Genomic DNA, 57,671 nt, shown 5'->3' on the forward strand with positions numbered 1-57,671 from the left:
GCTTTTGCGGACGCTCACGGTAGACAAGCCCAGTATGTAGTCTGTCGATACCTTAAATTCCTTTGCCACACCTATGAGAATATCACTGCTGACCGTTCTCGTTTCGCCGCTGACAATGCGGCTCAACTGGGAAGCGGAAACCCCTATCTTCTCCGCAAGTTCCTTTTGTGTGATGTGGTTCCCGTTGCATAAATCGGAAATCCGCTGTCCGGGTGTTCCGGGTAAAGCCATAGATACGCACCTCCTCCGCATACTTCCATTATACAGAATGATTGCAAAAATGCAATTTCCAAAGTGTAAACTTCATCAAAATGCAATTCTCGCAAAATTCCGGGGATTGCATTTTTTTCGTGTAGACTTAGGGTAGTTCATCGATGGACAGCACCTTGAAAACAGAATGACCGTCCGAAAAGGAATACCCCGGCTGGGGAAGCACCGCAAGGAACCGGACTTCGAGACAAAATGTCCCGAAGCTGCGGGGAGCGTGCCAACGCCGGAACACGCCGCAGGAATGGGGCAGGAAACCTTTTCGGGGAGAACGGCAACGGAAAGCAAAATGGAGGGAACGCATGAGAGATAACCCCTATAAAGACTTGCCGCCACTGGAACGCAGGCCGGACGGTTCCCTTTACCGCATGACACCGGCGCAGAGAAAACAGGCGGCCAGCCTGATACGCCGGGAGTGTTGTTGCTGTGAGGACGGCAACTGCATTGTCCTTGATGATGGGGACACCTGCACCTGCCCGCAGACGATTTCTTTCTCGGTCTGCTGTAAGTGGTTCCGCTGGGCGGTCTTGCCGCTGGACGGGACGCTGGAAGCGGAAATTGTCCGGGATAAGGACTTGAAACGCTGTGCGGTCTGCGGTGGCGTGTTCGTCCCCAAATCCAACCGGGCAAAATACTGCCCCGGCTGTGCCGCCAGAATTCACAGGCGGCAGAAAACAGAAAGTGAACGGAAAAGGAGGTCTGCTGTGGACAGTTAGGAGCGAAAAAAGCCTTGATTTATCAGACTTTGCAAGCCCCAAACCGGGGCAGGTGGTATAAAGTATCGCCCGCCCCGGAAAACGGGCTTCTAACCGTCCACAAAACGAACTATGACAAATACCATCTATATCCACCAGCCGGAAAAGGCGTTCAGCTTCACCCGGCTCCCGAATTTTCTCTTTGAAGCCCCCACATTCAAGCCCCTGTCCAACGAGGCAAAGGTTCTGTACGCCTTTATCCTGCGCCGGACAGAGTTATCCCGCAAGAATGGGTGGGCGGATGACTGCGGACGGATTTTCCTGTATTACCCTATCTGTGAAGTGGTCACACTGCTCCATTGTGGGCGGCAGAAAGCGGTGAATACCCTGCGGGAACTGCAATACGCCGGACTGGTGGAGATCCAGAAGCAGGGCTGTGGAAAACCCAACCGCATTTTCCCAAAATCCTATGAAGCGGTTCCAAACACCGACTTTAAGAAATCCCGTTCTGGTACACCGGAGGACTGAAAACCGTACCCATGAAGTACGGAAATCACTCCTGAGACGTACGAAAACCGGACGGTATATAGAAATACAAAGATAAAAAGATTGATTTATATTCTATCCATTCCAATCCTATCCGAGCTATTTTCTGCGGGATTTTCCCTGTGGAAAACCCCGGATAGGAAAGGAATGGGGAAAGGAGCAGAATGGCACAACACGCAATTTTACGGTTTGAGAAGCACAAGGGCAACCCGGCAAGGCCGCTGGAAGCCCATCACGAAAGACAGAAAGAACAGTATGCCAGCAATCCCGACATTGACACAAGCCGGAGCAAATACAACTTCCATATCGTCAAGCCGGAGGGACGCTATTACCACTTCATTCAGAGCCGGATTGAGCAGGCCGGGTGCCGAACCCGCAAGGACAGCACACGGTTTGTCGATACGCTGGTAACTGCCAGCCCGGAGTTTTTCAAGGGGAAATCCCCAAAGGAGATACAGGCGTTTTTCCAGAGGGCGGCGGACTTCCTCATTGGCCGGGTAGGACGGGAAAATATCGTGTCGGCGGTGGTACACATGGACGAGAAAACGCCCCACCTGCATTTGACCTTTGTTCCGCTGACAAAGGACAACCGCCTGTGTGCAAAGGAGATTATCGGCAACCGGGCAAACCTGACGAAGTGGCAGGACGATTTTCACGCCTATATGGTGGAGAAATATCCTGACTTGGAGCGTGGGGAGAGCGCCAGCAGGACAGGCCGGAAGCATATCCCCACCCGGCTTTTCAAACAGGCGGTTTCCCTCTCCCGGCAGGCAAGAGCCATTGAAGCCACACTGGACGGCATTAACCCGCTGAACGCCGGAAAGAAAAAAGAGGAAGCCCTCTCCATGCTGAAAAAGTGGTTCCCGCAGATGGAGAATTTCTCCGGGCAGTTGAAAAAGTACAAGGTCACAATCAATGACCTGCTGGCGGAGAATGAGAAGTTGGAAGCAAGGGCAAAGGCCAGCGAAAAAGGAAAGATGAAAGATACGATGGAACGGGCAAAGCTGAAAAGCGAACTGGACAATTTACAGCGGCTGGTTGACCGTATCCCGCCGGATATACTGGCGGAACTGAAACGTCAGCAGCGGCACACGGTAAAGGAAAGGTGATAGATATAAGCAGAAATTTTCGCCGCCTCTGTGCGGCATTGTACCTTGAAAACTGAATATGGAGGACACTGGATGGCAAAAAGTGAAAGCGATATTTTTACACCCCGAACAGGGCAGGTCATACAAGCAGAGAACGGCACGCAGTATTTTGTATGTGGGAACAACCGTATAAAAATCTCCGAACACTTCGCCGCAGGCGGGAAGCCCCTCGGTGATCTGATTGTAGATGTGGTGCGGCATACCGCAGAAAAAGCCGCTTCAACCTGATAGCCCATCATTGATAACACGCCCACGCTTATGATATAATTGCCATAGAGCAAAAGTATTGTAAGCGTGGGTTGTTTCTTTAGAAGGAGGATTTTTACGGTGAAACAACCTTACAATACTACGATTTACAACACGGCGCTTTATATGAGATTGAGCCGGGACGATGAACTGCAAGGAGAAAGCGGGAGTATTCAGACACAACGCATGATGCTCCGGCAATATGCCGCCGAGCATGGCCTGAATGTCATAGATGAATATATCGACGATGGATGGTCTGGAACGAACTTTGACAGGCCGGATTTTCAGAGAATGATTGATGACATTGAGGACGGGAAAATCAACTGCGTTGTTACGAAGGATTTATCCCGCTTAGGCAGAAACTACATTCTGACCGGCCAGTACACGGAAATCTACTTTCCCAGCAAAGGCGTCCGCTATATCGCTGTCAATGACAATGTGGACACCATCAACGGAGAGAATGAGCTTGCCCCATTCCTCAACATTCTGAATGAAATGCACGCCCGCCAGACCAGCAAAAAGGTAAAGGCGGCCATGCGGACACGGTTCGCAAATGGCGCACACTATGGAGCCTATGCTCCGCTTGGCTATGTCAAAGACCCAGATAAGAAAGGCCATCTTCTGATTGACCCGGAAACAAGGTGGATTATCGAAAAGATTTTTGACCTTGCCGTTCATGGCCGGGGAGCCGCCAGCATTACACGGATTTTGGTCGAAGAAAAAGTACCTACTCCCGGCTGGCTGAATTTCCAGAGATACGGCACTTTCGCAAATATCTATGCCGGAGCGCCGGAGGAAAAAGCCTATGCGTGGACGATAGCGCAGGTGAAAAGTATTCTGAAAGAGGAAACCTATATCGGACACAGCGTCCACAATAAGCAGACCAATATTTCATTCAAAAACAAGAAGAAAGTACGCAAGCCAAAAGAGGAATGGTATCGTGTGGAGAACACCCACGAAGCGATTATTTCCGAAGATGTGTTCCGTCAAGTACAGGAGCAGATTTGCAACAGGCGCAGACGGCAGAAGAACGGCACAACACAGATATTTTCCGGGCTGGTAAAATGTGCGGACTGCGGCTGGTCGCTGGCCTATGGTATGAACAGCCAGAACAAAAATCCCTATGCCCACTACCATTGTAGCAAGTACGGGCAAGGATTGCACCAGTGTTCCATGCACTATATCCGCTATGATGTGCTTTACGCCTATGTCCTTTCCCGTCTGCAATACTGGTCTGTGCTGGCACAGCAGGATGGGGACAAACTTCTGAAACGGCTACTTAACGCCAGCGACAAGGAACGCAATACTGCAAGGAAGCGGCAGACAGCCGAACTGAAAAAGGCGGAAAAGCGCAAAGCAGAAGTAGACACCCTGTTTGCAAAAATGTATGAGGACTGGTCTGCCGGACGCATTACAGAATACAATTTCAATATGCTGTCCGAAAAGTATCAGGGCGAACAGCGAGAATTGGACGCAAAAATTGAACGGCTTCACGAAGCGATGGAGGTCGCCGCCCAGACAGCGGTTGACGCTGAAAAGTGGATAGGTCTGATGAAACAGTATGTCAATCCCACAGAATTGACGGCTGAACTTCTGAATACGCTGATTGAAAAAATCCTTGTCCATGAAGCGGTCAAAAGTGAGGACGGAAGCCGGGAACAGGAAGTGGAAATCTTCTACCGCTTTATCGGCAAAATCGAATGACACATCTTGAGATACCCAACAATATCTTTAACTAAGGGAAACTGGTGCTTCCATACCGGATCTTGACAAAGTACTTAAGATGAGTAAGGTATTCGATGTATCAACCGATTATCTGTTGAAAGATGAGATAGAAGAATTTCCAAAGGCAGAAGTATCCGTTTCGGACAGTGTCGATACATATGAGAACATGGAGGTACGCAGCGTATCTATGGAAGAGGCAAATGAGTTCATGGAACTGACACGGAAGACTTCCGGCAAGATCGCGGCGGCGGTAGCCGTGTTGATTCTGTCTCCGACTGTATTGCTGCTTTTGGCTGGATTATCGGAACTGGCGGACAGCCTGCTAACAGAGGATATGGCAGCAGGCATCGGGATGATTGCACTGTTATTAATGGTAGTAGCAGCATTAGTAGTGCTGATTCCGACTGGGATGCAGTTGTCGCGTTTCGAATATCTGGATAAAGAGGTAATCTCTTTACAGTATGGCGTGCAGGGAGTGGTAGAGAAGAAGAAAACGGAGTTCGAGCCGGTATACAGAAAAAGTGTTGTGATAGGTGTGGTATTGTGTATTATTGGAGTGATTCCTATGATGGGCGCGATTGCTTTGGCTGTGCCGGATATAGGATTCGTAGTTTGCGTTGATCTCCTTCTGATGTATGTTGCATGTGGTGTATATACATTCATAAGATATGGCAGTATTCAGGAGAGTTATAACAAATTACTCCAGGAGGGTGACTATACGAAAGAGAAAAAAGAACTTGGAAGAAAGACGGGCGTATTCGCAAAGATTTATTGGTGTACGGTAACGGCAATCTATCTGGGAATCAGCCTGACCATGAATAATTGGAAAGATAGTTGGATTATCTGGGCTGTGGCAGGGGTTCTCTTTGCGGCATTTCAGGGAGTCATTCAAGTGATTTCGAAAGACAGACGTTAGGGAGGGAGGAGCATTTTGCTTCTCCTTTTTGCTGCCAAAGCATCCGGAGAGAACTGTTGGCGTCTGGTCCTGTAGGTTTGAAAATGATTAGAATTTCTCAATAAAAGGAAAAGATTGGAAAGGATGATGAAAGAGGACTATAATGTAATGAAACCTATACATAGACTATTGCAAGGAGGTCGGTCAGATGAAAAAGCATAAGTATTGGGCATGGGCAATGGTGATTTGTTTATTGATGACAATTTATACAGGTTATGAACACAAATAGGAGGTACTGAAGATGTTAGATTGTTTTGAGAAGATTGATGGAAAGAAGACCGGGATATTTGCGGCAGGCGTGTTATTTGGGACCGCCGGAATTAAGATATTATCAAGCAAAGATGCGAAGAAGGTATATACGAACTGTACGGCAGCAGTCTTAAGAATGAAGGATTGCGTACTGAAGACGGCAGCGAAGGTTCAGGAGAATGCAGAAGACATCTATGCGGAGGCACAGCAGATCAATGAAGTGCGGGCAGAGGCGGATGCAGAGATTAATGACAGTGCAGATGAAACTGTTTTTACAGAGACGGATGCTAAGGCGGATGCAAAAGAAGATACTGTGGAAGCAGCAATAGAATAGAAGTAGACCTATGGCACCTGCAGAAGATCCTGCAGGTGCTTTCCTATGCTGTATGCGGCTGAAAAAGTTGAGAAAATTAGTGCAAGAAAGAAGGAAGACAGATGAAATTCGTCATCAAACATGAGATCAGGGGACGTATCCGTATTCATGTGGCGCAGAAGAGGATGTCCTGCCGGGAAGCGGATATGCTGGAGTATTATCTGAAAGAACGGGAAATGGTTACTTCTGTCAAAGTGGCAGTACGGACTCAGGATGTTGTCATATGTTATCAGGGCAGCAGAGAAGACATGATAGATATATTGCGGAAATTCCGTTATGACAGGGTGGAAGTGCCAGAGGAGGTATTGCAGAATTCGGGCAGGAAACTGAATGAGCAGTATTGGGAGAAACTGGTGAATCAAGTGGTGCTTCGCGCCGGAAGCAAATTATTCCTGCCATATCCGGTGAGAGCGGGAATTGCAGTGGTTAAGTCGGCAAGATATCTGTGGCAGGGAGTAAAGACTCTCGCAGCGGGCAAGATCGAGGTGCCGGTGCTGGATGCGACTGCTATAGGTGTCTCTATCTTCCGGGGAGATATTGATACGGCGGGATCGATTATGTTCCTTCTGGGAATCGGCGAGATACTGGAAGGATGGACCCATAAGAAATCAGTGGATGATCTGGCAAGAAGTATGTCGCTGAATGTTGGAAAGGTATGGCTTCTGAAGGATGGGCAAGAGATTCTGGTCCCGGTTACGGAGATTCAGGCAGGCGACCAGATTGTGGTACACATGGGCAATGTGATTCCATTCGACGGAACAATTACGGATGGAGATGCCATGATTAATCAGGCTTCACTTACCGGAGAGCCGCTGCCTGTACACAAGATGGCAGACAGTTATGTCTATGCAGGTACGGTTGTAGAAGAGGGAGAAGTGACCATATGTGTAAAAGAGATCGGCGGATCCAGCAGATATGAGAAGATCGTTACGATGATTGAGGAATCAGAGAAACTGAAATCATCACTGGAAGGAAAGGCAGAGCATCTGGCAGACCGCTTGGTTCCATATACGCTGGCAGGAACAGGGATTACCTATCTTCTTACCAGAAACGTTACCAAGGCATTAGCGGTACTGATGGTAGATTTTTCATGTGCATTGAAACTTGCGATGCCAATCTCCGTATTATCAGCAATTCGGGAGGCAAGTTCACATCACATTACGGTAAAGGGCGGTAAATTCCTGGAGGCAATGGCAGAGGCGGATACTCTTGTATTTGATAAGACAGGAACTTTGACGAAGGCACAGCCGACGGTTGTGGACGTTGTATCGTTCAATGGAGAAAACCCTGACGAATTACTGCGGATTGCAGCATGCATGGAGGAGCATTTTCCACATTCAATGGCGAAGGCTGTTGTGGATGCGGCGAAAAGGCAGAAACTAGGACATGATGAGATGCATTCTAAAGTAGAATATATCGTCGCTCATGGTATCTCCACAACTATAGAGGGGAAGAAAGCGGTAATCGGAAGTCATCATTTTGTATTTGAAGATGAGAAATGTATGATTCCGGACGATATGCAGGCAAGATTTGAAGAACTTCCAAGAGAATATTCTCATCTGTATCTGGCAATTGAAAATGTGCTGGCAGCCGTGATCTGTATTGAAGACCCGTTAAGAGCAGAAGCAAGGGAAGTCATCAGTGCTCTGAAGCAGGTCGGAATCGGTAAGATCGTGATGATGACAGGAGACAGTGAGAGAACTGCCTGTGCCATTGCAGGAAAGGTTGGCGTAGATGAATATTATTCTGAAGTGCTTCCGGAAGATAAAGCAAGATTCGTGGAACAGGAGAAAAAATCCGGGCGAAAAGTGATCATGATCGGGGATGGAGTGAATGATTCCCCGGCACTGTCAGCCGCTGATGTTGGTGTAGCAATCAGCGATGGCGCTCAGATTGCCAGGGAGATTGCGGATATAACGATTGAAGCAAAAGATCTCTTTGAGATTGTAACATTGAAGCAGATCAGTGATGGACTGATGAAGAGAATTCATAAGAATTACCGGATGATTGTGGGAATTAATGCGGGATTGATATTGCTTGGAGTGGGCGGCATTTTCCAGCCTACTACGTCGGCATTGCTGCATAATACGTCTACGCTTATGATAAGTTTGAAGAGTATGGAGAATCTGCTTCCATAGCGTGGAATTTAATGTAGAAAGTGGAGTGGCGGAAGTGTACGGTGCAAGGGCAGGGAAGTTGTGGGCTGCAACCGGATCATTTCACCAAGACCTCGTAACAGAAAAAGATACCGTCAGTTCTAACCGGGCATATTCGCCGTAAGCCCTTGATGGCCTTACGACTCAGATGCCCTCGAAACCAGGGCTTGTGGTCCTGGTTTCGCACGAACTGACGGTATCTTTTTCTGCAACGAGGTCTAAGTCTCATGATACGGCTACAGCCCACAACTTCCCTGCCCTTGCACCTGACATCTCCGTATACTCCGGATTTTCTCCATTGTGGGGATTCCGGTGGAAATGCGTGTGGACCGGTGTCGGTGGGGGGAACATGTTGGAAGTGTAGGGGAATGAAGAAAATTCCTTCTTAGTTCATAATGCATATTCGTTTTAACCAATACACTTCCGTTATGAAGTGATAACTCGCCCACATATGCGCCCCACTTCCAATCGGTTATTCGGTCAACACCGCTCCCCATGCACCCCCGCCAGGAATCCTCCTCGTTCATGAAGAGTCACACATAAGAATGTCAGGCAGAGAGGGGCTGTATGGTGGTTCATATCCGTAGAAGAGCCGTACAAGCCGTTAGTGAAAAAGAGGTCTGAAATTAGGAGGGCTTCTGTACTACCAATACAGAAGTCCAGACTATCGTGGGCGGAAAATCATCAAGATTTTGCGTCCGCTATAGTCGGTGCCTAATTTCAGACCTCTTTTGAACTTACGGCTTGTAGGCGATTGGAGTCGGATGTGAACCACCATACAGCCCCTCTCTGCCGTACATCTTACGAATAACTCTTCACAAACAAAATTCCCACTACGTAGCAAACCCCGCATACTGTGTCATATACAATTCATAATATTTCCCTTTTTGCTCGAGCAGTTTATCATGGCTTCCCGTCTCCACGATTCTGCCCTTATCCATGACCACGATGATATCTGCATCCTTGATTGTGGATAAGCGGTGTGCAATGATAATACTGGTGCGGTCTTTCATAATCAACTGCATAGCATCCTGGATTGCTTTCTCGGTCCGTGTATCTACATTGGATGTAGCTTCATCCAGAATCAGAATCTTAGGATTGGCGACAAAGGCTCTTGCGATTGCGAGAAGCTGCCGCTGACCCTGGCTGATATTTGCGCCGGAGCCGATCAGGAAAGTATCGTAACCTTTGGGCATCATCTGAATCATATCCTTGCAGTGGCTCATCTCTACGGCGGTTTCCAGTTGGCTTTCGGTCACATTTTCATTGCCGTACTTGAGGTTATTACGAATGGTATCAGAGAACAGGACCGTATCCTGCAATACGATAGCGACATTCTTTCTAAGGCTATCTCTGGCAATGTCTTTAAGATTCTGTTGATTGATGTAGATGTTGCCGCTGTCAATATCATAGAAGCGCATCAACAGATTAACGATGGTGGTCTTGCCGCTTCCGGTAGCGCCGACCAGAGCTACCTTCTTGCCGGAAGGAACAGTCAGGCTGAAATCATGAAGTACTGGCTGCCCCTTTTTGTAAGAGAAGTTTACATTCTGGAAACTTACGGCTGCATTAGTATCATCTGCGAGAGGCTTGCCAGACTTGGATTCCACGATCTCATCCAGAACATAAAAGACTCGTTCTGCACCGGCGAATGCTGTCTGGAGTTGTCCGTAGATCTGGGCAATTTCATTAATTGGACCGCTGAACTGTTTGGCATACACGATGAATGCAGAGATTACTCCGACAGAGATCATGCCTTTGATTGAAAAATACCCACCGAAGGCAGCGATGATTACGAATCCGATATTGCCGATACAGTTCATGACTGGTCCCATGACGCCGCTGAAGATATCCGTACGAATCCCTGCTTTGGTCAACATATCTGATGTATTGCAGAATTCCTCAATGATAGTATCCTGATGATTGTACGCAACGACTGTGTGATAGCCGGAGATCATCTCTTCCACGGTTCCATTTAGCGAACCGAGTAACTGCTGACGGCGGCGGGAGAACTTGCGAACCTTTTTGGAAAGGAATTTTGTAGCAAATACTGTCAGAACAACCGTGGCACAGCTAAGAAGCGCTAATTGCCAGCAATACCACAGCATTACCGCTGCTGTGCCGATAATTGTCAGAACACCGGAGAACAGAGAGGGCAGTGACTGGGAGATGGTAGTAGATATATTCTCAATATCATTCGTCATACGGCTCATGACATCGCCGTGGGAATGCGTATCCAGATAACGGGTAGGAAGGTCGATCATCTTGCCAAATAGTTGTTCCCGCATTCGTTTTACAATTCGCTGGCTTATGTTTGCACTAAGGAGTCCCTGCAGCAGCTGGCTGAGGCTGTAGAGCAGATATACCGTAATCATTGTTAGCAGTGTAGATGACAGAGTTCCATCTGTGGCACCTGAGATAATGTCAATTGCCTTGCTCTGAAGGCTTGGTGCATAGACACCGCAGAGTGTGCCGAAGATGACGATGCCAAGCATACCAAGAACCATTTTCTTTTCATGGGAGAAATAACTCCAGATTCGTAAGAATGTGCCTCTGACATCTTCCGCATGTTCTACTTCTGCAAAGCGGGCGCTGCGGTCCATCGTACCGGGAATATTCTGTTTGATACCTTTGGGTCTATTCATGGTCTTCGCCTCCAATCTGTGAATGATAGATGTCCTGATAAGTTTTACAGGAGTGCATAAGTTCATTATGTGTACCACAGGCAGCAATTGTGCCGCGATCCAGGACGATGATCCGGTCTGCATTTCGAACGGAAGCAATTCTTTGCGCAACGATAATCTTTGTGCTGTCTGGTCTGGCTTTATTTAATGCAGTATATAGGCTGGATTCGGTCTTCAGATCCAATGCGCTGGTGGAGTCATCAAATATCAGAATTTCAGCAGGCTTAAGCATTGCCCTGGCAATCGAAAGCCGCTGCTTCTGCCCGCCGGAGAAGTTCATTCCACGTTCTGCAACCAAGGTGTCATATCCATTCGTTGTTGTTCGGATGAACTCATCGGCCTGAGCGATATCAGCGGCGGAACGAATCTCCTCTAACGTTGCATCTGGTTTCCCCCAGATAAGATTGTTCTTGATAGAGGTACTGAATAATTCGCTTTTCTGCAATATGACAGCAATCTTATCACGCAGGCCACGCTGGCAGTAATTGCGGACATCCACGCCATCTATGAGAATCGAACCTTCTGTTACATCATAGAAGCGGGGGATTAGGCTAATAAGCGCTGTTTTGCCGCTTCCGGTAGCGCCCATGATAGCAATGGTCTCTCCGGGAGCAACGGTTAGATTGATGGACTTTAAAACCAGCTGGTCTGTTCCCGGGAAGGCAAAAGATACGTTGCGAAATTCAATCTGTCCTTGCGGCAAGGTATCTCCTTTGAAATCTCCAGCCTTTAGTTCTGGCTGACTGTGCAGTACTTCTTTTATCCGTTTCCAGGAAGCGGTTCCTCTGGAAATATTCTGGAATAGCATAACGAGCATCAGGATGCCTCTTAGAAGTTGTGTCGTGTATGTGATTGCTGCCATAATCGTACCCGGGGTTGCCATTCCGGTTTTGACTTGAACGGAACCTGACAGCAGGATAATGACCACTACAATATACATCAGAGCATTCATGACCGGGTTCATAAATACAAAAATAATTAGTATGTGTAACTGTGTTTTTGTCAGATTGTCATTGCTTTTTTTGAAACGCATTTTTTCATAAAGTTCTCGTACACATGCTTTAATGATGCGGATGCCTGAGATATCTTCCTGCAAGATCCCGTTAATCTGATCCAATTGTGCCTGCAATTGCGTAAAAAGTGGTTCGGCTTTCCAGAGACAGAAAATCATGCATCCAAGGATGAATGGGAATGCACATAATACGATGAGCCCGAATTGATGATTCAGACGGAACATGAAGAAGATGCTTCCTGCCATCAGCATAAAAGTGCGGATCATGCCGCGGACGAATTGAGAGACAAGGTTCTGCACCTGTGTGATATCGTTGGTGACCCGTGTGACCAGTGATCCTGTTCCAAAACGGTCAATCTGAGGAAAGGACATAGCCATAATCCGGCGGAAACAGTCTTTACGCATCTCATTTCCTATATTTTGCCCGGTCATATGTACGAACATGTTATTCAGTGATCCGCATAAGCCTCCTAATATAACAAGGCCAATCATCACAAGACCAAGTGTCAGAATCAGATGGATGTCTCCGATGCCATTATGGTGAAGCCCAAGTACGCCCTTGTCTACAATACGGCTCATATATTCCGGCTGGATCAGATCCATTGATACTTCGAAAATCATAAAAAGGGCAGCAAGTATTGCATAATGAAAGTATTTTTTTACATATTTCCACATAAAATCATCTCCTAGCGTGAATGGTGGTGATGATGGGAAGGATGACGGGAATGCTGCGGGGGAGAACCATAACGGCTATTCCAGTCTGTCTCCAGTTTTTCTGCCAATTTAAGCAAAGTTTCTTTTTCGTCTTCTGATAAGCAGGAGAACATCTCCTGATGGCGCATCTGCCGCTGCCTTGCAGCATCTTCTGCTTCGGCTTGCCCCAATGGAGTTAATTGGATATCGGTTGTCCGGCGGTCGGTCTCACTTGAGGTACGTAAGATAAGTCCTGCATTCTCCAGTTTCGCAAGCACTTCGCTGACAGAGCCTGGCTGGATGCCTAACCGTTCGGTTAATTCCCGTTGCGTCATACCGCCTGTTTCAAGCAGGATAATCAGGATGCGTTTCTGGCTTCCTTTTCCTTCAAAGAGAAAACGGATCATATGCCCTAAATCACGTAGATTTAGAATCAACTTGTTATCAATATCCAGTGTATGGTAATCGGTTAGATGATGGGAGTTTATATTGTCTTTTTTGTGCATAGTGGTAACCTCCTTCAAATTAAAATTACGTTTATATTTATATCCTAAAGACAAAAAAATGTCAAGGTACCTTGATAAATAAAAATGAATATGGACATAAAAAACGACGTGACTTTTGCCACGCCGGTAAGATGATACAATTCTGTAATTAGTCACAGTACTTAGGATAATCCTCTTCAAAATATTGAATCTGCTTATCCAGAAAATCGCGGTCTGAATCCGATAAACCATCGATCAGTGCCGTCATATCCTCTCGCGTTTTTGCTATGTTACAGGGAACCTCCAAAGCGAAATCGCTATAGGCACGTATCTTATGAAAATAGAAAGCCGTATCAGGTTCTTCATTGCCGCTGCGGCACATGTGATACATGGAGACACAGTCTGTAGCGTCAACATCTGTACACTCTTTGCAGATCCATTTCCCAAGATAGTAGTATCTGTTCCCAATCTGGTATAAGAAGCCAGGGGATTTTAATAAACGTTCCGTTGTCATAAGGACACCTCTCTTTCTCTACCTACAACAGTAACAAATACTGATAGAAAAAGCAAGGAGCGGTATCCATTTACCAACCTATTTTTTCTCGTAAAGAAAGCGGATGTGTTCATAGACCTCCTGGAAATCGATCTCGAATCCGTCATCCCAGATACCGATTGGGATCTTTGCATCGAATCCATAGATAGTAGGATTATTCCCCTTTTCAAAGTTATGTACGGTGACTTTCTGGCGTTTAGGATCAATGATCCAGTATTCTCGTACGCCGGCGTTAAGATATTTGTTCAGTTTAATTACGGTATCTCTTCGGACAGAGGACTTGGATAGAACTTCGATTACGAAGTCAGGAGCACCGTAGACACAGCGGTTGATAATCTTGTCCCGGTCGCAGACGATAATTACATCCGGCTGTACCATTGTCCGGTCGTCACAGTCAAGTTGTACGTCGACAGGAGAGATCATAGGGAGACATATGCCTTTTTTATCCAGGACGTGTGTAAGCAGTTTTGCGTGAATGAATCCGGCAATTAACTGGTGTGGGGATGTGGGCGCTGTCATGTTGTAGATTACACCATCAATCAATTCTACGCGTATATCATCGGGAAGGTGGTAGTAATCATCCAATGTGTATTCTCCTTGCCTTTTTACCTGATAGGCAGTCTGTGGTTCATGGAGATAGGAGTGGTCGGGGTCAGGAAATAACCTTCCAAGAGTAAGAAGAGGTTCATAACCTGGGAAGGCGCCCGTCCCGTCGAAAATCTCCTGTACGGTTGCAAGAGGGAGGCCAGACAGTTCTGCTACTTTTGCATAATCATATCCAAGTTCGTTCATTTTGTCTTTCATATTTTCAATTGTCATAATCGAGTACTCCTTTCTGCGAATATCTTGATAAATGTGGGAGAGAATCGTGATCGAGATAATAGCGGCAATCATAATAGAGGCCTTAACCTGCCAAAGCATCCGGAGGCAGCCGCCAGTGGCAGATTTTGTAGATGTACTTTTTATTATAGAGAAATTATCTGGAAAAGCAACAGGTTGAAACCTGGAAAAGGTTTTACACAGGTCTAATTACAACAATGGATAAGTTTCACAAATAAAGCTTCGGAACCATATCCCGGAATAAGGAAAGCAGGTGTGTAAGTTGAACATGCTGATACCGATTCTTAGGATAGATCAGGCATAACTGTCTCGTGTCATGAAACTGCCGGATCGGATAATAGCAGACATCGGGAATGTATTTGCCCTGTCTTGCGAAAATCTCAGGGACGAACGTAATGCCAAGTTGTCTGCTCACTAGAGACAGAGCAGTCTCTACATTCTCGCAAGTAAGCCGGATATTAGGATGGAAAAATGCAGATTCACACATCTTACGGCTCATGCTTCCCAGAATATGGTCAGAGGAAAGCATGATGAAAGGATACGCAGTCAGTTCGGACAAAGAGATGGTGTCCTGTTCTGCATAATAAGAAAGTGGCAATCCTAAAAAGGGTGGTTGTGATGTGAAAATGGATGGAACAGCAAGTACAATCCGTTCTTTTGTCAGAATATCGCTCTGATAATTAATGGTATCCGGCTGGGGAACATCAATCATAAAATCAATTTCGTCATTTTCTAATAGTTTTTTTAGAATATAAGTTGGCTTTTCCACAATGTGAATTTCACAATTAGGAAAGTCCTCATAAAAGCGTTCTAAAACAGACGGCAGTATGATTAAAGAGCGGTGTGGACTGATCCCAATGCGGATCAGACTGCGTTTTTCCTGAGATATGTCATTCAGTTTCAGATCCAGTTGCTTCTGGGAGTGAAGAATGGAGATTGCCCACTCATAGAACAAAGTTCCGGCGTAGGTTAAAGTGACCTCTCCATGTGTACGTTCAAACAATGTAACTCCTGTTTCTTTTTCCAGAGACTGGATGCTAAGAGACAGAGAAGGCTGAGAGATGAATAGTTTGCGCGCTGCCTTTGTAATGTTTTTTTCTTCTGCAATCGTAATCACGTACTGCAATTGATTCCAATTCATAAGACTCCTCCATAAATACCGTCATAAAGTACATAGTTAAAACCTATTAAAATTATAATAAAACATATATTTTACAAATGTCAAGTGCGCTGTTAGAGTGGAGTCAGGAGGTAGTGATTGAGATTATGGGAGAAGAAAGAATGAAAACTGGATTGATACTTTTAGCGTTCTTCTTTAAGATCGGATGTTTTACATTCGGTGGAGGATGGAGCATATTGGCGCAGATGGAACAGGAATTCGTAAATAAGAAAAAGTGGATTACAAAAGAAGAATTATTAGATCTGGTTGCAGTAGGCAAATCCGTTCCCGGCATTATGATTACCAATATCGGCATGTTATTTGGCTATCAGATGGCAGGCTGGTTTGGAGGAGTCTGCGCAGTGATAGGAATCGTCCTTCCTTCTGTATTGATACTGTCTGTGATTACTTTCGGATATGACGTTGTAAAGAATAATTACTGGTGTCACTGTGCGCTGGAAGGAATCCAGGCAGCAGTGGTGCCGATTATCGGAAGCGCCGCGCTTTCCCTGGGGAAAGAAGTATTCCGAAGCAGAAAAGGGCAAGTGATCTGCCTGGCTGTATTTCTGCTGTGTATGATTACAGATATCAGTAATGTAGCACTCGTTATACTTGGAGTAATTGCGGCATTTTTAGGAAGAGGGGTGAAGAGACATGGTATATCTTGAATTGTTCTGGTCTTTCATGAAGATCGGTTTCACCAGTTTCGGCGGCATGTCTATGATACCATTAATCTTAGAAGAGATGCAGTCTCATCAATGGATGACTGCGGAAGACCTGGCAAATCTTGTCGCTATCGCAGAGATGACACCGGGACCGCTCGGCGTAAACTGTGCAACCTTCGCCGGGACACAGACGGCAGGAGTCCTGGGAGGAATCGTAGCAGTACTTGGCGTACTGATGCCTGCATTTACCTTGACATTACTCGTAGCCATATTCTATACCAGATTCCGGAAAAGTGAAGTTATGGCGGAGATTATGAGTTGGGTACGCCCCATCTGCATTGCCATGATTCTGGCGGTCATCCTGACCTTGGGGAAAGAGAACTATTTTACGGATGGAAAATCAGACTGGATTGCCGTGGGAATCGGTGTCGCGATGTTATATCTAATCATGAAAAGGAAATGGACCGTTCCGAAGGTGATAGGGAGTTCAGCAGTCTTGGGAATCGTACTATATACGCTTTCTGGTCTTGTGTAGCCTTAAAATCCTGTAAGAATTCTTGCTTTCTGTTCTCTATTTTTCTTATAATGTATGCAATGAATGAAGCGTGCTGACAGCTTAACCATGAAAAGGAGAACTATTATGATTGAAGAAATCCAAAAGTATAATCAGAAATTCGTAGAGGATAAGTTATATGAACCTTATCAGACCAGTAAATACCCAGACAAGAAACTTGCCATCTTAACCTGCATGGACACAAGGCTTACAGAACTTCTTCCGGCAGCCCTTGGAATCCGCAATGGAGATGCTAAGATTATCAAGAACGCCGGCGGAGTCATCACTCACCCATATGGTAGTGTGGTCAGAAGCCTTCTGGTAGCGATTCTGGAACTGGGTGTGGAAGAGATTATGGTCATTGGTCACACAGATTGCGGGGTACAGGGGATGGACGGTACCGAGATGCTTGAGAAATTGGAGAAGAGAGGCATTTCCGGAGAACATATCGAGATTATAAGGCATAGTGGAGTTCCTTTAGAAGAGTGGCTGGGAGGCTTCGAGTCAGGCGAGGAGTCCGTAAGAGATACGGTGGCGAGTTTGCAGAAACATCCCCTGATGCCAAAAGATGTGACAATTAGGGGATTTATGATGGATTCCTTAACCGGAAAGTTAAAAATATTGTAATGAAAAGAGAGTGGGAGTTAGATAGATGAAGTATATCTGACTCCCATTTGGCATTTCCAAACCTTAATAAATATTAAGGGAAACTATCTGTCTGTTGTAAGGTTCACATCTTATGATAAGTTCAACAAAGCAAAGAACACGAAAGAAGCAAGGAGGATTATGAGATGGAAATCAAGAAACCTGCCATGGCAGGAACATTAGAATCCAGCGACTGCCAGGTTACCGTAGAAGCGGGAGAGGGGAAGATTGATCTGGAACTGAACAGTGCAGTGATCAATCAGTTTGGCAACCAGATACGCAAGGTGACTTTTGAGACTTTGGAACGTCTGGGAGTGAAAGATGTAAAAATTACAATTGTTGATAAAGGGGCGTTGGATTGTACAATCAAAGCGCGTATAGAAGGAGCGGTATACCGTTCTTTGGAACAGATAGAACATTTGCCATGGGGAGGTGCGATTAGATAATGAATCCGAATAAGAAACGTTTAAGAAGAACTATGATGTTTTTAAATGCACAGAAGCCGGGATTGATCAAGGATCCTTATATCTACAAGCCGGATTCCATTATGCTGGATCTGGAAGATGCGGTAGCAGAAAACCAGAAGGATGCGGCAAGATTCTCCCTGTATCATGCGTTACAGGAGATTGATTATCGTGGTGTAGAGCGCGTGGTAAGAATCAATGCACTGGATACTCCGTACTGGAAAGAAGATATCCGCTGTTCTGTTGCTGGCGGATGTGATGCCATCCGCATCCCGAAGACAGAGTGTGCCAATGATGTCAAACTGGTGGAAAGTGCTGTAGAATACGCAGAGAGAGAATTCGGCCGTCCGAAGGGAAGCGTGCTGATCATGGCAGCGATTGAGTCTGCAAGAGGTGTCATGAAGGCGCTTGAGATCTGTGAGGCATCGGACCGTTTATTTGGTATTGCATTGTCAGGAGGAGATTATACGAAGGACCTTCAGACCCATATTACCGGAACCGGAATCGAACTTATGGGTGCGAGACAGAATCTGGTCATTGCTGCCCGTGCTGCAGGAATCCAGTGCTTTGATACAGTATACACGGATCTTGATAATATGGAAGGATTCCGCCAGGATGTACAGAATATCCATCTGATGGGATTCGACGGCAAATCCATTATCAATCCACGTCAGATCAGTATTGTGCATGAGATATATACTCCTTCTGAAAAAGATATTATCTTTGCGGAAAAAGTGGTAACAGAGATTGATACGAAAAAAGCACAGGGAATCGGTGTATTTACCGTAGACGGCAAGATGATTGACATTGCATTCTACGATGGAGCCAAGAGAACAATTGAGCTTGCAAAAACTTCAGGTGTGTATAAGGGGGACTTATAAGATGATAAATGCAGTTGGCAGAGATATTCCGGAAGAGATTTTAGAGTTAACAGGAAAAGAAGTGTTTCATGGTAATCACTATTATGATGGGTATGAATACAGAAAACATGGTCCAATGACTAGATGTGTCATTAATTCTAATGGAAGCAAACTGGTAGACAGTATACATGATGTGTTGGTAAAGTGCGGAATCAAAGATGGTATGACGGTTAGTTTCCATCATCATTTCCGTGAGGGAGACTATATTGTTAATATGGTTATGGAGGAGATTCATAAGATGGGAATCAAGGACATCACCATCTGTGCAAGTTCTCTGGGAAAAGCGCATGATCCGATTGTTCCGTATATCGAAGACGGAACGATTACTAATATTCAGTCATCCGGTGTACGCGGAAAGATTGGAGAAGCGATCTCTAATGGCAAATTAAAAGGGCTGGCAATTATGCGTTCTCATGGCGGCCGTGTCAGATCCATCGTTACAGGTGAGACACAGATCGATATTGCATTCATCGGCGCTCCGACCTGTGATGATTATGGTAACTGCCGTGGTATTGGCGGAAAGAGCAATTGTGGCGCGTTATCTTATGCAATGGCAGATGCGCTTCATGCAGATAAAGTAGTGGCAATCACAGACTGTCTGGTTCCTTTTCCGAATTTTCCGGCACATATTAGTATGACCAGGGTAGATTATGTAGTGGAAGTGGATGCAATCGGTGATCCTGCGAAGATTGCAACAGGCGCTGCAAAACCAACGACAGACCAGAGAAAACTTATGATGGCAGATTATTGTACCCAGTTTGTAGTGAATTCTCCGTATTTTAAGAATGGATTCTCTTATCAGACAGGTGTGGGCGGAGCATCCATTGCATCTACTATCTCCCTTGCAAAGGAAATGAAGAAAAGAAATGTCCGCATGAGGTTCGGTGTAGGCGGACTTACAAAGCCGATGTGCGATTTGCTGATTAATGACCAGGTGGATTGTCTGTTGGATACTCAGGACTTTGATCTGGATGCGGTAGAATCTGTAAAGGATCTGCGTCATTTCCGAATCAGTGCAGGACAATATGCAGATCCATTTAATAAGGGAGCAGTTGTAAATAAACTGGATTTTGTCATCCTGGCAGCTCTTGAGGTGGATGTGAACTTCAATTGTAATGTAGTAGTGGGTTCTGACGGAATGATCACCGGAGCACAGGGAGGACATCCGGACACGGCAGCAGGAGCCAAATGCGCAATCGTTATCGCGCCACTTCTTCAAGGAAGAATTCCGGCAATCTGTACGGAAGTGACAACGGTTACAACTCCGGGGGAAAGTGTGGATGTGGTTATTACGGATTATGGAATTGCAATCAATCCGAGAAGACAGACAAATTGTAAGGAGGATAACTTAAGCGTGTAAGGTTGGGCTTTTATAATGTAGACATCAACAAAAAGAGAAACGAAATGGAGGAAAGGAATCATGAACGAAACAATGCTTGCCCTTCTGGGTTTTGCGACAATTATCACAATTATTGTTTTGTTACTGAGAAACGTAACGGTTCCGGCGTTGGCTTTTATTGGGGTGTCTACAGTGACAGCGGCTATCTTAGTGGCAACAGGAACATTTACGATTAGTGAGATGGGAGAATTTATCGAAGCAGGTGTAGCCGGAGTACATTCAACGGCGGCATTATTTATCTTCTCTGTATTATTCTTCGGAATTATGACGGATGCAGGGATGTTTGACAAGATTATCAATGCTTTGATGAAAAAGGTAGGAAGTAATGTGGTTGGAGTTGCAGTCATGACTTGTGTGATTGCAATGATCGGACATTTGGATGGCGGCGGAGCGTCTACGTTCCTGATTACAATTCCGGCGATGCTTCCAGTGTATAAGCGTCTGAATATGCGTCCGACGACATTGATGCTGATCTGTGTAACCGCGATGGGTGTTATGAATCTGCTGCCATGGGGCGGTCCGACCATGCGTTCTGCAACCGTGCTTGGAATTGATCCGAATGAATTATGGATGCAGTTTCTTCCAATGCAGATCGTAGGAATTGTCATTGCATTTGCAACAGCGATTATCTGGGGAAATATCGAGAAGAAGAGAGGCGCGGGTACCGTACAGGCAGCAGTTGTGGATGCAGGTGAAAATGTGGCGGCGGAAGTGACGGGAGAAGAAAAAGAGAACGAGCTTGCAAGACCGAAATTATTCTGGTTCAATGTGGCTTTGACATTAATCATCATTGTCTGCCTGATCTTCCTGAAAGTACCATCTTATTATACATTTATGATTGGCTGCGCAATCGCCCTTTTCGTAAATTATCCGGGTGCAAAATTGCAGAACAAGATTATCAAATCTCACTCCGGACCGGCGCTTATGATGGCGTCCACGATTCTGGCAGCAGGTGTATTCCTGGGAGTACTGGAAGAAAGTGAGATTATGGTACACATGGCAAATGTCCTTGCGTCCTTCATCCCGACTGCGATGGGAAGATTCCTTCCATTGATTATTGGAATTCTGTCCGTACCATTAACATTGATGTTCTGTACTGATTCTTACTTCTTCGGACTTCTTCCGGTATTGATCGGAATTGGGAATGAATTCGGAGTAAATCCGGCGCATACAGCAATCGCTATGGTTGTATGCAGAAACTGTGCAACATTCATTAGCCCTGTTGTACCGGCAACTTTCCTTGGAACCGGACTTGCAGGCGTAGAGATTAAAGACCATATCAAAGCAAGTTTTGTATGGATCTGGGGAGTCAGCATTGTATGTCTGATTGCAGGTATCGTGCTTGGAGTATTGCACTTCTAACTTAAGTGGGTATTACTGGGTAATACCAGATGTAATAATAGGTTTTGCTTAAATTAGTAAACAAATTGAATGCCATGAAGAGAGACAGATGCCTGTGACGTGGGGCGTCTGTTTTTCTTTATGGCGGGAATTGGCAGTACACGGTAGTTCCTGTTTTACCCCAATTCCTAATTTACCCCATCTCTATAGAAAAGGAAGATTTACAGGGGTAGGGCATGGTGTTAGAATAAAAACTAGCACAGTGAATGCATGCGGAAGGAGTAAAAGCGTATGGACGTATATTGCGACGGGAATTTCTGGAGCCATGACGGGTACACCGATCATGAGCGGTTAAGGAAGGTATCGGTGAATCAGGATTTTACATGGGAAGATTTAGAAGGATTTATCCCGGCAATTTATGTAGGGGCAAGTGGAGTTGTCATGGATCTGTGCATTAGAGTCCCAATTGAGAAAGTCGAAGCATTCCTGGAGAAATGGAATCAAGATGAGAGACTCTCAGAACTGACACATGAAGAATATGAGCAGATGGAGCGGGAGAATCCATTTTCTCTTGAGTTTCAGGCATTGTTGTCGCTTGATGGAGTTGAATTAGTCAGAAGGCAGGTGTGTGCGACAGGATGGCATCCCCTTCGAACTGAGCAGGAATGTGTCGAAGTAGAAGCAGAAGAACTTAGGAAGGAATATGGGTGTAATCCGAAGAGCGGGTGGAATTTTGTGAGATGTGCTTATGGATGGCCGGAGGGTGTGAAGTATGAGGCTGATTCGCCAGTGTCAAGGAAGATCAAAGTGACTTTGCAGATGATGAAGACCCCGATTACAGCAGGGTATTTTACTACAGGAGATTCCGTTGTACCGGAAGAGGTTTGTGAGAAACGTGAGAATGGTTCCGGAAGTGGTTCCGAAAGTGCTGTGTTAGAAGAATGCAAAGGAAGAGAGATATTCGTTGTGCATCCGGTATCTGGAAAAGAATATAGAATGATATTACAGGGATGTGAACAGGTGCAGTTGGATCAGGATGCATTTGGCAGACAGCAAGAAGGCGTGGAATATCCGACTTGTTATCAGGTTCTGGCTTATCAGGTGGTGGAGGAGTTCTCGGAAGAGAAGTTGTCTTCGGAAGAATTTCGGATTCAGGACTGTGCAGACAGTGACCGGCCAAGAAAGAATGGGAAGGGAGACAAAAGGGGTGCATTTGGTTTCTTTGTAGCAGGAAAAAGGGCTAAGCCATCCATGCATACAGCAGTTTCGTCCTTGCATTTTGAACCGGTTACAGAGGTTTTGTGGAGAGTGATATTCGATGTGGAGGAGCGTAAGCCCGTGGAGATCAATGGGGAATGTTTCTTTTGATAGCATGAGAAATTATATGGTGTCTGTATGTATGGCATGAGGTTTATGAAATCTACCGGGCATCTTTAGAATATCTTTAGAATTTTATAACGACTCTTTTAAGAATTGTCAGGTATATTCATGATTACAGTGATGAGTATGTCTGACAGTTTTTGTTTTGGCATATATCTATAGAATTGGTAGAGAGCATTTTATACGAAGATAAGATGAGGAGAGAGTAGTTATGAAATATATTACGTTTGTAGTTCCATGTTACAATTCGCAGGATTATATGAGAAGGTGTATCGATTCTCTGGTCAAAGGAGGAATGGATGTAGAGGTGATTATTGTAAATGACGGTTCGTCAGATCTTACGGGAGAGATTGCGAGTGAGTATGCGGTGAGATTCCCGGGGATTGTAAGAGTCGTTCATAAGGAAAACGGCGGGCATGGCTCGGGAGTGAATGTGGGGCTTAAGTTGGCGAAGGGAGCCTATTTTAAAGTGGTGGATTCGGATGACTGGCTGGATGAGGATGCATACCGGAGGCTGCTTGCGAAAATCAAGGCATTCTGCAAGGGAGGTCATGGATGTGAGAATACGAGGGTTTCGCCGGATCTTTTTGTCTGTAATTATGTCTATGATCATCTGGATGAGGGGAGAGCCAGAAGTGTCAATTACAGGAATGTATTTCCAAGGGAGAAACTCAGCACTTGGAATGAAATGAAGTATTTCTATCCGTCCCAGTATCTGATTATGCATGCGCTGATTTATCGCACGAAGGTGCTGAGAGAATCAGGCGTGTGGCTGCCGGAGCATACGTTCTATGTGGATAATATATTCGCATACCAGCCGCTTCCCTTTGTGAAATACCTGTATTATATGGATATTGATCTGTATCATTATTATCTGGGAAGGGATGATCAGTCAGTGAATGAAAGTGTGTTGATGAGGCGGATTGATCAGCAGATTAAGGTTACGCGGATTGTATCAGGGTGTGTGGATATCTCGGAAGTGGCAAAGGAGTATCCGAAACTGGCTTGTTATATGAGGAGAAATATTTCCATTATGATGGCGATTTCCTCCATCCATCTATTACTGATCCGTTCGGAAGAGGCGGAACAGAAGAGGAAGGATCTGTGGGAGGGGATTAAGAATAGCAACCGGAGGCTGTATTATCAGTTGAAATACGGCACGCTCAGCGGGCTTACATATTTGCCTGGAAGGTTCGGGAGTAAGATAACTGTAGGCGGTTATCGGCTTGCAAGGAAAGTATATCAGTTCCAGTAATCACTATATTGGACGAGAGGAGAAGGAAATGGCACATATTTACATAGCGTTGGTGGATACACCAGGGATATTTGCATCCATAATAAGGCGGGTGCTGAAGCAGAAATACATTCATGTGGCGATTGCGCTGGATGCAGGACTTGAGGAGGCATACAGCATGGGGAGGCGTAATCCTTTTGTGCCGTTGATTGCTGGATTCGAGAAGGAGGATAAGAGGAAGATATTGTGTGCATTTCCAACAGCGGATTATATGATCTGTGAGTTGGAGTGTACGTTTAAGCAGAGAGAGAGTATTAAGCAGACTTTGTATCAGGATATGGAGCAGCGGCATCAGTATCATTATGCGATTCTGGGACTTCCGTTTATCTTGTGGAACAGACCTTTTTACCAGGAGAAGCATTATACCTGCTCGTCTTATATTGCGAGACTTCTTGAAGAGAACGGCATTACGATTTCTAAAAAGCATTTTTCACTGGTGACACCGAAGGATTTTTATGAGTATCCTGAAAAGAGTGTGTTGTTCGAAGGAGCGTTGTCCGAACTTGTGAAGAAAGACATGAGATGGAGAAGACGCAGACAGGAGGTAACGTATGAGTGCTGACGGCAACCAGAGAATCAGAAAGCGGGCAGTGGATATCTGTGTGTTTCTGGTAATCATGCTATTGACTTTCTATGCAGTGATTCATGGACAGGACTGGAACCAGATCTGGGCGGCACTTCGGAAAATGTCTATTCCGTACTTGATGCTTGCGGTGTTGACGGCGTTATTCTTCGTGAGCGTGGAAGGGATGATGATATGGTATCTGCTGAGAAGTATGCCTGATCGTAGGGGAAGTATTCGCCGGGAGGGGGTGCTGCGGTGCATCTCGTATTCATTCATCGGGTTCTTTTATTCTGGGATTACGCCGTCTGCCACCGGAGGGCAGCCGATGCAGCTCTATTATATGAAGAAGGATGGGAATTCTCTGTCGGATAGTTCGGTGGTGCTGATGACGGTCGCTCTGATCTATAAATTCGTGCTGGTTGTGATGGGGATTGGAATTCTGATGTTCTGGTATGCGCCACTTAAGGGATATCTGCAAGGATATGTTGGATTATATTTTCTGGGGCTTGCTCTGAATCTGATTCTTGTGGCAGTACTTCTTGCGGTGATGCTGGCACCTGGCGGAATGAAAGGAATTATATACAGGCTGGAACGTATTCTAGTAAGAATTAGGGTCCTGAAGGAATCTGACGATCGAAAGAAAAAGATTGACCAGTTTATAGATGGATATCGGGAAGCGGTTCGTTTCCTGATATCGAGAAGACGGAAGATAGGGATCGTGGTTATCTTTACGTTTGTGCAAAGAATCAGCGTGTTCTTGCTGACGGCACTGGTATATCTGGGATTCGCGCAGACGGGGACGGGTATATTGACTGTTATGATACTGCAGGCATCTGTATATATAGCGGTGGATATGCTGCCGCTTCCGGGGGCACAGGGGATTACAGAGATGATGTATTATGCGATCTTTCAAGGGGTGTTTGCGAAGGCATATCTGATGCCGGCGTTGTATGTGACGAGAGGGATTCAATTTTATTTTTTGTTAGTAGTTGGGCTTGTGGTTGTGTTGGTGAACTTAATGGGGGATGGGGACGGGGGTTTTTTCAATTTCCCCCGTCCCCTGTGACTTTCCGCCACATTTGATGGAGAATCCAAGCGCCAAAGAGGCAGGCGGCGATATAAACCGCAATTCCAACCCCGTCTCCAAGCACCATTGCGATTATGTGAAAGGCTTTCTGGCGCATATGGTAATAGGGGCTGATATAGAACATGTTAATATTCCCGTAATGATGGAATAAGATATTGAAAAAAGTTGCAATCAGGCAGCAGGCGAGATAGATGCCTGCTGTTTTTAAATAGCCTTTGTTGGAATAATCGGCTTTTCTGCCAAGCCCTGCGTAGATTCCGATGATAATCAGGAGAATATGCCATGCGAATGAGTGGATTGTAAGTGGTGTATAACTATAATGCATGCCGCTGGTATCAAAGAAGGTGAATATTCCGCCCATTAATCCAAAGTCCATGAGGAATGCAAGAAGGACACTTTGTACATGTGTGGAATTCACCCAGGGGAGAATCAGGCAGATGTACATGGGAATACTGCATAACTGGAAGGGGAAATGCCACCAGTAATAGGTTCCGTGATTGACCAGATAAGTAAGGCACCACTGCTTCCAGATCTCGCTTAGGAGCATTAGGATACCGCAGTATAAAAAGAAAGTTTTATGTTGTGGATGATGCGTTTCACTTTGTCTTTTCATCTTTTTCTCCCATATAAGTATCTCTTGAATTGTATTTATTATACACTTAATTGGATAAATGTGGTATAATATCGCGAGATGTTATACCTGTGCATAGGCAGTTTCTGAGGAACCGTAGAAAACTGCCGCACATCCAGCCGGAGGCACCGTAGCCGCTTGCGGCTATGGTATAATGTGAAGGCATGTCAAAATATGAGAGTGGATGTAGAATGAGGTGACAAGATTATGAAGACAAAAAATGCACTGATGCTGATATTGACGGCATTTATATGGGGAACGGCATTCGTGGCTCAGAGTGTGGGCATGGATTATCTTGAACCATTTACTTTTAACGGAGTGAGGAGTCTGATTGGTGGTGTGGCATTGCTTCCGTGTATCTGGTTTTTGCAGAGGGTAAATGAAAAAGATGAGACGGAAAAAAATAAAGGCAGCAGAAAAGATCTGATCCTGGGAGGAATTGCCTGTGGAATTCTGCTTTTTGTTGCCAGCAGCCTGCAGCAGTTAGGGATTCAGTATACAACGGCAGGCAAGGCAGGTTTTATTACTGCATTTTATATAGTATTTGTTCCGGTGCTTGGAATCTTCCTGGGGAAGAAGACAGGATGGAAAGTGTGGACTGCGGTAGTAATGGCGGTTGCTGGATTATATTTTCTATGTATGACGGAGAAATTCACGATTGGAAAAGGAGATGTGCTGATATTCTTGTGTGCGCTGGCATTCTCTGTACACATCCTTGTAATTGATTATTTTTCACCGAAGGTAGAAGGAGTCAAGATGTCTTGTATACAGTTTTTTGTATGTGGAATCGCATCTTTGCCGTTCATGTTCACTTTGGAGACACCGAGATTGGGGGCATTGTTCGCTGGATGGATGCCGCTTCTATATGCAGGAGTTTTATCTTGCGGTGTGGCATATACACTGCAGATTGTAGGACAAAAGAATGTAAACCCTGCAATTGCTTCTTTGCTGTTAAGCCTGGAATCCTGTTTCTCTGTGTTGGCAGGATGGGTAGTGCTTGGAGAAAAATTATCTGTCAGAGAGTCTATAGGATGCGTTTTGATGTTTGCGGCAATTATTCTTGCGCAATTGCCGGATAAAACGGTGGATAAGAAAGAGGAGGTACTGGAAAATGGATCATAATAAGTTGATTTTGGAGATGACGAAGTATTATAGCGGAGATCCTCAGAGAATTCAGCATTTCATGAAAGTTTATGCATATGCCAGAATGATAGGAGAGATGGAAGGAATTTCCGGAGAAGATCAGGAAGTTCTGGAAGTAGCAGCGATTGTTCATGATATCGGTATCAAAGTAAGCATGGAGAAGTATGGAGATTCCGTTGGAAAGCATCAGGAGGCAGAAGGACCGGATGTTGCCAGAGAGATGCTGGAGAGTCTGGGATATGATGAGTATTTGATTCAGAGAGTTTGCTATCTGGTAGGGCACCATCATACTTACCATGATATTGACGGAATTGATTACCAGATACTTGTGGAGGCGGATTTCCTTGTGAACTTGTTTGAAGATAAATTGTCAGAACATGCGATAGAATCTGCACTGAAAGAAATATTTGTAACGGCGGCGGGAATACGAATCTGCAAGTTGATGTTTGGCGTCTAGTGGGAGGTTATAGGAAATGAGATTTGTGATACAGAGAGTATTGGAAAGTGAAGTAAAAGTAGACGGAGAAGTACTTGGTAAGATCGGCAAGGGCTTCATGGTGCTTGTAGGTGTGTGTGATTCGGATACAAAAGAGATTGCCGATAAGATGGTGAAGAAGATGCTGGGGCTTCGGATTTTTGAAGATGAACAGGGAAAGACGAACCTGTCGCTTGATACCGTAGGCGGCGAACTGCTTCTTATCTCGCAGTTTACGCTGTATGCCAATTGCAAAAAAGGAAACCGTCCAAGTTTCATCGAGGCTGGAGCGCCGGATATGGCAGAGGAGATGTATGAGTACATTATCGGAAAATGTAAGGAACAGGTGGAAGTGGTAGAAAGAGGACGGTTTGGAGCAGACATGAAAGTGAGCTTGGTGAATGACGGACCGTTTACGATTATTCTGGATTCTGATACGTTGTAGCAATTGGGGACAGGGCAAATCGAAAAAGGGACACGGCAAATCCAATTGGGGACGGGGGGAAATTGAAAAAACCCCCGTCCCCAATTCGCCCAAATCGTTAAATATCTAATTAATTCTTTGTGAAATTCCCCATAATAATTATTAAAAAACCATAAATATATTGACATATATAAGCAAACTGCCTAATATAATCGTTAGACATCTAATTAATTGGCGCGTTTCGTCCGGAAAGGAGGCACATTATGAAGAAATTAGATGATGCATCTGTGTTTATCATCATGCATCAACTATTACATCTAAGCAAATACCAGGCTATGAAGGGAATGGAAGATGTAGGTTTAAAACCGAGTCAGGCAGGGGTTCTCTTCGTGCTGAATTGTGAAGGCAAACTCTCTCAGCGTGAGTTGGCGGAGAAGATAGGCATTACCCCGCCGTCTATGACGGTAGCGCTTAGAAAATTAGAAGATCAGGGGTATATCGTGAAAGAACCAGATAAAGAAGACCAGAGGATAATCCGTATTCTTCTTTCCGATAAGGGAAAAGAATGCATTGAGGAGCTTAAGGGAATTATGGAGAGTATGGAGGAGTTGTTATTCCAGGGCATCTCGCCGGAGGAAAAGATGTTTTTTAGAAGACTTATCCTGGAGATGCGAAAGAATCTTTTGAAATCGAAAGATTTTAAAGATATGGACATGAGAACAATTATAGAGAAGACAGGTTCGCCTATGAAACATAATTTCTAACATGAACTAACCAATATAGAATGGCTATGGATCAGGCATTAAGAAAGGAAAGGTGAGATATGCGTAAATTATTCAAGTTTTTAAAACCCCATGCGGGTGCAGTTCTGGCAATATTGTGCGTATTGATCGTGCAGGCTTACTGTGATCTGTCTCTGCCGACATATACTTCTGATATTGTAAATGTAGGTATCCAGCAGAGCGGTATCGATGAAAAAGTGCCGTATACGATAGCAGAAGAGAATCTGAATCATCTGTTGCTGTTTGTAGCATCCGACAAGCAGGACATTGTGATGGATTCCTATGAGAAAAGTACACAGTCCTATGATTATGACGGAAATGTCTTAGAACTTAAGAGTTCTGTAAAAGACGATGATGAGAAGGTGGAAGAACTTGCTTCCCTTCTTGGCAAACCGATGCTTCTGTGTGCAGGTCTTGACACCGGCAGTGATACAACAAAGCAGATGGAAGAGCAGTTTGAATCCATGCCGGATTCTATCATTGAACAGTCAGCGGCAGTCTACATTAAGAGTGCTTATGAAAATGTAGGCATTGATACGAATGAATTAGAGACAGGGTATATCCTTCGCATCGGCGGCAAGATGCTGGCACTGGCCGCGCTTGGAATGATAGCAAGTATTATGGTAGGTTTGATGGCATCTCGGGTAGGTGCCCAGATTGGACGTGGTGTCAGACGGGAGGTATTCCGCAAAGTGGTAGGCTTCTCCAACGGTGAATTTGACAAATTCTCAACCGCGTCACTGATTACAAGAAGTACCAATGATATCCAGCAGATCCAGCTGCTTACAGTGATGATTCTTCGTATGGTTCTGTATGCCCCGATTATGGCAGTCGGAGGAATCTGGAAGGTATTCAATACGAATGTAGATATGTCATGGATCATAGCCCTGGCAGTTATTCTGATTGTAATGGTTGTCGTTGTATTATTCGTGGTCGTCATGCCGAAGTTCAAGATTGTCCAGAATATGGTAGACCGCCTGAATCTGGTCAGCCGCGAGATTTTGACAGGATTACAGGTTATCCGTGCTTTCAGCACAGAGAAATATGAGGAAAAGCGTTTTGACAGGGCGAATAAAGATCTGACCAAGACCAATCTGTTTGTAAACCGTGCCATGACATTTATGATGCCGCTGATGATGCTGATTATGAATGGAATCACTGTATTAATTGTATGGGTCGGCGGGCACAGTATTAACGATGGAACCATGCAGGTAGGAGATATGATGGCATTTATTCAGTATACGATGCAGATCATCATGTCCTTCCTTATGATCTGTATGATCTCTGTTATGCTGCCAAGAGCCGCTGTATCTGCAGAACGTGTAGATGAGATACTCACGAGCAGTACGTTGATCAGTGATCCTAAGAATCCGGTAGAATTAGATGAAAATGGAAAAGGAGAAGTGGTATTCGACCATGTTTCCTTCCGATACCCAGGGGCAGAGGAAGACGTCCTGCAGGATATCTCGTTTGCCGCAAAGCCGGGGCAGACGACTGCATTCATAGGAAGTACAGGAAGCGGCAAGTCTACGCTGATTAATCTGATTCCGAGATTCTATGACGTGACAGAAGGAAAGATTACCATTGATGGCGAAGATATCCGAGGCATCACACAGCATGAACTACGTGATAAATTAGGCTATGTACCACAGAAAGGAGTTCTGTTCTCCGGAGATATCGCCTCGAATATCTTATATGGCAACCCGGATGGAAGCGAAGAAGAGATGAAAGAGGCAGCCGAGATTGCCCAGGCGACAGAATTCATCGATATGAAGAAAAAGAGATACCAAAGTCCGATCGCTCAGGGAGGAACGAATGTATCTGGTGGACAAAAGCAGAGACTGTCCATTGCAAGAGCCATTGCAAAACATCCGGATATCTATATCTTTGATGATAGTTTTTCTGCATTAGATTATAAGACGGATGTAAAACTTCGGAATGCCTTGAAAGAGAAGACCGAGGACAGCACGGTTATCATTGTTGCACAGCGAATCAGCACGATTCTTCATGCGGAACAGATTATTGTTCTGGATGATGGCAGGATCGTAGGAAAAGGAACACACAAAGAGTTGCTTAAGAATTGTGAAGAATATTATCAGATTGCATCTTCCCAGTTGTCAGAGAAGGAACTGGAAGATGATATGAAGGAGGTGGGCTAATATGGCACCGAGAGGTATGGGACACGGCGGTCATAGAGGAGGCGTGCCGGGAGAGAAGGCCAAAGATTTTAAAGGCACCATGAAGAAATTGATGACATATCTTGCGCAGTATAAGATTGCATTAATCTTCGTTGTCATATTTGCCATTGGAAGCACGATTTTCAATATCGTAGGACCGAAGATATTAGGAAAGGCGACAACAGAGATTTTTAACGGTTTGGTTGGCAAAGTAACAGGCGGAAGTGGGATTGATTTTGAGAAGATCGGGACGATATTGATCACGTTGCTAGGTCTGTATCTGTGTAGTGCGCTGTTTTCATTTATCCAGGGATATATCATGACAGGTGTATCGCAGAAACTTACTTACCGGTTGAGAAAAGAGATTTCGGAGAAGATTAACCGTATGCCGATGAATTATTTTGATAAAGTAACTCATGGCGAGGTCTTGTCGCGTATTACCAATGATGTAGATACACTAAGCCAGAGTTTGAATCAGAGCGCGACACAGGTGATTACTTCGGTGACGACAATCATTGGTGTTCTGGTTATGATGCTGAGTATCAGTCCGCTCATGACGGTGATTGCGTTGCTGATACTTCCGGTCTCTATGGGGCTGATTTCCGTAATTGTGAAGCGTTCGCAGCGATATTTTAAGAATCAGCAGGCATATCTGGGACATGTAAATGGACAGGTAGAAGAAGTCTACAGTGGACACAACATTGTCAAAGCATTCAATAAAGAAGAGGATGTTATCGCAGAATTTGACCGGGATAACGAGATCTTATACCAGTCTGCGTGGAAGTCTCAGTTCCTGTCAGGAATGATGATGCCGATTATGCAGTTTGTCGGCAATCTGGGATATGTGGCGGTAGTTATTCTCGGAGGATATCTGGCGATGAAGGAAGCCATCGAGGTGGGGGATATCCAGTCATTCATCCAATATGTGCGAAGTTTTACCCAGCCGATCCAGCAGGTGGCACAGGTGGCGAATATGCTCCAGTCCACAGCGGCGGCTTCGGAGCGTGTGTTCGAATTCCTGGAAGAAGAGGAAGAAGATCAGACAGTACCGAATGCAGTATCTGTGGATGGGCTGGAAGGACGTGTGGAATTCGACCATGTGAATTTTGGTTATAATCCGGATCATACGATCATCCACGATTTCAGCGCTAAAGTTGAGCCGGGACAGAAGATTGCAATCGTAGGACCAACCGGTGCTGGTAAGACAACGATGGTGAAACTGTTGATGCGGTTCTATGATGTCAATAGCGGTTCCATCAAAGTGGATGGGCACGACATCCGTGACTTCAACCGAAGCGAACTTCGTGAAATGTTCGGAATGGTATTGCAGGATACCTGGCTGTTTAAAGGCAGCATTGAGGAAAATATCCGCTATGGCAAATTAGATGCAAGCCATGAGAAAGTTGTAGAAGCTGCGAAGGCAGCCTATGTACACAGATTTGTTCAGACTCTGCCGGGCGGTTACGATATGGAACTAAATGAGGAGGCAAGCAATGTATCGCAAGGACAGAAGCAGCTCTTGACGATTGCAAGGGCAATCCTGGCTGATCCTAAGATTCTGATCTTGGATGAGGCGACCAGTTCCGTAGATACGCGTACGGAAGTTCGAATCCAGAAAGCAATGGATAACCTGATGCGTGGAAGGACCAGTTTTATCATCGCGCATCGTCTCTCGACCATTCGTGATGCGGATCTGATCCTGGTTATGAAAGATGGTGACATTATCGAACAGGGCAATCATGAGGAACTGCTGGCTCAGAATGGGTTCTATGCAGAACTATATAATTCTCAATTTGAGAGAAGCGCATAAGTTTGGGACGTAGTAAAACACAGTTTTACTACGTCCCAAACTAACAAATGTGGTGTACCTAATTGAAAAATGTCCTGTACCCATATAAGAATAAGGCGCCGCTGGAATTCTGTTACCGTGTATGAGAGTTCCTGCAGCGCCTTATCTATGATAAGACTTTTTTGTTGTAGAATTTTAGGTTATTTCATGGAAGCGCCTGTCAGAATGGACTTCACATGATCAACTTCCTGCTGGGATGCTTTTGCAGCAGGTACATAGTAACTTTTCTCGCGAGCTACCTGATACAGTTTCTCCTGAGACATCTCACATTCATTACGAATCTGTTTTAGACACTGTTTGAGTTCTTTGTTCTCCGTCTGTGAAATCATCTCTCCAAAACGTGTCAGTTCTCCATTGGCGCCAGCCAGGGCATCGCTTACCATTGTCTTCTCATCTAACATAACTGGTTCCCTCCTATAAGAATTTCATTAAGTCTTGCTTATTCTTCATTGCAGAATTAGCGGCATCCTGAAAAAGTTTCTTTACTTCAGGATCTTGTGCCTGAGCGGCATAATCCTGCATCTTGCAGTGATTGGTGGTGTATCCGCCGATGAGGTGGCGTAGGTTCTGTAAGTCGAGTACTGATAAATCGGCCATGTGTCTATTTCCTCCTTTTTTATGATGTTCGCATCGGATAAGCGCTGCTGATCTTCTGCTGAACATTTTTATTTCTGAGTTATTATGTCCCTAAGTGTGAGGAAATATACTGTATGTTCTTGGCATTTTCGGCTTTTTTTATGAAAATATGAAATAGCTTTTGCATTGGTTCGCAGATGTCGTACATGCATTCCGGATGCCATTGCACTCCGATGACAAATGGATGTGCAGTGGATTCCAATGCTTCTATAACACCATCAGAAGCAATGGCAGTAATCTTAAGATTCGTGCCCAGGATGTGAATACTCTGGTGATGAAAACTGTTTACTTCAGCAGTATTTCCCAGGATATTATATAGCATGCTATTTGATGAAATGCTAATCTTGTGGCTGGAATCTTCCCGATGATCTGATAACTGCATGTGATTCAGAGAGTATGTCTTACGGAGCGACAGGTCCTGGAAAATAGTTCCATTGCATGCTATGTTTAGAATCTGCATTCCACGGCAAATAGCAAGAATTGGAAGGTGGGAATCTAATGCAAGTTTCATGAAATGAATATGGAAGATATCTGTCTGGGTATCGGTTTTCCCATGATCTGTCATAGGCTCTTCTCCAAAAAGAAGTGGGGTCACGTCATCTCCGCCACAAAACAGGAAGCCATCACATATCTTTTTATAAGAGGTATAAACTGCTTCTTGCTGGGTGCAGGGCAGAATAATAGGAATGCCGCCGGAGGATTCGACGGCATGGATATAAGTCTGTGGTACGAATTGACGTTTGCTTGTGTATCCGCAGGATACGATTCCGATGATAGGGTTCATAATGTTTGTCCTTTCTAATATATATTGATATTATTTATGTATATGAATTGTGGTGGTTGGTATGTTTTGTGCTGATAAGTCTATTGAATGATATGATTCGTTTGAAAGGGTGCATTTTAAAACGGGTGGATGTATACTAATTAAAAGGATGAATTAATATGAAGGTATGAAAGGAAGCATGAATATATGAAATTAATTGATATGCATTGTGATACTTTATGGAAGTTAATGGATCTCGACAAGAGTGGTGATCTGATGAAGAACGGGTGCAGTGTTGCGATTCCACATATGAAAGAAGTGGGGACGAAAGCGCAGTTCTTTGCCTGTTTTACATACTACAAAGAATATGAGAATGCAGGAGGATATGATAAATGTTACGAGCATGTACATGAGATGATTGCTTATCTAAAAAGACAGGCAGAAGAATATCATTCTGATATCGCAATTGCTAAAACGTATGCTGATATACAGAAGAATGCAGAAGCAGGCAAGATATCTGCGGTTCTTACTGTGGAAGAGGGAGGGATTCTGAATGGTGAGATGAAGCGTCTGGAAGAACTGTATGCAGAAGGCGTGCGGCTTATGACTCTGATGTGGAATTATGAGAACTGTATTGGATATCCGAATAGTAAGGAGATAGCGGTGATGCGACAGGGACTTAAGCCATTTGGGGTCGAAGTGGTGAGGTGGATGAATGAACTGGGAATGATGATTGATGTGTCTCATGCGTCGGATGGAACATTCTGGGATGTATTGCGATACTCTGCAAAACCTGTCGTTGCGTCACATTCCAATTGCCGTTCGCTCTGCGGTCATCCGAGAAATCTGTCGGATGAGATGATCCGGGCACTGGCGGATGTGGGCGGTATCGCCGGGCTTAATTTCTATGGCCCTTTCCTTGGAAGCCCGAATGCCTCGAAGGTGGATGAGATGGCAGCGCATGTCCTGCATATGATCCGGGTGGGCGGCAGTGAATTCCCGGCGATTGGTACGGATTTTGACGGATTCGATGGGATGGATGTGCTGGAGATCCCGGATGTGTCGAAGATGGAGAGACTGTGGGATGCGCTGAAGAAGAGGGGAATATCAGAGAGACAGTTGGATAAGATATGGGGAGGCAATGCGGAGAGGGTTCTTATGGATGTATAGTGCCAGTGTATAAAAAAGTGTGTTGCTCTCTGTACACCGGCGCTAAGTGAAGGTGATATGAATGGGCGTAGGCTTGATGACCTGCAGGATCTTTCAGTGGCAGTTTTATTAGGAAGTTTTAGCAACATAAGAGGGATTTCCCAAGATATGAGAAATCCCTCCGGTATAATTGTATGGCATAATTATTTGTTTTCTATTTCCTGCATCTTCAGTGCGCGAACCTTCAGCGGCAGACCAAACAGATTGATGAATCCGTCTGCATCATGGTGGTCATACAGATCTCCGGTTGTAAAACTTGCAAGAGACTCGCTGTACAGTGAATATGGAGAAGTAGTTCCTGCTTTGATGATATTGCCTTTGTAGAGTTTGAACTTCACTTCACCTGTTACATATTCCTGTGTGCTTTCGATGAATGCCTGAACCGCCTCGCGAAGTGGTGTGAACCATTTCCCTTCGTATACAATCTGAGACAGTTTATTGCCCATCTCTTCTTTTACTTCATATGTAGCACGGTCTAATACCAATTCCTCTAACTGTTGATGTGCTTCGTAGAGGATCGTTCCGCCGGGAGTCTCATACACGCCACGGGATTTCATGCCTACGACACGGTTTTCTACGATATCACAGATACCGATTCCGTGTTTTCCACCCAATTCATTGAGTTTGCGGATAATATCGGACACTTTCATCTCTTCGCCATTAATGCTCTTTGGAACACCTTTTTCAAATGTCATAGTTACATATTCACCTTCGTCCGGTGCTTTCTCAGGCGTTACGCCGAGTACTAATAAATGGTCGTAATTCGGCTCGTTCGCAGGATCTTCCAGTTCCAGACCCTCATGGCTGATGTGCCATAAGTTGCGGTCACGGCTGTAACTGTGGCTGGCATCAAATGGAAGGTCGATTCCGTGCTGTTTGCAGTATTCGATCTCTTCTTCACGAGAATTCATGGTCCATATGTCTGTCATTCTCCAAGGAGCGATGATCTTGATATCTGGTGCAAGCGCTTTGATACCAAGTTCAAACCGAATCTGGTCATTACCCTTTCCGGTAGCACCGTGGCAGATGGCAGTAGCGCCTTCTTTTCTTGCGATTTCTACCAGACGTTTTGCAATAGCAGGACGTGCCATAGAGGTTCCAAGCAGATATTTGTTCTCGTAGATTGCATGTGCCTGTACGCAAGGTACTACGTAGTTGTCGCAGAAGTCATCTACGATGTCTTCGATGTATAACTTGGAAGCGCCGGATAATTTGGCTCTTTCTTCCAATCCGTCTAACTCTTCTCCCTGTCCGCAGTCTACGCAGCAGCAGATAACTTCATAATCAAAATTCTCTTTTAACCATGGGATAATGGCTGTGGTATCAAGTCCACCGGAATACGCTAATACAACTTTTTCTTTCATGTGAATGTCCTCCTAAGATATTATGTATTTTATGTTAAATGTGTTGTTCTTAATTGCATGGAATACTATACATCATTTTTAATAATTATGCAAGATTAAAATGAAAAAAAGTTTAAATATGCAATAAAATCACAAAATATGCATATGGTATACATGCATATTATATGATTTGCATAGGAGATGAATAAAAGGGGCAGGGAGGAAGTGATTCAATTCCGTATTCCGCCAGCAGGTTTTTCTGATATTGTGGATTTGATTTCGAAAACGTGTTGACATGTATCGATTGCCTATATATAATATAGATGACCGATATATAGATAATCTACATAATATAAAATAGTGGGAAGGGGAGAATACGAATGGCAATTGATAAGAGCCTGGTATCCGGAAGTACATCTATGTTAATATTGAGGCTTTTGGAGGATAAGGACATGTACGGATATGAGATGATCGTAACACTTCGCAGGAAGTCTCAGAATGTCTTCGAATTAAAGGCGGGCACGTTGTATCCGTTACTGCATGGAATGGAGAGCAAGGGATTATTAGATTCATATGAAATGGAAGAAGCAGGAAAGATCCGTAAGTATTACAGTATTACCAAAGAAGGAAGGAAGGTTCTGACCGAGAAGAAGGAGGAGTGGACGGCCTATTCACAGGCTGTTGTGAATGTACTGAGTATGGGAGGTGCTATATGAAGAAGGAGGAGTATTTGAAGACGGTGACAGAACAGATCCGGTGCGAGAAGGCAAGAAGCAAGATTGCAAGAGAGATAGGAAGTCACATTGAGGAGCAGAAATCAGAGTATATGAGAGAAGGGCTGAAAGCGGAGGAAGCGGAAGCAGAAGCCGTGAAAGATATGGGAGATCCGGTGGAAACAGGAACCAAGTTGGATATGATCCACCGACCCAGGATGGCGTGGGGATGGATCGGACTGATTGCTGCATTGTATTTGGCAGGGTTTGTGGTTCAGATTCTGATGCAGAGAGATATTGCAGACTTTCTTGGATTTGATCTGATGCGGTATGCGGTACGGCTTGTGCTTGGGCTTGGAGTGATGGTAGGAATCTGTTATGTGGACTATAGCCGGATTGGATGTTGGGCGAAAGAGATCACCCTGATTGCGTTTGCTGTGATCTATATAGGGCTGTTTCGCGGGCAGGTTGTAAATGGGGCGGTCATGGGAATCTATGGAATACATGTGAACGTGAGAATGCTGGCATTCCTTTTTGTCCCATTGTATGGGGCGGTTTTATATCAATACCGCGGACAGGGCTATAAGGCGATCGTGAAAGGAATTTTATGGATGTTTCCTGCACTTGAGATTGCGAGAAGGATACCGAGCCTTATTACAGTGTGGACATTGTTTTTGTCATTCGTGATTATATTGTCATTTGCAATCTATAAAGAATGGTTTCAGGTGTCAAAGAGAAGAACAATGGCAGGATTATGGTGCGGTATGATTCTGATTCCGGTTATGGGATGTGTGTTTATCTTGGTTCGAGGTGCGGAGTATCAGACAGCCCGGATTCAGGCATATCTGAATCCCTGGAGTGAAGAACTGGCCTTTCCGACAATGGTAACCAGAGAATTACTGAAAAATAGTAGTTTGATAGGTATGGGGAATGATGTGGAGCGTTATGTTCAGATGCTGCCGGATCCGGTGAATTATAGTTTTATCTACATCGTTTCCTGTGGAGGGATATTAGCGGCAATCGTGCTGGTTGGAGCAATTATTTTCCTGCTTTTGAGATTTTTGGGGAGTTCGCTGAAGCAGAAGAACCAGATGGGGATGACGATGGGGATTGGCTGTGCGATCGTCATGCTGGTGCAGATGGTGTTCTATATCCTGGGGAATATTGGATTTTCCCCCATGGGAGGTATGTATTGTCCGTTCATTACTTATGGCGGGACAGGGATGCTGGTGACAAATGTACTTTTGGGGATTCTGCTTAGTATTTACCGGTATCAGGATGTCCCTTTGGAAACAGAGAAAAGAAAATACCATATTTCTATCAACGTAAAGAAATCAGGATAAAGGGTATGAAGATTCTATTAAAAATATTTAAAAGTAATATATGGAATTGCATATTGCGCTATATAAGTTCTGTCATGGTTTCAACGATACTATTTCTATTTGAAGGAATAAAAATCATGATATTAGGAGCGATGACCGAGCAGGAGAAGATGAAATCTTCTCTTGGAATCACTGTGCAGGCATATATCTATATCTTGCTATTTATCGGCATTATCCTGATCCTGTGTATGATGAGCCATTATAGCAGAGTGAGGCTCAGGGATTATGGAATATTCATGGTGTTCGGAAGTGAAAAACGATATATTATTCAGATGATTTTACTGGAATATGGGATGATATGCCTGATCTCATATGTGATCGGATGTATTGTGGGGACGGCGTTTCTTTTTTTGGTGAAAACGATTCTTCGGTTTCATGATATCTCGGTTGTATGGAACCGCCGAATGTTTATGGAATCATTTTTTACGACTTTGCTTTATGTCTTGGGAATATTTATGGCCGCAGTTGTAATGAATTTGGCAAACTTGCAGCGACATTCGATTTCGGCACTTTTGAAATATAGGGAGAAGAAGAGCATCTGAATCAAGGTGAGATTCTGGCAATCATGCAAAAGTCGGAGGATGATATGGAAGTGATGTTTCAGTCAGATCACGTATATCTGCGGCATGGCGAAAGAATAGGAAGATTCCGTATTAAGGCAGAAGTGAAAGAAGTCTTATGTGTTGCACAGCAGCCGGAAATCATACGAATTCTGGTTATGAATGAAGAAGATTATCATTTGATGAAAACATCTTCGGATAAGAATATGGTGATTGTTACGCAGAATGTGTCGGAACAAGGAAAGACAGAGAAACAGGTTTTGGAGGATCAATTGAACTTGATCGCTGAGTCTTGCGATGCAATATTGTATTCAAAAGAAACTTTATTGTTGCGAGATGGGCCGGAAGATACGGTGACACTGATCTTTTATATCTGTATGGGGATGTTTCTGATTATCAGTAACATGACGATCCTGGCGCTCAAGGTTTGGACGGAGGTTCCGCTATTAAGTTCCAAGTACAGATTCTTAGAAAAACTGGGGATGGATGCAACGCAAGTAGAATATCATATAAAGAGTGAATTGTCGATTTATCTAAAAATACCATGTTGGCTTTCTGTGATATCTGGAGTTGTGATATTACTTTATCTGCGTTGCGATGTGGAAATGGTTCTTGTGAAACAGGTGATAACGCTGTTTGCTGTTCTTGCGTTGTTTCAGGTTCTCTATATCAAAGGAATCAGAAATTATGGATACCGGTTAATCATTGATCGGATGGATAGAGAAGGCGGAGAAATGTATGGACATAATTAAAACTCAGAATATTATAAAAAATTATCAAAATACAAATGTTTTTAACGGAATTGATCTAACTATCCAAAAAGGAGAATTCATAGGAATCATGGGATAGTCCGGGAGTGGGAAGACAACACTCGTGAAGATCCTGGGAATGATTGAAACTTAGACAGATGGAATGTTGTGCTATAATAATATGGATGTGGAGAATATTTCCGAAAAAGAAGCAGCGAGGATCCGTCGGGAAGAATTGGGATTCATTTTATTAGTTGTCAAAGTATCCGAAGGGGATTGCCAATGGCAGTTCCTGGAGGTAAGAATGCGAGGATAGATGGAAAAGAAAAGGCGAGAGTACTTATGAAGCAGTGTGGAATTGAAGCATTAGAGAATAAGATGCCGTATGAGTTGTCGGGAGGAGAGAGACAAAGGACGGCAATATGCAGAGCGTTAATCCATGATCCACAGATTATATTTGCAGACGAGCAATTCCGATGGTGTTGTGGGAAATAGAAACGCATATTGAAGAGCAGAAAGAGGAGTTTTTATCCGAAGGAATGAATATGCAGGAAGCGGAAGAAGCAGCGGTCCGGGAGATGGGAGATCCTGTAGCCGTGGGTATAGAACTTAACAAGATACATCGGCCCCAAATTGCGTGGAGTTTTTCTTATCTCTTGATTCCGATTTATGCTGGGATTGTATGGCATTATAGGCAGCAGGGATATGAGGGGTTGGTGAAAAGTACTGTTATTCTTGCAATGATGGGCGTATTTAGTATTTGTATATTGGTGAGTATTAGTACAATGTGTCTTATGGTATTCATAGGAGTGGTTATGCTTCAGATGGCTATTTGTCAGGGAGGATTTGGAAAAAGTAAGCGTAAGAACTCGGTGATCTTATGGAGCGTATTGTTTGCTTTACCTGTGGTAATGGGAATCGGATGGATGGCGGTTAATGGATGTTTGATGGGAGATTATCAGTGGAACCGGCTGAGTGATTTCTTAAGACCGGAGCAAAATACAATATATCAACGAATAGCGTCAGGAATAAAAGCAATGACAGAGAATGCGGATGTTCTTGGTAGTATTCCTTATGATTCGCCGGATATGAGTATGATAAAAGGTGAGTATCTGTGGAATTATTTATATCAGGCTTGGGGGAGTGGCGATGGAATTGCATTGACGTTAGCAGAGGCAGTGCTTGTTATCTGTCTTCTGCTTCTGGTGCTGAGACAAAAAAATCAACTGGGGAAGATGCTGGGAATCAGTTGTGTACTATTTTTTGCGTTGCAGATAATCAGATATGTAGGTATGAATTTTGGATATGCCGCGCCAGCCAGCGTGAATATGCCTTTCCTTTCTTATGGGAATATCAATCTTATGATCTCGTATTTGTACGTGGGGCTTGGATTATCGGTACATTACAACAGTAATTTGATAAATAATTAAGAAGAATTTGTAAAAGAATTAGGTGAAAAACAAAAAAACCGCTTGCATAATATACACATTGGATGTATAATTATGCAAGCAGTTTTAATTTGGGACACCCCAAATCGAATTGGGGACGGGGGAAATTTCAATTTCCCCCGTCCCCTCCCTAGACAAGCGGCGAAAATTGGTTTATATTTGTTTAGACTATGATTTATAAAAATACACTTTGTGGAGATAGAAAGGATGTATGATAAATGATTAAGATAGGAATTATCGGTGCAACCGGCTACGCCGGAGGCGAATTGGTGAGAATCCTGACGGGACATAAGGATGCCGAGATTGTGTGGTACGGCTCCCGAAGTTACATAGATAAGAAGTATGCTGGAGTTTATCAGAATATGTTTCAGATTGTAGATGCGAAGTGTCTGGATGATAATATGGCAGAGTTAGCCAAGCAGGCGGATGTGATCTTTACGGCTACGCCGCAAGGGTTCTGCGCTTCGGTAATGAGTGAGGAGATCTTGTCACAGACGAAGATCGTGGACTTAAGTGCTGATTACCGTATTAAAGATGTGGCAACTTATGAGAAATGGTATGGCATAGAGCATAAGAGCCCGCAGTTTATTAAGGAGGCGGTCTATGGGCTGTGCGAGGTAAACCGCGAGGATATCAAGGAAGCCAGACTGGTTGCGAATCCGGGATGTTATACGACTTGCTCGATTCTGACGGCTTATCCGCTTGCGAAAGAGGGCATCATTGATATGAAGACTCTGATCGTGGATGCGAAGTCCGGTACTTCCGGTGCGGGAAGAGGCGCAAAGGTTCCCAATCTGTACTGTGAAGTGAACGAGAATATTAAGGCATATGGAGTAGCTTCTCACAGACATACGCCGGAGATTGAGGAGCAGTTGGGCTATGCATCAGGCGAGGAGGTCGTGATTAACTTCACTCCGCATCTGGTTCCGATGAACCGGGGAATCCTGGCAACGGAATATGCTTCTTTGAAGAAGGATGTTACCTATGAAGAAGTGAAGGCAATCTATGACAAATATTATCAGAAGGAAAGATTCATTCGTGTATTGGATGAGGGTGTCTGCCCGGAAACAAAATGGGTAGAAGGCAGCAACTATGTGGATATTAATTTCAAGATTGATCCAAGAACCAACCGTATCATCATGATGGGCGCGATCGATAACCTGGTAAAAGGCGCAGCGGGGCAGGCAGTACAGAATATGAACCTGATGTTTGGGCTTCCGGAAAGCGAAGGTCTGGAACTGGTCCCGATGTTCCCATAAAATGCAGGTACGATCATTTACAGTGAGTCTGTAACGAATATACAGTCAATAGTAGGAGGAGGTATACAAAAAACGATTATGATTCGAACAATGACAATAGAGGATTACGATGGAGTATATGCGCTTTGGACCAAGATCAGGGGCTTCGGATTAAGAAGCGTGGATGACTCCAGAGAAGGAATTGACCGTTTCCTTAAGCGGAATCCGACGACAAGCGTGGTGGCAACCGAAGATGGCAAGGTAGTAGGAAGCATCTTGTGCGGACACGACGGACGGAGAGGATGCCTGTATCATGTGTGTGTAGATGAGGCATACAGGCGACGGGGAATCGGCAAAACTATGGTAGTAAAAGCCATGGAAGAATTGAAGAAGGAACAGATCAACAAAGTCTGCCTGATTGCATTTACGAAGAATGATATCGGCAATGCATTCTGGAATACGATCGGCTGGACTAAGAGACTGGACTTGAATTATTATGATTTTGTATTAAATGAAAAAAATATTACGGCATTTAATGAGCAGTAATAGAAATGACAGAATAAAGACGATGGAATATTAAGGAGGAGAATACTATGGAAATCATCAAAGGCGGAGTAACCGCAGCAAAAGGATATGAGGCAGCATCTACAGCGGCAGGGATCAAATACAAAGACAGAACAGATATGGCAATGGTCTACAGCCAGGTGCCATGTGTGGCAGCAGGAACATTTACGAAGAATGTAGTTAAAGCGGCTCCGGTGAAATGGGATCAGCAGGTGGTAAAAAGCGGTGCCAAAGTGCAGGCGGTAATCGTGAATTCGGGAATCGCCAATGCCTGTACAGGAGCAGAAGGATTCGGATATTGTAAAGATACGGCTGTCGCAGCCGCAAAAGCTCTGGATATCTCAGAAGATGGCGTACTGATCGGTTCTACGGGCGTCATCGGCAAGCAGATGCCGATCGACAGACTGACCGCAGGAATCGAAGTGCTGGCTGGCAAGAAGAATGATACACTGGAGAATGGAACCGAGGCAGCCAAAGCAATTATGACGACAGATACCTGTGAGAAGGAATTGGCTGTTACGATCGAAGTAGGAGGAAAGACTGTTACCATCGGTGGTATGGCAAAAGGCTCAGGGATGATCCATCCGAATATGTGTACTATGCTTGCATTCATCACCACAGATGCGGTGATTTCTAAGGAGACACTTCAGAAAGCGTTAAGTGAAGATGTAGATGATACATACAATATGATCTCTGTAGATGGAGATACTTCTACGAATGATACCGTAATCTTACTGGCAAATGGTCTTGCAGAGGATCCGGAGATTGTATACGGAAGTGAAGATTATAAGAACTTCGCAGAAGCGCTTCATACAATCAATGAATATCTGGCGAAAAAGATTGCCGGAGACGGAGAAGGCGCTACCGCATTATTCGAAGTTAAGGCAGTTGGATGTGAGAGCGTAGAGCAGGCGAAGACTCTTGCAAAATCCATTGTATGTTCCAATCTTACTAAGACAGCTATCGCAGGTCATGATGCGAACTGGGGAAGAATCCTCTGTGCAATGGGATATTCCGGAGCACAGTTTGATCCTGAGAAGGTGGATCTGTTTTTCGTAAGCAAGGCAGGCAAGATTCAGATCATCGAGAATGGTACGGCAGTTGATTACAGTGAGGAAGAAGCAACTAAGATATTGTCTGAATCTGAGGTGACTGCAATCGCAGATGTGAAGATGGGAGATAAAGAAGCAACTGCTTGGGGCTGCGACCTGACACATGGCTATATCGAGATCAATGCGGATTACAGAAGTTAATTGCAGATGTCAGGAATGAGAGTTGTCTGTTTGCATAAGGAGGAAAGTAAGAGGTCATGAACAAATCAATGCAGAAATACCTGGAGAAAGCAGAAGTGCTGATTGAGGCCCTGCCTTATATCCAGCGTTTCAATAGAAAGATAATCGTTGTCAAATACGGCGGAAGTGCCATGGTGGATGAACAGTTGAAAGAGCAGGTCATCCAGGATGTAACTCTTCTGAAATTAGTAGGATTTAAGCCGATCATCGTTCACGGCGGTGGGAAAGAGATCAGCAAATGGGTTGGCAGAGTCGGCATGGAGCCGGAATTCATCAACGGACTTCGTGTCACGGATGAGGCGACGATGGAATTGGCAGAGATGGTGCTTGGCAAGGTGAATAAAAGCCTGGTACAGTTAGTAGAAAGCCTTGGAGTCCGTGCCATCGGAATCAGTGGAAAAGACGGAGCATTGTTAAAGGTTGATAAGAAATACGCAGACGGAGAAGATATCGGATTCGTTGGCGAGGTCAAAGAAGTGAATGCGGATATTTTATTTGACTTGCTGGAGAAAGATTTTCTCCCGATCATATGTCCGGTTGGTATGGATGATGACTTTCATACTTATAATATTAATGCAGACGATGCGGCATGCGCTATTGCAAGAGCCGTGCATGCAGAGAAACTGGCATTCCTGACGGATATTGAAGGCGTATATAAGGATCCGTCTGATCCTGAGACGCTGATATCGGAACTTCGGGTATCTGATGGAAGAGCGTTGATGGAAGAGGGGTATATTGGAGGCGGTATGCTGCCGAAGATCCAGAATTGTATTGATGCCATTGAAAACGGAGTATCAAGAGTGCATATCCTGGATGGAAGAATTCCGCATTGCCTGCTTCTTGAAATCTTCACGAATAAAGGTATCGGAACAGCGATTTTGAATGACAATGAGGAAAAGTTTTATCACGGAGAGTAGGAATAGAAATGAATCAATATATAGAAGAAACAGAAAAAGGACTCGTGCATACTTATAACAGATTTCCGGTTGTGCTTGATCATGGAGAAGGCGTATATCTCTATGATACAGAAGGAAAGAAATATCTGGACTTTGCAGCGGGAATCGCCGTATGCGGTCTTGGATATGGCAATCAGGAACTGAATGATACATTAAAAACACAGATTGATAAGTTAATGCACACGTCCAATCTGTATTACAATACAAGTTGTGGTCAGGCGGCAGAGGCATTAAAACGTGTCTCTGGCATGGACAGAGTATTCTTTACCAACAGTGGAACAGAGGCGAATGAAGGAGCGCTGAAAGCAGTACGTAAATATGCATGGAAGAAAGGCAGCGGTCGTTACGAATTCATTGCAATGGAGAATTCTTTTCATGGACGGAGCATGGGAGCGGTGTCCGTGACAGGAACAGAAAGTTACCGTACGCCTTATGAACCGTTAATTCAGGGTGTGAAGTTCGCAAAATTTAATGATTTGGATAGTGTAAAAGCTTTAGTGAGTGATAAGACATGTGCGATCATCCTGGAGCCTTTGCAGGGTGAGGGAGGAATCAATATTGCGACACCAGAATTCATGAAGGGGATTCGAAAATTGTGTGATAAAGAAGGCATCCTCATGATCTGTGATGAGATCCAGTGTGGAATGGGACGTACCGGCAAGATGTTTGCATGGCAGCATTACGGTACAAAGCCGGATATCATGACTATGGCAAAAGCAATTGGAAGTGGTGTCCCGGTAGGAGCGTTTGCAATGACCGAGGCTGTGGCAGAATATTCACTCGAGCCGGGAGATCATGGAACCACATATGGAGGCAACCCGTTTGCGTGTGCAGCAGTGGCTAAGACGATTGAGATCTTTGAAAAGAAGAATCTGGTGGCGCATGTACATGAGGTGGGTGAGTACTTGTCGCAGAAACTGGATGAGTTGCTGAAGGAATGCGATGCTGTCGTTCAGAAGAAAGGAATCGGTCTGATTCAGGGAATTGAGATCACCAGACCTGTGGGAGAAGTGTCGGCAGAAGCGTTGAAAGAAGGTTTATTAGTCATCAGTGCGAAGGGGAATGTGCTTCGTCTGGTTCCTCCGCTTGTGATTGAAAAAAAGCAGATTGATGAATTTGTAGAGAAGATAAAACACATACTTTCATAGATTACAGAAACATAAAAAAGCAATCATTGGATATACTATTTACAGGAATGTAGGAGGTAGATCTGATGATTGGTTTTTTTATTGCTCTTTTATCGGGAGCGTTAATGAGTGTACAAGGAGTATTTAATACAAAGGTAACAGAGACGACTGGAATGTGGGTCAGCAATGCGTGGGTGCAGTTAAGCGCATTTGCCCTGTGCTTTGTGGCGTGGCTGATCGCTGGCAGGGATGATGTGATGACGTTGACAAAAGTAGAGCCCAAATATGTGCTCTTAGGAGGTGTGATCGGTGCGGGTATCACCTGGACCGTCATTAAGAGTATGGAGCAGCTTGGACCTGCGAAGGCGGCACTTCTGATTGTGATCTCCCAATTAATTATTGCTTATGTAATCGAACTTCTTGGACTGTTTGGTGTAGAGAAGGAGCCTTTGGAGTGGAGGAAAGTAATCGGTATGGTGATTGCACTGATTGGAGTTGCAATTTTTCAATGGAAATAGTACAATAAATCTGTCTAGGCATAAGCGGGGTATTTGCGGTTTCGACAGGCTGCAAAGGAGTTCATATGCATAGAAAGACATGGGAAAAGGTTTGTTTTATTATTCTTATGATAATGTTGCTTCTGTTAACAGGGTGTGCGAGAAAGAGTGAGGGCGAGCATGTCTGGTTGGAAGAAGCAGAGATAGAAGGAACAGAAGAAGAACAGGAAGAAGTATCAGAAGAAACGAAAGAGACAGATAAAGTACAGATGGAAGATTCTCTTGAAAAAGGCAATATCTATGTCCATGTATGCGGTGCGGTTGTAAGTCCGGGCGTCTATATGCTTAAGAGTGGCAGCCGTATATATGAGGCTGTAGAAGCAGCAGGCGGATTGACGGATGAAGCGTTGGAAGAGTCGCTGAATCAGGCGGCAGTGCTTGAAGATGGGCAGCAGTTATATGTCTTGTCGAAAGAGGAAGTGATACAAGGCAATACAGCCCAAGGAATGTCGGGAGCATCGGCGCAAGGTGCAGACGGTCAAAATCAGGATGATGGAAAGGTGAATCTAAATACTGCATCCAAGGAGCAATTGATGACGCTTTCTGGTATCGGAGAGGCGAAGGCTTCGGCAATTATCAATTACAGAGAGGAACATGGGGGCTTCCGTAAGGCAGAAGAACTGATGGAAGTAGAAGGAATCAAAGAAGGTACATATAACAAGATCAAAGACCAGATTAAGATATGAACATAATAAGGGAGAGGTTAGATGAGTAGACGAGTATTAGTTGTGGATGATGAAAAACTTATCGTGAAAGGAATTCGTTTCAGCCTTGAGCAGGATGGAATGAAGGTTGATTGCGCTTATGATGGGGAGGAAGCGTTAAAACTGGCGCGGGAGAATGCTTATGATATGATCTTGTTAGATATTATGCTGCCGAAACATGATGGCTTCGAAGTGTGCCAGCAGATTCGTGAATTCTCAGATGTGCCGATTGTGATGTTGACAGCAAGAAGCGATGATATGGATAAGATTCTTGGACTGGAATATGGCGCAGATGATTACATAACGAAGCCTTTCAATATTCTGGAGGTAAAAGCCCGTATTAAAGCAATTATACGTCGTACCAGCAAGCGCGACCAGGGACAGGCGAATGAGAAAGTGATCGTAAAGGGCGAGATGAAGATTGATTGTGAGAGCCGGCGTGTGATCATCGGTGAGAAAGAGATCAATCTGACGGCGAAAGAATTCGATCTTCTGGAACTTCTGGCGATGAACCCGAATAAGGTATACAGCCGGGAGAATCTGCTGAATATTGTATGGGGATATGAATATCCCGGAGATGCAAGAACTGTAGATGTACATATACGTCGGTTGAGAGAGAAGATTGAGACGAATCCGAGTGATCCGAAATACGTATATACAAAATGGGGTGTTGGTTATTATTTCAGGGGTTAGGAAATATTTAAAAAATAATGTGCTTAAAAGTCTCCGTTTTCGAATCATCCTTTTGGTCTTCCTGTCAGGGATAGTGCCTTGGGTGATTCTAAGGGGAGTCATTTTAAGTAGTTATGAGAAACGGGCAGTAGAGGTACGGACTGCCGAGATACAGAATCAATGTACCATTCTTTGTAACCAGTTAAGTAATACGAATTATCTGACGGGTGACACATCTGAGGCGATTAAGACAGAACTGATTCAGTTGTCGAATATCTATAATGGAAGAGTTCTGGTGGTTGATCATGATTTCCGTATTAAAGAAGATACATATGATATGGATAAGGGAAAGACTATCGTTTCCGAAGATGTTATTCGGTGTTTTCGTGGAAAAGGTACCAGTAATTATGACAAAAAGAACAGATATATAGAAGTGACTTCACCTATTTATGATCTTGGAAATGAAAAGATTACGGGTGTGATGCTGGTGAGTGTGTCGACAGATTCGATGAACGATAATATTCAGGTGTTAGATGAAAGAATCATTATTGTGGGACTGACTGTAGGAATGGTTATGATGGTGCTGGCTTTTGCGGCCGGATTCATGATGGTAAGACCATTCCAGAGAATCACCCACTCTATCGAGGCAGTAACAGAAGGATATGAGGATAATTATCTGCATGAGAATGCTTATACGGAGACTATGCGGATATCCGAAGCGTTTAATAAGATGCTGGGAAGGATGAAGGTACTGGATGATTCGAAGAATGAGTTTGTGTCGAATGTGTCCCATGAACTGAAGACGCCTCTTACTTCTATGAAGGTGCTGGCAGATTCTCTGCTTGCGCAAGAGGAAGTGCCTGCGGAACTTTATAAGGAGTTCATGGGCGACCTGTCAGAGGAGATTGAAAGGGAGAATAAGATTATTAATGATCTGTTATCCCTGGTTAAGATGGACAAGACTGCAAGCACGGTGAATATTAAGTCTGAGAATATGAATGCACTGGTAGAGCGAATCCTTAAGCAGTTAAGACCGATTGCGGCAACACGTAATATTGAAGTGGTATTCGAAAGTTTCCGCCCGGTTACGGCAGAAGTAGATGAGGTGAAGATATCTCTTGCCATAACGAACCTTGTAGAGAATGCAATTAAGTATAACAAAGAAAATGGATGGATTCATGTTTCTTTGAATGCAGACCATAAGAACTGTTATATTGAGGTTGCAGATTCAGGAATGGGAATTCCGGAGGAGGCGATCGAGCATGTATTTGAAAGATTCTATCGTGTGGACAAGTCTCATTCCAGAGAGATCGGCGGAACCGGCCTAGGGCTTGCGATTGCCAGAAGTGCAGTGGTAATGCATAGAGGAGCGATTAAGGTCTTTAGCCAGGTTGGAGAGGGAACGACGTTCACAGTGCGTATTCCGCTGACCTATGTGTCTTAGTTAGGGGGTCAAGCAGTATGAATCAGAAAAAGAAATATTATTCTATCGTATGCATCCTGCTCTGCCTGTTTCTTGTCGGGTGCACAAGAGGAAAAGAACCTGGCGAGGGTGAGACGTTCCTGTGCTTTGTAAATGCAGAAGGGACTGCGCTTGTGAAGGAAGCGTATGAGATGAAAGAGAAGGATACGGAAAGCCAGATTGGCGATATGCTGAAGAACATGGCTAAGGAGCCGGATTCAATAGATTATAAGAGTGTATTTTCAGAAAAGGTTCAAGTTCAGGAATGGACGCTGAATGAAGGAATCTTAGATCTTCATTTTAATAGTGCGTATGAAGATATGCGGCGAAGCGAAGAAGTGCTATTTCGTGCTGCGGTGGTGCAGACCCTGGCACAGATTTCGGAGGTTGAGTATATTGACTTCTTTATCGGTGATCAGCCGCTGAGGGATCAGGAAGGAAATGAAATCGGGTATATGAAGGCGGAAGATTTTATTCAGAATACGGGCTCGTCGCTGTATTCTTATCAGGTTGGCGATCTGAAACTTTATTTTGCCAATGAAAAGGGAGATAAACTGGTACAGGAGAATGTAAGCATCCGCTATAACAGCAATATGTCGATGGAGAAACTGATCGTGGAACAATTGATCAAAGGACCGACAATCGAAGGAAATAAGCCTGTGATTCCACCGGAGACGAAGATACTTGGCATATCGGTCAAAGATGGTGTGTGTTATGTGAATCTGGATGAGGGATTCCTGAATAACACTTATATGATCGATCCGAAGATTACGGTCTATGCAATCGTGAATTCTATTGTAGATGGAGGCTCATACAGCCAGGTTCAGATATTGGTTGGTGGAGAATCGAATATCCAGTATATGGGAAGCGTTGATCTGAACAAGCCGTTGTCGAGGGATCTGGATCTTGTGGAGGAGAATGAGAAGTGAAAAACAGGCCGTTATTATATGTGTGCCTGATGATACTGGCGGCAATTGTGCTGGCTGTGACTGGCGGAGGGAGCAGGTTCATAAGAGAACTTCGCCCTTCGCCGCTGGAACAAATGGCATCTCAGGAGGATGTCGTGACGGTGTACGGTCAGGTGTATTATCTGGAACAGAAAGAAAATTATCAGGCAGTTTATCTAAAGAAAAATTCTATACAACGAATATCGCAAATTCAACATAAGGAACCATCGTTCCAAGAGTCAAAGATTATCGCATATATAGATCCAAATATACAAATACACATCGGAAATATGGTAGAGATTAAAGGAGAAGTGTCCTTTTTTGAAAATGCCAGGAATCCGGGAAATTTCGACCAGAAGCGTTATTACCAGATTCAGGACATCCATGGAATCGTATGGGCAACAGAGGTTCGTCTGCTGGATTCGTCTAGATGGGAATTAAAGAATGCGCTCGTGGAATTTCGAAGCAAATGGAAAGAGAATCTGGTGGATGCTATGGGGGAAGAAGATGGAACGACCATGGGTGCCATGATGCTGGGCGAGAAATCAGATATGGATCAGGAACTGAAAGCATTATATCAGGCAAATGGTATTGGTCATATCCTGGCAATCTCAGGGCTTCATCTGTCCTTTATAGGGATTGGTATGTATCGGATTCTTAGGAGGCTTACGGGTTCATATCCGATCGGCGGAATCGCCGGTATCCTGTTTCTGGTACTGTACATCGTTATGATAGGTCTTACGGTATCGGCGATACGTGCGCTTGTAATGTTCTTGTTCCGGGTAGGGGCGGATATTGCCGGACGGCATTATGATGCGCCAACGGCATTGGCGGTAGCGGCAGTAGTCACTCTGGTGTGGAGACCGTTGTACTTATTTGATGGAGGGTTCTGGCTATCCTTTGGTGCAGTGTTCGCAATTTTGACGGTGCTTCCTGTGATGCAGCAGACATCTGCTGTTAAAAAGTATATTGGGAAAAGTGCCGGGAGGCGTGATGCTAAAAAATATTCCATATTGGTAAGTTTCGCCCAAGAGTCTGTGGTTCAGGGTCTGAGAGCAAGTATTAGTATTCATCTGGTGATTTTACCGATACTGCTCTATTATTTCTTTGAGTTTCCATTATATTCATTTTTCTTGAATCTCTTTGTGATTCCCTTAATGTCGGTGCTTTTATTCACGGGAATGTTGGGCAGCATCTGTGATACGATGATCATGCCTGTATCAGTAGTCTGTTTTACATTGTGCCGTGTAATCCTTTGGATCTATAAAAAGAGCTGCGATATAGCAATTATGCTTCCCGGAGCAAGAGTTGTGACAGGAAGACCTGCAATCTGGCAGATGGTTATGTACTATATGTTTTTGCTGCTGGGGGTCTTAACACTGAAAAGAAAGTTATTAGTTTCTATGGAAAGTTTAAAGAGAGAAAAAATAGAAAAGGGCAGCAATGTGAAGCAAGATCAGCAGAAGAAACTGTATAGGGATAACATAATAATGTGGAAGAGATGCGTAGTGATACTGTGGATTCTTAGTAGTTTGATGTTGATGATTCGTTGGGGAGAAAAAGGCAGTCTGGGAGTCACCATGTTGGATGTGGGACAGGGTGATGGAATATTTTTAAAAGGTCCGGATGGCGGAACCTATCTGATTGACGGAGGGAGCAGTGATGTGAAGAACGTAGGGAGGTATCGTATAGAACCGTTTCTAAAGTCGCAAGGTGTCAGTAAGATTGACTATGCGTTCATATCTCATGGTGACAGTGATCATATGAATGGTGTGGAAGAATTGATCAGCCGACAGGAAATTGGTGTAAGGATAGGGACACTGGTTCTTCCTGTACAAGAGGTGTGGGACGACAATCTAAAAGAACTGGCACATAAGGCGGACAGTGCAGGAGTAAAAGTGGCTGTGATACAGCCGGGACAGAACTTGACAGAGGGAGAGATGAACATTACATGCCTGCAGCCAGGTGCATCCAAGAAGATAGAACCTGGGAATGCAGCGTCGATGGTTCTGGCAGTCCGGTATGGTGGATATGATATGCTGCTTACCGGAGATGTGGAAGAAGAGGGAGAGGAAAACTTAACAAGCCTTCTTGCTTTAGGGTATCAGGATTGTACGTGGGAGGTTCTGAAGGTTGCGCATCATGGCTCTAAGAATTCTTCTAGTGAAGAATTCCTGGATTCTGTGTGCCCTAAATATGCTTTGATATCGGCAGGGCAGGATAATCGGTATGGACATCCTCATCAGGAGACACTCTACAGACTGAAAGATGCGGGGAGTAAGATCTATTCCACGCAGGATCAGGGTGCGATTGTGATAATTGTGAGGGATGGAAGAATGAGGTTTAATAGTGATATACTGAAATAAAAAGGTATTTTAGGAATACATCTCCAAACGGTTGAATTAAAAACAAAGATTCAGTATAATTTGAAAGAAAGATATCGAAAAGTATATTATTAATTATATATATTAAGAAAAGAGGTAATAGAAAGATGACATATCAAGAGGTACTTAAGAATGCAAGAACCTGCATGGGAGAATACTGCAAAGCCTGTCCGGTGTGCAACGGTAAGGCGTGCAGCAGCCAGATGCCGGGACCAGGAGCCAAAGGAAGCGGAACGGTTGCAATCCGTAATTATGATAAATGGCAGGAACTCTGTGTTAACATGGATACAATCTGTGAAAATCAATCGGTAGATACGACCCTCAACTTATTCGGGCAGACATTCCGACTTCCGATCTTTGCTGCCCCGATCGGTGCTATGAAACTTCACTATGGGGATAAGTATGATGATCTGGAATACAATGATATTCTGGTTCCCGCCTGCGTGGATGCAGGAATTGCAGCGTTCACAGGAGACGGCACGAATCCGGCAGTCATGGTGGCAGCAACAGAGGCGGTTAAGAAACAGGGAGGCAAAGGAATCCCGACGGTAAAGCCATGGGATATCAACACTTTGAAGGAGAAGTTGGCGATGATCAAAGCGTCCGGTTCTTTTGCAGTTGCTATGGATATCGATGCGGCAGGACTTCCATTCCTTAAGAATCTGACCCCTCCGGCTGGAAGCAAGACGGTAGAAGAATTGAAAGAGGTTGTAAAAGAGGCAGAAGTTCCATTTATTGTGAAGGGAATTATGACAGTAAAAGGAGCACTGAAAGCGAAAGAAGCAGGAGCAGCAGCGATTGTTGTATCGAATCACGGCGGGCGCGTCCTTGATCAGTGCCCGGCGACGGCAGAAGTGCTGGAAGAGATTGCAGATGCTGTGGGAGGAACGATGAAGATCTTCGTAGACGGCGGAATCCGTTCTGGCGTAGATGTATTCAAAGCGCTGGCTCTTGGAGCGGATGCGGTTCTGATCGGACGCCCATACGTAACGGCTGTATATGGCGGTGCGGCAGAAGGTGTTGCAGCATATACAGATAAACTGGCGGCCGAATTAGAGGATGCAATGGCAATGTGCGGTGCGCATTCGCTGGAAGAGATCTCAAGAGATATGGTAAGATAGTTCATGAAAAGTTTGAATGAAGATATTAAGACAGGAAAGTTCAGACAAGCCTACCTTCTGTATGGGGAGGAGGCTTATCTGAAGAAACAGTATAAAGGCAAGATGACTAAGGCTATGCTTCCTGAAGGGGATACTATGAATTATGCCTATTATGAAGGCAAGGGAATCCATCCGACCGAACTGATCGATCTGGCGGAGACGATGCCTTTTTTTGCCGAGCGCAGGCTGATTGTAGTGGAGAATTCAGGATTCTTCAAGAATGCGACGCCGGAACTGGCTGATTACATTAAGACAATGCCGGATACAACTTGTTTTCTTTTTATAGAAAATGAGGTGGATAAGCGTGGAAAGATGTATAAAGCGGTGAAGGATAAAGGACGCATCGTAGAGATGGGCAGGCAGGACGAGAAGACACTGCTCTACTGGATTGCCGGGAATGTGAAGAAAGAGGGCAGGCAGATCAAAGAGTCAACAGCACGCTATCTTGTGGCAAAGACCGGCACGGATATGGAGAACCTGGAAAAGGAGATGGAGAAACTATTTTCCTATACTTTGGGGGAGAATGAGATTACCATGCAGGATGTGGACGATATCTGCACTACCCAGATTACGAATAAGATCTTTGAGATGGTAGAGGCAGTGGCAACGAAGCAGCAGAAGAAGGCTCTTGATTATTACTATGATCTTCTTGCGCTGAAGGAGCCGCCAATGAGGATTCTTTACCTGCTGTCACGGCAGTTTAAATTATTGTTGGAAGTAAAAGATCTTCTGGGGCGAGGATATGATAAGGGTCAGATTGCCAAGACTGCAGGACTTCATCCGTTTGTAGCGGGCAAATACATGCAGCAGTGCAAATCATTTACGAAAGAGGAACTGCGGGGAATTATGGAAGAGTCTGCCGGTACAGAAGAAATGGTGAAGACAGGGAGGCTTAATGATGTCATGAGTGTTGAACTTTTTATTGTAAAACAGAGCAACCCGTGATATACTGGCAAAGATAAGAGACTGTGGGCTTCAAAGATTGAAAAGTATTGGGAGCATAGTCTCTTTTTGAGATGAAGTCTCTGGCAGAGCAGAGAGCGAATAGAAATCATATAACAGACAAGGGGAAGAATAACTGTGGCAGGAATAGATCAGAGTAAAATTCGGAATTTTTGTATTATTGCACACATTGATCATGGAAAATCCACGCTGGCAGACCGTATCATTGAGATGACCGGGCTGCTTACGAGTCGTGAGATGCAGTCTCAGGTACTGGATAATATGGATCTGGAGCGAGAGAGAGGAATTACCATCAAGGCACAGGCAGTGCGTATTGTCTATAAGGCGAAGGATGGCGAAGAGTATATCTTTAACTTAATTGATACTCCGGGACACGTGGATTTTAACTATGAAGTATCCAGGAGTCTGGCGGCTTGCGATGGTGCAATCCTAGTGGTGGATGCTGCCCAGGGCGTAGAAGCGCAGACGCTGGCGAATGTGTATCTCGCGCTGGACCATGATCTGGATGTGATGCCGGTCATTAATAAAATCGATCTTCCAAGTGCAGAGCCGGAGCGAGTGATGGAGGAGATTGAAGACGTCATTGGTATCGAAGCCATGGATGCACCGAAGATCTCGGCAAAGACCGGACTGAATGTGGAAGAAGTGCTGGAGCAGATCGTAGAGAAGATTCCGGCACCGCAGGGAGATTCGTCAGCACCTCTGAAAGCATTGATCTTCGATTCTGTGTATGATTCTTATAAAGGAGTCATCGTATTTTGCAGAATCAAAGAGGGTAGTGTGAAGAAAGGAACGCCGATTCTGATGATGGCTACCGGAGCCAAAGCAGAGGTTGTGGAAGTTGGATACTTTGGGGCAGGTCAGTTCATTCCGTGTGAGGAATTGAGTGCCGGCATGGTTGGATATATTACTGCCAGCCTTAAGAATGTAAAAGACACACGCGTGGGTGATACAATTACCAATGCAGCGAATCCGTGTGCAGAGCCACTTCCGGGCTATAAGAAAGTGAATCCTATGGTTTATTGCGGTATGTATCCAGCAGATGGCGCGAAATATCCGGATCTTCGGGATGCTTTGGAAAAATTGCAGTTGAATGATGCGTCTTTGCAGTTCGAGCCGGAGACGTCTATTGCATTAGGATTTGGTTTCCGCTGTGGGTTCCTGGGATTATTGCATCTGGAGATTATCCAGGAGCGTTTGGAAAGAGAGTATAATCTGGATCTGGTTACTACCGCGCCAGGTGTTATCTATAAAGTCCATAA

The 57,671-nt window shown here is 44.5% G+C and carries 59 protein-coding genes and 1 pseudogene (1 of these 60 running past the window's edge); 48 read left to right on the forward strand and 12 right to left on the reverse strand.

Annotation, left to right across the window (positions count from 1 at the left end; translation table 11 throughout):
* On the reverse strand, positions 1-231 hold a 231-nt coding region (locus tag ACQRBN_RS01910), incomplete at its 3' end, for a helix-turn-helix domain-containing protein (RefSeq protein ID WP_427737243.1).
* Positions 232-569: 338 nt separating this feature from the next.
* Here ACQRBN_RS01910 and ACQRBN_RS01915 point away from each other — a divergent pair.
* The 9 genes from ACQRBN_RS01915 to ACQRBN_RS01955 all read left to right on the forward strand — a co-directional run bounded on the left by ACQRBN_RS01915 (position 570) and on the right by ACQRBN_RS01955 (position 8,342).
* Positions 570-983 carry a cysteine-rich VLP domain-containing protein gene (locus ACQRBN_RS01915; protein WP_034533140.1) on the forward strand — a complete coding sequence of 138 codons (414 nt, stop codon included), beginning with the start codon at positions 570-572 and terminating at the stop codon, positions 981-983.
* 111 nt (positions 984-1,094) lie between these two features.
* Positions 1,095-1,490, forward strand: coding sequence for a replication initiator protein A (locus tag ACQRBN_RS01920; protein ID WP_008666017.1), 396 nt, complete (start codon positions 1,095-1,097; stop codon positions 1,488-1,490).
* A 182-nt stretch (positions 1,491-1,672) separates the two neighbouring features.
* Positions 1,673-2,617, forward strand: a complete 945-nt coding sequence (gene mobV, locus ACQRBN_RS01925) for a MobV family relaxase (RefSeq protein ID WP_122790866.1) — start codon at positions 1,673-1,675, stop codon at positions 2,615-2,617.
* A 72-nt stretch (positions 2,618-2,689) separates the two neighbouring features.
* A complete protein-coding gene (locus ACQRBN_RS01930; protein WP_002334813.1) occupies positions 2,690-2,884 on the forward strand; it encodes a hypothetical protein in 195 nt (64 codons plus the stop codon).
* A gap of 144 nt (positions 2,885-3,028) precedes the next feature.
* Positions 3,029-4,606, forward strand: coding sequence for a recombinase family protein (locus tag ACQRBN_RS01935; RefSeq protein ID WP_207737235.1), 1,578 nt, complete (start codon positions 3,029-3,031; stop codon positions 4,604-4,606).
* A 79-nt stretch (positions 4,607-4,685) separates the two neighbouring features.
* Positions 4,686-5,543 (forward strand): helix-turn-helix domain-containing protein, encoded by an 858-nt coding sequence (locus tag ACQRBN_RS01940; protein WP_427737245.1) that lies wholly within the window; start codon positions 4,686-4,688, stop codon positions 5,541-5,543.
* A gap of 187 nt (positions 5,544-5,730) precedes the next feature.
* On the forward strand, positions 5,731-5,811 hold the full coding sequence (locus ACQRBN_RS01945; RefSeq protein ID WP_427737402.1) for a hypothetical protein: 81 nt from the start codon (positions 5,731-5,733) through the stop codon (positions 5,809-5,811).
* 12 nt (positions 5,812-5,823) lie between these two features.
* On the forward strand, positions 5,824-6,165 hold the full coding sequence (locus tag ACQRBN_RS01950) for a DUF6110 family protein (protein WP_427737246.1): 342 nt from the start codon (positions 5,824-5,826) through the stop codon (positions 6,163-6,165).
* Positions 6,166-6,266: 101 nt separating this feature from the next.
* A complete protein-coding gene (locus ACQRBN_RS01955; protein ID WP_427737247.1) occupies positions 6,267-8,342 on the forward strand; it encodes a heavy metal translocating P-type ATPase in 2,076 nt (691 codons plus the stop codon).
* Positions 8,343-9,193: 851 nt separating this feature from the next.
* On the opposite strand, the gene ACQRBN_RS01960 is transcribed toward ACQRBN_RS01955, so the two are convergent.
* The 5 genes from ACQRBN_RS01960 to ACQRBN_RS01980 all read right to left on the reverse strand — a co-directional run bounded on the left by ACQRBN_RS01960 (position 9,194) and on the right by ACQRBN_RS01980 (position 14,606).
* Entirely contained in the window at positions 9,194-11,005 is a 1,812-nt protein-coding gene (locus tag ACQRBN_RS01960) for an ABC transporter ATP-binding protein (protein WP_427737248.1), read from the reverse strand.
* A complete protein-coding gene (locus ACQRBN_RS01965) occupies positions 10,998-12,731 on the reverse strand; it encodes an ABC transporter ATP-binding protein (protein ID WP_427737249.1) in 1,734 nt (577 codons plus the stop codon). Before ACQRBN_RS01965 ends, ACQRBN_RS01960 begins: the two co-directional genes overlap by 8 nt.
* An 11-nt stretch (positions 12,732-12,742) precedes the next feature.
* Complete coding sequence (locus ACQRBN_RS01970; protein ID WP_427737250.1) at positions 12,743-13,255, reverse strand: MarR family winged helix-turn-helix transcriptional regulator; 513 nt, start codon at positions 13,253-13,255, stop codon at positions 12,743-12,745.
* A 148-nt stretch (positions 13,256-13,403) separates the two neighbouring features.
* Positions 13,404-13,748: a hypothetical protein gene (locus ACQRBN_RS01975; RefSeq protein WP_427737251.1), complete on the reverse strand. Its 345-nt coding sequence runs from the start codon at positions 13,746-13,748 to the stop codon at positions 13,404-13,406.
* A 78-nt stretch (positions 13,749-13,826) separates the two neighbouring features.
* Positions 13,827-14,606, reverse strand: coding sequence for a Uma2 family endonuclease (locus tag ACQRBN_RS01980; RefSeq protein ID WP_427737252.1), 780 nt, complete (start codon positions 14,604-14,606; stop codon positions 13,827-13,829).
* Between the two features lie 49 nt (positions 14,607-14,655).
* Here ACQRBN_RS01980 and ACQRBN_RS01985 point away from each other — a divergent pair, with 49 nt between their 5' ends.
* Positions 14,656-14,787, forward strand: coding sequence for a hypothetical protein (locus ACQRBN_RS01985; protein WP_427737253.1), 132 nt, complete (start codon positions 14,656-14,658; stop codon positions 14,785-14,787).
* A 48-nt stretch (positions 14,788-14,835) separates the two neighbouring features.
* Here the strand turns inward: ACQRBN_RS01985 and ACQRBN_RS01990 are convergent, their stop codons facing one another.
* A complete protein-coding gene (locus ACQRBN_RS01990; protein ID WP_427737254.1) occupies positions 14,836-15,768 on the reverse strand; it encodes a LysR family transcriptional regulator in 933 nt (310 codons plus the stop codon).
* A 125-nt stretch (positions 15,769-15,893) separates the two neighbouring features.
* Here ACQRBN_RS01990 and ACQRBN_RS01995 point away from each other — a divergent pair, with 125 nt between their 5' ends.
* The 11 genes and pseudogenes from ACQRBN_RS01995 to ACQRBN_RS02045 all read left to right on the forward strand — a co-directional run bounded on the left by ACQRBN_RS01995 (position 15,894) and on the right by ACQRBN_RS02045 (position 26,078).
* Positions 15,894-16,454, forward strand: coding sequence for a chromate transporter (locus ACQRBN_RS01995; RefSeq protein WP_427737255.1), 561 nt, complete (start codon positions 15,894-15,896; stop codon positions 16,452-16,454).
* Positions 16,441-16,986, forward strand: coding sequence for a chromate transporter (locus tag ACQRBN_RS02000; RefSeq protein ID WP_427737256.1), 546 nt, complete (start codon positions 16,441-16,443; stop codon positions 16,984-16,986). The genes ACQRBN_RS01995 and ACQRBN_RS02000 overlap by 14 nt, the downstream gene beginning before the upstream one ends.
* Before the next feature lie 105 nt (positions 16,987-17,091).
* Complete coding sequence (locus ACQRBN_RS02005; RefSeq protein WP_427737257.1) at positions 17,092-17,631, forward strand: beta-class carbonic anhydrase; 540 nt, start codon at positions 17,092-17,094, stop codon at positions 17,629-17,631.
* A 164-nt stretch (positions 17,632-17,795) separates the two neighbouring features.
* Positions 17,796-18,095, forward strand: coding sequence for a citrate lyase acyl carrier protein (gene citD / locus ACQRBN_RS02010; protein ID WP_427737258.1), 300 nt, complete (start codon positions 17,796-17,798; stop codon positions 18,093-18,095).
* The gene (locus tag ACQRBN_RS02015; protein ID WP_427737259.1) at positions 18,095-18,994 is read left to right on the forward strand and encodes an aldolase/citrate lyase family protein; all 900 of its coding nucleotides are present in this window, start codon (positions 18,095-18,097) and stop codon (positions 18,992-18,994) included. The genes citD and ACQRBN_RS02015 overlap by 1 nt, the downstream gene beginning before the upstream one ends.
* 1 nt (position 18,995) lies before the next feature.
* A pseudogene (gene citF / locus ACQRBN_RS02020) lies at positions 18,996-20,378 on the forward strand (citrate lyase subunit alpha); the annotation flags it as partial.
* A 75-nt stretch (positions 20,379-20,453) separates the two neighbouring features.
* Positions 20,454-21,794, forward strand: a complete 1,341-nt coding sequence (locus ACQRBN_RS02025; RefSeq protein ID WP_427737261.1) for a CitMHS family transporter — start codon at positions 20,454-20,456, stop codon at positions 21,792-21,794.
* 270 nt (positions 21,795-22,064) lie between these two features.
* Complete coding sequence (locus tag ACQRBN_RS02030; RefSeq protein ID WP_427737262.1) at positions 22,065-23,141, forward strand: hypothetical protein; 1,077 nt, start codon at positions 22,065-22,067, stop codon at positions 23,139-23,141.
* 223 nt (positions 23,142-23,364) lie between these two features.
* A complete protein-coding gene (locus ACQRBN_RS02035; protein ID WP_427737263.1) occupies positions 23,365-24,408 on the forward strand; it encodes a glycosyltransferase family 2 protein in 1,044 nt (347 codons plus the stop codon).
* A gap of 28 nt (positions 24,409-24,436) precedes the next feature.
* Positions 24,437-25,009 (forward strand): hypothetical protein, encoded by a 573-nt coding sequence (locus ACQRBN_RS02040; protein WP_427737264.1) that lies wholly within the window; start codon positions 24,437-24,439, stop codon positions 25,007-25,009.
* Positions 24,999-26,078, forward strand: a complete 1,080-nt coding sequence (locus ACQRBN_RS02045; RefSeq protein ID WP_427737265.1) for a lysylphosphatidylglycerol synthase transmembrane domain-containing protein — start codon at positions 24,999-25,001, stop codon at positions 26,076-26,078. The genes ACQRBN_RS02040 and ACQRBN_RS02045 overlap by 11 nt, the downstream gene beginning before the upstream one ends.
* Here the strand turns inward: ACQRBN_RS02045 and ACQRBN_RS02050 are convergent.
* Positions 26,056-26,712, reverse strand: a complete 657-nt coding sequence (locus tag ACQRBN_RS02050; RefSeq protein ID WP_427737266.1) for a hypothetical protein — start codon at positions 26,710-26,712, stop codon at positions 26,056-26,058. The two genes, ACQRBN_RS02045 and ACQRBN_RS02050, sit on opposite strands and share 23 nt — an antisense overlap.
* A gap of 225 nt (positions 26,713-26,937) precedes the next feature.
* Here ACQRBN_RS02050 and ACQRBN_RS02055 point away from each other — a divergent pair, with 225 nt between their 5' ends.
* The 6 genes from ACQRBN_RS02055 (at position 26,938) to ACQRBN_RS02080 (ending at position 33,541) form a co-directional block, all read left to right on the forward strand.
* Positions 26,938-27,852, forward strand: coding sequence for a DMT family transporter (locus ACQRBN_RS02055; protein ID WP_427737267.1), 915 nt, complete (start codon positions 26,938-26,940; stop codon positions 27,850-27,852).
* A complete protein-coding gene (locus ACQRBN_RS02060) occupies positions 27,842-28,330 on the forward strand; it encodes an HD domain-containing protein (RefSeq protein WP_427737268.1) in 489 nt (162 codons plus the stop codon). Before ACQRBN_RS02055 ends, ACQRBN_RS02060 begins: the two co-directional genes overlap by 11 nt.
* 16 nt (positions 28,331-28,346) lie before the next feature.
* Positions 28,347-28,793 (forward strand): D-aminoacyl-tRNA deacylase, encoded by a 447-nt coding sequence (gene dtd / locus ACQRBN_RS02065; RefSeq protein ID WP_427737269.1) that lies wholly within the window; start codon positions 28,347-28,349, stop codon positions 28,791-28,793.
* Between the two features lie 242 nt (positions 28,794-29,035).
* Positions 29,036-29,536, forward strand: coding sequence for a MarR family winged helix-turn-helix transcriptional regulator (locus ACQRBN_RS02070; RefSeq protein WP_427737270.1), 501 nt, complete (start codon positions 29,036-29,038; stop codon positions 29,534-29,536).
* A gap of 59 nt (positions 29,537-29,595) precedes the next feature.
* Positions 29,596-31,713 carry an ABC transporter ATP-binding protein gene (locus tag ACQRBN_RS02075; protein ID WP_427737271.1) on the forward strand — a complete coding sequence of 706 codons (2,118 nt, stop codon included), beginning with the start codon at positions 29,596-29,598 and terminating at the stop codon, positions 31,711-31,713.
* Position 31,714: 1 nt separating this feature from the next.
* A complete protein-coding gene (locus ACQRBN_RS02080) occupies positions 31,715-33,541 on the forward strand; it encodes an ABC transporter ATP-binding protein (RefSeq protein WP_427737273.1) in 1,827 nt (608 codons plus the stop codon).
* 179 nt (positions 33,542-33,720) lie between these two features.
* Here the strand turns inward: ACQRBN_RS02080 and ACQRBN_RS02085 are convergent, their stop codons facing one another.
* From ACQRBN_RS02085 to ACQRBN_RS02095, 3 genes are all read right to left on the reverse strand, one after another.
* A complete protein-coding gene (locus ACQRBN_RS02085; protein ID WP_427737274.1) occupies positions 33,721-33,981 on the reverse strand; it encodes a spore coat protein in 261 nt (86 codons plus the stop codon).
* A 13-nt stretch (positions 33,982-33,994) separates the two neighbouring features.
* Positions 33,995-34,177, reverse strand: a complete 183-nt coding sequence (locus ACQRBN_RS02090) for a hypothetical protein (RefSeq protein WP_427737275.1) — start codon at positions 34,175-34,177, stop codon at positions 33,995-33,997.
* Between the two features lie 82 nt (positions 34,178-34,259).
* Entirely contained in the window at positions 34,260-35,000 is a 741-nt protein-coding gene (locus ACQRBN_RS02095; protein ID WP_427737276.1) for a gamma-glutamyl-gamma-aminobutyrate hydrolase family protein, read from the reverse strand.
* A 186-nt stretch (positions 35,001-35,186) separates the two neighbouring features.
* Between ACQRBN_RS02095 and ACQRBN_RS02100 the strand changes: the two genes are divergently transcribed.
* The gene (locus ACQRBN_RS02100) at positions 35,187-36,149 is read left to right on the forward strand and encodes a dipeptidase (protein WP_427737277.1); all 963 of its coding nucleotides are present in this window, start codon (positions 35,187-35,189) and stop codon (positions 36,147-36,149) included.
* Positions 36,150-36,331: 182 nt separating this feature from the next.
* Here the strand turns inward: ACQRBN_RS02100 and ACQRBN_RS02105 are convergent, their stop codons facing one another.
* Positions 36,332-37,552, reverse strand: a complete 1,221-nt coding sequence (locus ACQRBN_RS02105) for an argininosuccinate synthase (protein WP_427737279.1) — start codon at positions 37,550-37,552, stop codon at positions 36,332-36,334.
* A 359-nt stretch (positions 37,553-37,911) separates the two neighbouring features.
* On the opposite strand from ACQRBN_RS02105, the gene ACQRBN_RS02110 reads away from it, so the two are divergent.
* From ACQRBN_RS02110 to lepA, 20 genes are all read left to right on the forward strand, one after another.
* The gene (locus ACQRBN_RS02110; protein WP_427737280.1) at positions 37,912-38,247 is read left to right on the forward strand and encodes a PadR family transcriptional regulator; all 336 of its coding nucleotides are present in this window, start codon (positions 37,912-37,914) and stop codon (positions 38,245-38,247) included.
* Entirely contained in the window at positions 38,244-39,587 is a 1,344-nt protein-coding gene (locus ACQRBN_RS02115) for a permease prefix domain 1-containing protein (protein WP_427737281.1), read from the forward strand. Before ACQRBN_RS02110 ends, ACQRBN_RS02115 begins: the two co-directional genes overlap by 4 nt.
* Before the next feature lie 116 nt (positions 39,588-39,703).
* Positions 39,704-40,168 (forward strand): ABC transporter permease, encoded by a 465-nt coding sequence (locus ACQRBN_RS02120; RefSeq protein ID WP_427737282.1) that lies wholly within the window; start codon positions 39,704-39,706, stop codon positions 40,166-40,168.
* A gap of 44 nt (positions 40,169-40,212) precedes the next feature.
* The gene (locus ACQRBN_RS02125) at positions 40,213-40,938 is read left to right on the forward strand and encodes a hypothetical protein (protein WP_427737283.1); all 726 of its coding nucleotides are present in this window, start codon (positions 40,213-40,215) and stop codon (positions 40,936-40,938) included.
* A gap of 279 nt (positions 40,939-41,217) precedes the next feature.
* Positions 41,218-41,430 (forward strand): ATP-binding cassette domain-containing protein, encoded by a 213-nt coding sequence (locus ACQRBN_RS02130; protein ID WP_427737284.1) that lies wholly within the window; start codon positions 41,218-41,220, stop codon positions 41,428-41,430.
* Entirely contained in the window at positions 41,412-42,365 is a 954-nt protein-coding gene (locus ACQRBN_RS02135; protein ID WP_427737285.1) for a permease prefix domain 1-containing protein, read from the forward strand. The genes ACQRBN_RS02130 and ACQRBN_RS02135 overlap by 19 nt, the downstream gene beginning before the upstream one ends.
* Positions 42,366-42,601: 236 nt before the next feature.
* On the forward strand, positions 42,602-43,642 hold the full coding sequence (gene argC, locus ACQRBN_RS02140) for an N-acetyl-gamma-glutamyl-phosphate reductase (RefSeq protein WP_427737286.1): 1,041 nt from the start codon (positions 42,602-42,604) through the stop codon (positions 43,640-43,642).
* 78 nt (positions 43,643-43,720) lie between these two features.
* Positions 43,721-44,167 (forward strand): GNAT family N-acetyltransferase, encoded by a 447-nt coding sequence (locus tag ACQRBN_RS02145; protein ID WP_427737287.1) that lies wholly within the window; start codon positions 43,721-43,723, stop codon positions 44,165-44,167.
* A gap of 47 nt (positions 44,168-44,214) precedes the next feature.
* Complete coding sequence (gene argJ / locus ACQRBN_RS02150) at positions 44,215-45,438, forward strand: bifunctional glutamate N-acetyltransferase/amino-acid acetyltransferase ArgJ (RefSeq protein WP_427737288.1); 1,224 nt, start codon at positions 44,215-44,217, stop codon at positions 45,436-45,438.
* Positions 45,439-45,494: 56 nt separating this feature from the next.
* A complete protein-coding gene (gene argB / locus ACQRBN_RS02155) occupies positions 45,495-46,394 on the forward strand; it encodes an acetylglutamate kinase (protein WP_427737289.1) in 900 nt (299 codons plus the stop codon).
* Between the two features lie 8 nt (positions 46,395-46,402).
* Positions 46,403-47,581 (forward strand): aspartate aminotransferase family protein, encoded by a 1,179-nt coding sequence (locus ACQRBN_RS02160; RefSeq protein WP_427737290.1) that lies wholly within the window; start codon positions 46,403-46,405, stop codon positions 47,579-47,581.
* A gap of 65 nt (positions 47,582-47,646) precedes the next feature.
* Positions 47,647-48,078 (forward strand): DMT family transporter, encoded by a 432-nt coding sequence (locus ACQRBN_RS02165; protein WP_427737291.1) that lies wholly within the window; start codon positions 47,647-47,649, stop codon positions 48,076-48,078.
* Positions 48,079-48,143: 65 nt separating this feature from the next.
* A complete protein-coding gene (locus ACQRBN_RS02170; RefSeq protein ID WP_427737292.1) occupies positions 48,144-48,803 on the forward strand; it encodes a helix-hairpin-helix domain-containing protein in 660 nt (219 codons plus the stop codon).
* 21 nt (positions 48,804-48,824) lie between these two features.
* Complete coding sequence (locus tag ACQRBN_RS02175; protein WP_427737293.1) at positions 48,825-49,514, forward strand: response regulator transcription factor; 690 nt, start codon at positions 48,825-48,827, stop codon at positions 49,512-49,514.
* Positions 49,459-50,937: a sensor histidine kinase gene (locus ACQRBN_RS02180; RefSeq protein WP_427737403.1), complete on the forward strand. Its 1,479-nt coding sequence runs from the start codon at positions 49,459-49,461 to the stop codon at positions 50,935-50,937. The genes ACQRBN_RS02175 and ACQRBN_RS02180 overlap by 56 nt, the downstream gene beginning before the upstream one ends.
* Before the next feature lie 17 nt (positions 50,938-50,954).
* A complete protein-coding gene (locus tag ACQRBN_RS02185) occupies positions 50,955-51,884 on the forward strand; it encodes a GerMN domain-containing protein (protein WP_427737294.1) in 930 nt (309 codons plus the stop codon).
* Positions 51,881-54,268 carry a DNA internalization-related competence protein ComEC/Rec2 gene (locus ACQRBN_RS02190; RefSeq protein WP_427737295.1) on the forward strand — a complete coding sequence of 796 codons (2,388 nt, stop codon included), beginning with the start codon at positions 51,881-51,883 and terminating at the stop codon, positions 54,266-54,268. The genes ACQRBN_RS02185 and ACQRBN_RS02190 overlap by 4 nt, the downstream gene beginning before the upstream one ends.
* A 125-nt stretch (positions 54,269-54,393) precedes the next feature.
* Entirely contained in the window at positions 54,394-55,407 is a 1,014-nt protein-coding gene (locus ACQRBN_RS02195) for an alpha-hydroxy-acid oxidizing protein (protein WP_427737296.1), read from the forward strand.
* A gap of 3 nt (positions 55,408-55,410) precedes the next feature.
* On the forward strand, positions 55,411-56,391 hold the full coding sequence (gene holA, locus ACQRBN_RS02200; RefSeq protein ID WP_427737297.1) for a DNA polymerase III subunit delta: 981 nt from the start codon (positions 55,411-55,413) through the stop codon (positions 56,389-56,391).
* 135 nt (positions 56,392-56,526) lie between these two features.
* Positions 56,527-57,671, forward strand: the 5' portion of a protein-coding gene (lepA, locus tag ACQRBN_RS02205) for a translation elongation factor 4 (protein WP_427737298.1). It continues 673 nt past the right edge of the window; the window shows 1,145 of its 1,818 coding nt (coding positions 1-1,145); the start codon lies at positions 56,527-56,529; the stop codon falls past the right edge of the window.

The organism is Bariatricus sp. SGI.154 (genome assembly GCF_050313795.1).
Classification (GTDB): domain Bacteria; phylum Bacillota; class Clostridia; order Lachnospirales; family Lachnospiraceae; genus CAMBRQ01.

Excerpts from the sequence above, each read along its gene's own strand:
- ACQRBN_RS02145 (WP_427737287.1), top strand. The coding sequence starts at position 43,721 with ATGATTCGAACAATGACAATAGAGGATTACGATGGAGTATATGCGCTT.
- ACQRBN_RS01995 (WP_427737255.1), top strand. The coding sequence starts at position 15,894 with ATGGGAGAAGAAAGAATGAAAACTGGATTGATACTTTTAGCGTTCTTC.
- ACQRBN_RS01930 (WP_002334813.1), top strand. The coding sequence starts at position 2,690 with ATGGCAAAAAGTGAAAGCGATATTTTTACACCCCGAACAGGGCAGGTC.
- ACQRBN_RS02165 (WP_427737291.1), top strand. The coding sequence starts at position 47,647 with ATGATTGGTTTTTTTATTGCTCTTTTATCGGGAGCGTTAATGAGTGTA.
- ACQRBN_RS02115 (WP_427737281.1), top strand. The coding sequence starts at position 38,244 with ATGAAGAAGGAGGAGTATTTGAAGACGGTGACAGAACAGATCCGGTGC.
- ACQRBN_RS02135 (WP_427737285.1), top strand. The coding sequence starts at position 41,412 with ATGGTGTTGTGGGAAATAGAAACGCATATTGAAGAGCAGAAAGAGGAG.
- ACQRBN_RS02060 (WP_427737268.1), top strand. The coding sequence starts at position 27,842 with ATGGATCATAATAAGTTGATTTTGGAGATGACGAAGTATTATAGCGGA.
- ACQRBN_RS02120 (WP_427737282.1), top strand. The coding sequence starts at position 39,704 with ATGATATTAGGAGCGATGACCGAGCAGGAGAAGATGAAATCTTCTCTT.
- ACQRBN_RS02030 (WP_427737262.1), top strand. The coding sequence starts at position 22,065 with ATGGACGTATATTGCGACGGGAATTTCTGGAGCCATGACGGGTACACC.
- ACQRBN_RS01960 (WP_427737248.1), bottom strand. The coding sequence starts at position 11,005 with ATGAATAGACCCAAAGGTATCAAACAGAATATTCCCGGTACGATGGAC.
- ACQRBN_RS02110 (WP_427737280.1), top strand. The coding sequence starts at position 37,912 with ATGGCAATTGATAAGAGCCTGGTATCCGGAAGTACATCTATGTTAATA.
- ACQRBN_RS02085 (WP_427737274.1), bottom strand. The coding sequence starts at position 33,981 with ATGTTAGATGAGAAGACAATGGTAAGCGATGCCCTGGCTGGCGCCAAT.
- ACQRBN_RS01950 (WP_427737246.1), top strand. The coding sequence starts at position 5,824 with ATGTTAGATTGTTTTGAGAAGATTGATGGAAAGAAGACCGGGATATTT.
- dtd (WP_427737269.1), top strand. The coding sequence starts at position 28,347 with ATGAGATTTGTGATACAGAGAGTATTGGAAAGTGAAGTAAAAGTAGAC.
- ACQRBN_RS02195 (WP_427737296.1), top strand. The coding sequence starts at position 54,394 with ATGACATATCAAGAGGTACTTAAGAATGCAAGAACCTGCATGGGAGAA.
- ACQRBN_RS02050 (WP_427737266.1), bottom strand. The coding sequence starts at position 26,712 with ATGAAAAGACAAAGTGAAACGCATCATCCACAACATAAAACTTTCTTT.
- ACQRBN_RS02130 (WP_427737284.1), top strand. The coding sequence starts at position 41,218 with ATGGCAGTTCCTGGAGGTAAGAATGCGAGGATAGATGGAAAAGAAAAG.
- ACQRBN_RS01965 (WP_427737249.1), bottom strand. The coding sequence starts at position 12,731 with ATGTGGAAATATGTAAAAAAATACTTTCATTATGCAATACTTGCTGCC.
- ACQRBN_RS01935 (WP_207737235.1), top strand. The coding sequence starts at position 3,029 with ATGAGATTGAGCCGGGACGATGAACTGCAAGGAGAAAGCGGGAGTATT.
- ACQRBN_RS02045 (WP_427737265.1), top strand. The coding sequence starts at position 24,999 with ATGAGTGCTGACGGCAACCAGAGAATCAGAAAGCGGGCAGTGGATATC.
- argJ (WP_427737288.1), top strand. The coding sequence starts at position 44,215 with ATGGAAATCATCAAAGGCGGAGTAACCGCAGCAAAAGGATATGAGGCA.
- ACQRBN_RS02070 (WP_427737270.1), top strand. The coding sequence starts at position 29,036 with ATGAAGAAATTAGATGATGCATCTGTGTTTATCATCATGCATCAACTA.
- ACQRBN_RS01915 (WP_034533140.1), top strand. The coding sequence starts at position 570 with ATGAGAGATAACCCCTATAAAGACTTGCCGCCACTGGAACGCAGGCCG.
- ACQRBN_RS02170 (WP_427737292.1), top strand. The coding sequence starts at position 48,144 with ATGCATAGAAAGACATGGGAAAAGGTTTGTTTTATTATTCTTATGATA.
- ACQRBN_RS02035 (WP_427737263.1), top strand. The coding sequence starts at position 23,365 with ATGAAATATATTACGTTTGTAGTTCCATGTTACAATTCGCAGGATTAT.
- ACQRBN_RS02125 (WP_427737283.1), top strand. The coding sequence starts at position 40,213 with ATGGAAGTGATGTTTCAGTCAGATCACGTATATCTGCGGCATGGCGAA.
- mobV (WP_122790866.1), top strand. The coding sequence starts at position 1,673 with ATGGCACAACACGCAATTTTACGGTTTGAGAAGCACAAGGGCAACCCG.
- ACQRBN_RS02100 (WP_427737277.1), top strand. The coding sequence starts at position 35,187 with ATGAAATTAATTGATATGCATTGTGATACTTTATGGAAGTTAATGGAT.
- ACQRBN_RS01940 (WP_427737245.1), top strand. The coding sequence starts at position 4,686 with ATGAGTAAGGTATTCGATGTATCAACCGATTATCTGTTGAAAGATGAG.
- ACQRBN_RS02160 (WP_427737290.1), top strand. The coding sequence starts at position 46,403 with ATGAATCAATATATAGAAGAAACAGAAAAAGGACTCGTGCATACTTAT.
- ACQRBN_RS02090 (WP_427737275.1), bottom strand. The coding sequence starts at position 34,177 with ATGGCCGATTTATCAGTACTCGACTTACAGAACCTACGCCACCTCATC.
- ACQRBN_RS01980 (WP_427737252.1), bottom strand. The coding sequence starts at position 14,606 with ATGACAATTGAAAATATGAAAGACAAAATGAACGAACTTGGATATGAT.
- ACQRBN_RS01920 (WP_008666017.1), top strand. The coding sequence starts at position 1,095 with ATGACAAATACCATCTATATCCACCAGCCGGAAAAGGCGTTCAGCTTC.
- ACQRBN_RS02175 (WP_427737293.1), top strand. The coding sequence starts at position 48,825 with ATGAGTAGACGAGTATTAGTTGTGGATGATGAAAAACTTATCGTGAAA.
- ACQRBN_RS02055 (WP_427737267.1), top strand. The coding sequence starts at position 26,938 with ATGAAGACAAAAAATGCACTGATGCTGATATTGACGGCATTTATATGG.
- ACQRBN_RS01945 (WP_427737402.1), top strand. The coding sequence starts at position 5,731 with ATGAAAAAGCATAAGTATTGGGCATGGGCAATGGTGATTTGTTTATTG.
- ACQRBN_RS02075 (WP_427737271.1), top strand. The coding sequence starts at position 29,596 with ATGCGTAAATTATTCAAGTTTTTAAAACCCCATGCGGGTGCAGTTCTG.
- ACQRBN_RS02000 (WP_427737256.1), top strand. The coding sequence starts at position 16,441 with ATGGTATATCTTGAATTGTTCTGGTCTTTCATGAAGATCGGTTTCACC.
- ACQRBN_RS01990 (WP_427737254.1), bottom strand. The coding sequence starts at position 15,768 with ATGAATTGGAATCAATTGCAGTACGTGATTACGATTGCAGAAGAAAAA.
- ACQRBN_RS01955 (WP_427737247.1), top strand. The coding sequence starts at position 6,267 with ATGAAATTCGTCATCAAACATGAGATCAGGGGACGTATCCGTATTCAT.
- ACQRBN_RS02015 (WP_427737259.1), top strand. The coding sequence starts at position 18,095 with ATGAATCCGAATAAGAAACGTTTAAGAAGAACTATGATGTTTTTAAAT.
- ACQRBN_RS02025 (WP_427737261.1), top strand. The coding sequence starts at position 20,454 with ATGAACGAAACAATGCTTGCCCTTCTGGGTTTTGCGACAATTATCACA.
- argC (WP_427737286.1), top strand. The coding sequence starts at position 42,602 with ATGATTAAGATAGGAATTATCGGTGCAACCGGCTACGCCGGAGGCGAA.
- ACQRBN_RS02105 (WP_427737279.1), bottom strand. The coding sequence starts at position 37,552 with ATGAAAGAAAAAGTTGTATTAGCGTATTCCGGTGGACTTGATACCACA.
- ACQRBN_RS02080 (WP_427737273.1), top strand. The coding sequence starts at position 31,715 with ATGGCACCGAGAGGTATGGGACACGGCGGTCATAGAGGAGGCGTGCCG.
- ACQRBN_RS02040 (WP_427737264.1), top strand. The coding sequence starts at position 24,437 with ATGGCACATATTTACATAGCGTTGGTGGATACACCAGGGATATTTGCA.
- ACQRBN_RS02095 (WP_427737276.1), bottom strand. The coding sequence starts at position 35,000 with ATGAACCCTATCATCGGAATCGTATCCTGCGGATACACAAGCAAACGT.
- ACQRBN_RS02005 (WP_427737257.1), top strand. The coding sequence starts at position 17,092 with ATGATTGAAGAAATCCAAAAGTATAATCAGAAATTCGTAGAGGATAAG.
- ACQRBN_RS02185 (WP_427737294.1), top strand. The coding sequence starts at position 50,955 with ATGAATCAGAAAAAGAAATATTATTCTATCGTATGCATCCTGCTCTGC.
- citD (WP_427737258.1), top strand. The coding sequence starts at position 17,796 with ATGGAAATCAAGAAACCTGCCATGGCAGGAACATTAGAATCCAGCGAC.
- argB (WP_427737289.1), top strand. The coding sequence starts at position 45,495 with ATGAACAAATCAATGCAGAAATACCTGGAGAAAGCAGAAGTGCTGATT.
- ACQRBN_RS01975 (WP_427737251.1), bottom strand. The coding sequence starts at position 13,748 with ATGACAACGGAACGTTTATTAAAATCCCCTGGCTTCTTATACCAGATT.
- ACQRBN_RS01970 (WP_427737250.1), bottom strand. The coding sequence starts at position 13,255 with ATGCACAAAAAAGACAATATAAACTCCCATCATCTAACCGATTACCAT.
- holA (WP_427737297.1), top strand. The coding sequence starts at position 55,411 with ATGAAAAGTTTGAATGAAGATATTAAGACAGGAAAGTTCAGACAAGCC.